Genomic DNA, 57671 nt, shown 5'->3' with positions numbered 1-57671 from the left:
GAGTTAGCACCTGATCACCCAACTTATTCATACGGTCGCCGTGATGATGAGTGGATGAAGCATACTTTATGGTATTCATCAGACAACCGTCTTGAATATAAGCCGGTACGTTTCAGCCCATTAACGGTTGAAGCAATTGAACCTAAGCCACGTACATTCTAATCGGGAGAACAAAGATGAGTAGAGGTACTCGTACATTCGAAATCTACCGCTATGATCCTGATAAGGATAAAGCGCCGTACATGCAAACTTTCAAACTTGAGTTAACCGATAAGCACCGTATGTTGCTTGATGCGTTACTTGCGTTGAAAGTGCAAGATGAGTCATTAACATTCCGTCGCTCTTGCCGTGAAGGTATTTGTGGTTCGGATGGTGTGAACATCAATGGTAAAAATGGTTTAGCGTGCTTGTGGAACTTGAACGATTTACCAGAGAAGATTGTGATCCGTCCTTTACCTGGTTTACCAGTGGTAAAAGATTTGGTTGTAGACATGAACCAGTTCTATGATCAATATGACAAGATTCAACCGTTCTTGATTAACAATCAGCCTGCACCAGCAAAAGAGCGTTTACAGTCTCAAGCAGACCGTGAACACTTAGATGGTCTATATGAATGTATTCTTTGTGCATGTTGTTCAACATCATGCCCATCATTCTGGTGGAACCCTGATAAGTTCCTCGGACCATCTGCATTGTTAAATGCATATCGCTTTATCATTGACTCTCGTGATACGGCAACACAAGAGCGTTTGGCTCGTTTAGACGACCCATTCTCTTTGTTCCGTTGTAAAGGGATCATGAACTGTGTATCAGTTTGTCCTAAAGGTTTAAACCCGACGAAGGCAATTGGTCACATTCGTAATATGTTGTTAGACCAAGCTGGTTAATACAGTTTTCTGACATGTGAAAAGGGAACTTTTTAAAAGTTCCCTTTTTTATTTTGTTTAAATCCTTTTTTGTGTTGGGGGTGCAAGGGTTATTATCGAGTTCTTAAAAAATATTATTGAGTGTTGAAATTTATAAATTTTGAGCTTAAGAAAAATGACTTGGATGAATAGGAAAAATGAATGATCTATTTTAAGGCGCTCTGCATAATGTTTGTGCAAGAATTGTAGAAAATCTTTAACTTTGGTCGATAAGGGTGCAACAATTATAAAAAGGGCGGTATATTAGAATATAATTAAGAATGTGTATTTCGCTGCTTTATAGATGGTATGTGTCAAAAAAATCAATTCGTACATGAGAACATGTTACGATTTCTGCCACGACCTGAAGCAAAAAATAAGCATATTCTTGATGTTATATCGCTCTAATGCTTACCAATTGTATGGATATAGTTTGGGTTAAAGTCAATTTAGAAAAGTTAATATTTTTGTTAATTTTTCTAAAATGGTTTGCAAAAAATTGCTCGATTTCATCGAGTATAAGGATGAGTTATGTGCTTTGAATTGAAAGTGCATAGCTCATTTATTACATCAAAAGGAATACTCCTGATGTGTAGTGATAATGTCTCAAGGTTGGATGATCTTGAGTAGTAGTGTCATGTTACCAATTTGATACTATGAATCATGGGTGTGCTTAAAAGGCAACCTGTATTATTTTTTGCAATAGGAAATGGGTCCAAAAATGCAAGAAGTTGCTGACGCACTGCGTCTTGACACTGAACTTTCCGCTGATAGTGCAGCGTATATTGAAGAGCTTTACGAACAGTACCTAACTTCTCCAACCTCAGTGTCAGAGGATTGGCGTGAATATTTCGATAAATACCCTAAAGGTGATCAACCACACGGCAGTGTGCGCGAGCAATTCCTCCTTTTGGGTCGTAATTCAAACCGAGTTCAACCTGTTGTACAAAGCACTGTAAGTACAGAACATGAGCGTCGTCAAATTGGTGTATTACAACTGATTGCTGCTTATCGTAACCGTGGTCATCAAAAAGCCAAACTTGATCCATTAGGCCTTGCGAAACGCGAAGAAGTTCCAGATCTTGATTTATCTGCACATGGTTTAACCAAATCTGATTTAGATACTGTATTTAATACAGGTAACCTCGCGATTGGTAAAGCAGAAGCGACATTGTCTGAAATGGTTGAGTCCATGGAAGCAATTTACTGCTCTTCAATCGGTGCAGAATATATGCATATCGTTGATACCAAAGAAAAGCGTTGGATTCAACAACGTTTGGAAGGTGCTCGCGGTAAATTCAATTACACCAATGATCAGAAAAAAGGTTTTCTTGAGCGTTTAACCGCTGCGGAAGGCTTAGAGAAATATCTTGGTAATAAATTCGTTGGTGCAAAACGTTTTGGTGTAGAAGGCGGTGAGTCTTTTATTCCAATGATGAATGAAATCATTCAACGTGCAGGCAGTGTCGGTTGTAAAGAAGTTGTGATCGGGATGCCACACCGTGGTCGTCTCAACCTTCTTGTGAACATCATGGGTAAAAATCCAGCGGATCTTTTTGGTGAATTTGAAGGCAAGAGCCTACATAAAAAAGGTTCTGGTGACGTTAAGTATCACCAAGGTTTCTCTTCAAACGTAATGACTCCGGGTGGCGAAGTTCACTTAGCATTGGCGTTTAACCCATCGCACTTAGAGATCGTTGGCCCAGTTGTTGAAGGTTCGGTTCGTGCACGTCAAGTTCGTCGTAAAGATATTGGCGGCGATGACGTTCTTCCAGTGATTGTACATGGTGATGCTGCATTTGCGGGTCAAGGTGTAAACCAAGAAACCTTCCAAATGTCACAAACACGTGGTTACACAGTGGGCGGTACCGTTCACATCGTGATCAATAACCAAGTGGGCTTCACAACTTCTGATCCGCGCGATACACGTTCTACAGAGTATTGTACTGACGTTGCGAAGATGATTCAGGCGCCGATTTTCCATGTGAATGGTGATGATCCTGAAGCTGTGATTTTCGTAACTCAGCTTGCACATGATTTCCGTCATACTTTCCGTAAAGATGTCATCTTAGACTTGTTCTGCTACCGTCGTCGTGGTCATAACGAAGCGGATGAACCATCTGCAACTCAACCATTGATGTATCAAGTGATCAACAAGAAAGCAACAACACGTACGTTGTATGCTGATCAATTGGTTCAAGAAAAAGTGCTTGATCGTGCAAGTGCTGATGCCATGGTTGAAGGTTATCGCTCTGACTTAGAAGCAGGTAATCATGTTGCCAATGCTTTAGTTCGTGAACCAAACAAAAAAATGTTTGTAGATTGGTCGCCATATTTAGGTCATGAATACACAGATATTTGGGATACAACTTTTAGCATCGATCGTCTAAAAGAACTTGGTTTGAAAATGAATACATTACCAGAAGGTTTTGTATTACAACGTCAAGTTCAGAAAGTGATCGAAGATCGTGTGAAGATGCAAACAGGTGAAATGCCACTCAATTGGGGTGCTGCAGAAACTTTAGCTTATGCATCTTTGCTTGACGATGGCTTCCTTGTGCGTATCACGGGTGAAGATGTGGGGCGTGGTACATTCTCGCACCGTCATGCCAAATTACATAACCAAGTCGATGGTTCGGTTTATATTCCACTTTGCCATATTAAAGAAAATCAGCCTCGTACTGCGGTCTATGACTCTTTGTTGTCAGAAGAAGCAGTGCTTGCATTTGAATACGGCTATTCAACGACATTGCCAAAAAGCTTAATCGTTTGGGAAGCTCAATTCGGTGACTTCGCAAACTGTGCACAAGTTGTTATTGACCAATTTATCGCTTCGGGTGAAACCAAGTGGGAGCGTGTGTGTGGTCTAACCATGTTGTTACCACACGGTTATGAAGGCCAAGGTCCAGAGCATTCATCTGCACGTTTAGAGCGTTTCTTACAGCTTTGTGCTGAAGACAATATGCAAGTGATGACACCGACAACACCAGCACAGATTTTCCATGCATTGCGTCGTCAAGCGGTTCGTCCGATTCGTAAGCCAATGATTGTAATGTCACCAAAATCATTACTCCGTCATAAACTTGCGACTTCAACTTTAGATGAATTAGCAAACGGTTCATTCCAAACCGTGATTGATGAAGTTGATCAAATCAATAAAGCTGATGTGACTCGTTTAGTTCTTTGTGGTGGTAAGGTTTATTACGATTTACTCGAAAAACGTCGTGAGCTTGGTCTAAACCATATTGCGATCGTTCGTATCGAACAATTGTATCCATACCCAGAACAACGCTTAGCTGAGGTTATGGCTCAGTATCCAAACATTCAAGAACTTGTTTGGGCACAAGAAGAGCCGAAGAACCAAGGTGCTTGGTTATTTATCGTTCCTCGTTTATATGAAGACGTTCTTAAATCAGGTAAACAAATTCGTATTAGCTATGCTGGTCGTGACGCATCTGCCGCACCTGCTTGTGGCTCGCCATACTTGCATGCAAAACAACAAGCTCAGCTTATCAATGACGCACTTGCGATTGAAGTTGAACAATCAGGAGATTCTAAATAATGGCAACCGAAATTAAAGCACCGGTATTTCCAGAGTCAGTTGCTGACGGTACGATCGCAACTTGGCACAAGAAAGTAGGTGAACCTGTATCACGTGATGAAGTGATCTGTGACATTGAAACCGATAAAGTTGTTTTAGAAGTGGTTGCTCCAGCTGATGGTAGCTTAGTTGCAATCATCAAAGGTGAAGGCGATACAGTTCTTTCTGACGAAGTGATTGCTCAGTTTGAAGCAGGCGCTGTTTCTGGTGCTGCCGATACGCAAGCGGTACAAAGTGCGGCACCTGCCCACGTGGAGCAGGCTGTTGCAAACACAGAAGCAGGTGCGGCGCCAGTTGTTCCTGTGCAGGATCAGGCTCCTGCTGTACGTAAAGCATTGTCTGAAACAGGCATCAATGCTGCTGATGTACAGGGTACAGGTCGTGGTGGCCGCATCACCAAAGAAGATGTTGCTAGCCATCAGGCTAAACCTGCTGCGTCAGTTCAACCATTAAGCGTTGCTGTAGGCGAGCGTATTGAAAAACGTGTTCCAATGACACGTTTACGTAAGCGTGTTGCTGAGCGTTTATTGGCGGCTACACAACAAACTGCAATGTTAACCACGTTCAACGAAGTGAACATGAAGCCAATCATGGAAATGCGTAAGCAATATAAAGATGCTTTTGAAAAGCGTCATGGTGCGCGTTTAGGCTTTATGTCTTTCTTTGTTAAGGCTGCCACTGAAGCGTTAAAACGTTATCCAGCGGTTAATGCATCGATTGATGGTGATGATATCGTTTATCACGGTTTCTACGACATTGGTGTAGCGGTTTCTTCTGACCGTGGTCTGGTTGTGCCAATTCTCCGTGATACTGACCGTATGAATTACGCTGAAGTTGAGAATGGCATTGCTGGCTATGCTGCGAAAGCGCGTGAAGGCAAGTTGTCAATTGAGGAAATGACGGGTGGTACATTCACCATTACCAATGGTGGTACATTCGGTTCATTGCTTTCAACGCCTATTTTAAACCAGCCACAAACTGCGATTTTGGGTATGCATAAAATCCAGGAACGTCCTATGGCGGTGAATGGTCAAGTTGAAATCTTGCCAATGATGTATTTAGCGCTTTCTTATGACCACCGTTTAATTGATGGTAAGGAAGCTGTAGGTTTCTTGGTAACAATCAAGGAATTGTTAGAAGAGCCAGCTAAACTCATTCTTGATCTTTAACATATTTAAATCCCCCTAAATCCCCCTTTGATAAAGGGGGGCTACCAGTCACGGTATTTCCCTTCTTTGCAAAGAGGGGGTTAGGGGGAGATTTAAGGAATAGAAAAATGTCTCAACAGTTTGATCTTGTTGTCATAGGCGGTGGGCCTGGTGGTTATGAAGCGGCGATTCGTGCCGCTCAGCTTGGTTTCAAAGTTGCTTGTATCGAAAAACGTATTCACAACGGTAAGCCATCTTTAGGTGGTACCTGTCTAAATGTGGGCTGTATCCCATCTAAAGCATTGCTTGACTCTTCTCACCGTTATGAAGCAACAATTCATGAGCTTGCTGAACACGGTATCACCACTGGTGAAGTTAAATTTGATTTAGATACTTTGTTGGCACGTAAAGACAAAGTTGTAGATCAATTGACGGGTGGTGTTGCTCAATTACTAAAAGGTAATGGTATCGAGTGGTTACAAGGTACGGGTAAATTACTTGCAGGTAAAAAAGTAGAATTCACACCGTTTGAAGGTGAAGTACAGGTTTTAGAACCTAAATATGTCATTCTTGCGACTGGTTCTGTACCTGTCAATATTCCAGTCGCTCCAGTTGATGAAGACTTAATTGTTGATTCTACTGGTGCATTAAAATTCCCAGAAGTTCCTAAACGTCTTGGTGTGATTGGTGCAGGTGTTATCGGTTTAGAGCTTGGTTCTGTATGGCGTCGCCTTGGTTCAGAAGTTGTTGTGTTTGAAGCATTAGATGCTTTCTTACCAATGGCAGACAAAGCATTGGCGAAGGAATATCAAAAAATCTTGAAAAAACAAGGTTTAGATATCCGTATCGGTGCAAAAGTTTCTGGTGCTGAAACCAATGGTCGCGAAGTAACGGTTAAATATAACCAGGCTGGCGAAGATAAAGAACAAGTTTTTGACAAGTTAATCGTATGTGTAGGTCGTAAGGCATATGCAGAAGGTTTATTGGCAGAAGATTCTGGCATTAAATTGACTGAACGTGGTTTGGTTGATGTGAATGATCAGTGCCAAACATCTGTTGAAGGGGTTTACGCGATTGGTGACTTGGTACGCGGTCCAATGCTTGCTCATAAAGCAATGGAAGAGGGCGTAATGGCAGTTGAACGTATACACGGTCATGCTGCTCAAGTGAACTATGACACGATCATTAGCGTTATCTATACACATCCAGAAGCTGCTTGGGTTGGTTTAACTGAAGAACAAGCCGCTGAAAAAGGTCACGAAGTTAAAGCAGGTCAATTCCCGTTTGCGGTGAATGGTCGTGCGTTGGCTGCTGGTGATACTGCTGGTTTTGTGAAGTTCGTTGCTGATGCAAAAACTGACCGTTTATTAGGTATGCACGTTGTGGGTCCAAATGCATCTGATATCGTACATCAAGGTATGATCGCACTTGAATTTGTATCTTCAATTGAAGACCTACAATTAATGACTTTTGGTCATCCAACTTTCTCAGAAGTTGTACATGAAGCCGCGCTTGCTGTTGATGGTCGTGCCATCCACGCGATTCAACGTAAACGTAAATAACAAAATAAGTGTGGTTCGCCACACTTTTTAATTAATGATGGTTGAAATAAAAACAATCATTTACTCAACTTGTAACAGTCTATAATTTATAATATATCTAGACTGTATGACAATAAACTACATAGTAGGTAACTGAATGAACTTACATGAATATCAAGCTAAAGCATTATTGAAAAAATATGGTATGCCAGTACAGGAAGGTATCTTGGCAACAAATGCAGATGAAGCCGTTGCTGCGTTTGAACAGCTTGGTGGTAAATTTGCTGTAATGAAAGCACAAGTTCATGCTGGTGGTCGTGGTAAGGCTGGCGGTGTAAAAGTTGCGAAATCAAAAGAAGATGTTATCGAATTTGCAAACAATATTATTGGTACGCGTCTTGTAACCTATCAAACAGATGCAAATGGCCAACCAGTAAATAGTATTATTGTTGCTGAAGATGTATATCCAGTTGAGCGTGAGCTTTATTTGGGTGCGGTTGTCGACCGTTCTAGCCGTCGTATTACTTTCATGGCTTCTACCGAAGGTGGTGTAGAAATCGAGAAAGTTGCAGAAGAAACACCTGAAAAAATTATTAAAGTTGAAGTCGATCCACTTGTTGGCTTACAACCATTCCAAGCACGTGAAGTTGCATTTAAATTAGCATTAAAAGATAAACAAATCAGTCAATTTGTTAAAATCATGACAGCTGCATATCAAGCATTTGTAGAAAATGATTTTGCTTTATTTGAAATTAACCCACTTTCAGTACGTGAAAATGGTGAAATTTTGTGTGTTGATGCAAAAGTAGGCATTGACTCAAATGCGTTATACCGTTTACCAGAAGTTGCTGCTTTACGTGATAAATCTCAAGAGAATGAGCGTGAATTAAAAGCATCTGAATTTGATCTTAACTATGTTGCTCTAGAAGGTAACATTGGTTGTATGGTCAACGGTGCTGGTCTTGCAATGGCAACGATGGACATCATCAAACTTTATGGTGGTCAGCCTGCAAACTTCCTTGACGTTGGTGGCGGTGCAACCAAAGAGCGCGTAATCGAAGCGTTCAAAATCATTCTTGCTGATACGTCTGTTCAAGGTGTTTTAATCAACATCTTCGGTGGTATCGTACGTTGTGACATGATTGCTGAAGCGATTATTGCAGCGGTTCAAGAAGTAAATGTAACTGTACCAGTTGTTGTTCGTTTAGAAGGTAACAACGCTGAGTTAGGTGCGAAATTACTTGATGAATCTGGTTTGAAATTAATTTCTGCGAACGGTTTATCTGATGCCGCAGAAAAAGTTGTAGCTGCAGTGAAAGCGTAAGGAGTATCAATCATGAGCGTATTAATTAATAAAGACACTAAAGTATTGGTACAAGGTTTTACTGGTAAAAACGGTACTTTCCACTCTGCACAAGCTTTAGACTACGGTACAAAAGTTGTTGGTGGTGTTACTCCGGGTAAGGGTGGTACAACTCACCTTGACCTACCAGTATTCAACACGATGAAAGAAGCGGTACGTGAAACAAATGCGGATGCATCTGTCATCTATGTACCAGCACCATTCGTTTTAGACTCAATCGTTGAAGCTGTTGACTCAGGTGTTGGTTTAATCGTTGTGATCACTGAAGGTGTTCCAACCATCGACATGCTTAAAGCGAAACGCTACTTAGAAACTAACGGTAACGGTACTCGTTTAGTTGGTCCTAACTGCCCAGGCGTGATCACTCCTGGTGAATGTAAGATTGGTATTATGCCGGGTCACATTCACCAACCAGGTCGTATCGGAATCATTTCACGCTCAGGTACATTGACTTATGAAGCTGTTGCTCAAACAACTAAGCTTGGTTTAGGTCAGTCGACTTGTATCGGTATTGGTGGTGACCCAATTCCGGGTATGAATCAGATTGAAGCGCTTCAATTGTTCCAAGACGATCCGGATACTGATGCAATCATCATGATCGGTGAGATCGGTGGTACAGCGGAAGAAGAAGCTGCTGAATTCATCAAATCTAACGTGACTAAGCCTGTAGTCGGTTACATCGCTGGTGTAACTGCGCCTAAAGGTAAGCGTATGGGTCATGCTGGTGCGATCATTTCTGGTGGTCAAGGTACTGCTGAAGAGAAATTCGCTGCATTTGAACGTGCGGGAATGGCTTACACGCGTAGCCCAGCTGAGCTAGGTTCTACTATGTTGCAAGTGCTAAAAGAGAAAGGTTTGGCGTAATACGTTAGATTTTAATCTTTAAAAAAACCCCAATAGAAATATTGGGGTTTTTTATTGATCAAGTTTTTGATTTTCATAAAAAAGAGCCTTATTACTAAGACTCTTAATAGATCGAAAATACTTATTCAGCTTTAGGTTTCAACCCTTGAGTTAAACCATTGATATCACCGCCTTGTAAACCTAACTCACTCATTAAGCTATCAATTAACGGTGCTTGTGAACGGTAACGTAGGGCGCTATTCACAACCTGATCAGACAAAGAAGTTTGACTACTTTCTATTGTTTCACCTGATGCAGAACCACCTGCAAAGCTACTTAAACCATTCACCTGTAAAATCTTGATGTCATCAATGTTTTCCATTGGTTTAACACTTTCACGAATGATCTCTGGTAAATGCTTTAATAGTGCCAAACGAACTTGCATTTCTACCTGTTCAGCAGAAAGAGTATTGGCGGCTTCATTCACTGCACGAGCACCTTCTGCATCAACCTGATATTGTTTCTCTAAAGCTTGGGCAAGCAATATTTTAGCATCGGCTTCACCTTTCGCTTTTAAGCGAATTTTTTCAGCATCTGCTTCAGCAGCAATACGCACAGCTTCCGCTTCATCAGCAGCGGCTTTTTTACCTGCATCTGCTGCGACAGTGATAGCAATTGCTTCTTTTTCAGCAGTCTGTTTGGCTGCAACCAGTTCAACCGCTTTTTGACGTTCAGCACGTTGTGTTTCACGTACCGTTACAACTTCTTCTTCGGCTTTTACGGCTTCGGCACGGGCTTTATCTGCTTGGGCTTTGGCTTCTGATTCAGCGCGAGATTTTTCAGCAATGGCAATGGCACGGTCTTGTTCAGCCAATTCAATGGTTTTCTTTTGCTCAACTTGCGCTTTTTGAATCAATTGTGCTTTTTGAATATTTTCATTTTCGACATCACGAGCCGAAGCAATACGTTTGATTTCAACTTCACGTTCAGCAGCAATACGGGCTTCTTCTGCTTCACGCTTTTTAGCCGCTTCCTGAGCAGCAATTTCAGCACTTTGTTCGGCCTTGCGAATTGAAATTTCACGTTCCTGCTGTAGCTTGGCATATTCCTCTTCACGAGAAATTTGTAGTCTTGCCTGTTCAGCTTGCAGATTTTTCGCACGAATCGCCAGATCAGCATCCTGCTCAATGTCGTTACGTTTTTTACGACGATCTTCGATGGTTTCAGTTAGTTTGGTTAAACCTTCTGCATCGAAGGCATTTTGTGGATTAAAAAATTTAAAACTGGTCTGGTCTAAACCAGTCAATGACACTGTTTCAAGTTCTAAACCATTTTTAGATAAATCTTCAGAAACGACTTGCTGAACCTTTTGTACAAAGTCCACACGTTTTTCATGCAGTTCTTCCATTGCCATCTCAGCAGCAACAGCACGTAAAGAGTCAACAAATTTGCCTTCAACCAAGTCTTTCAATTCTTGAGGTGACATGGTTTTTCGACCTAATGTTTGGGCTGCCGTTGCAATTGATTCACCAGTAGGTTTGACTCGAACATAGAATTCAGCCATGACATCGACACGCATACGATCACGAGTGATCAGTGCTTGATCTGCTGCCCGTTTAACTTCGAGGCGCAGCGTATTCATATTCACAGGAATAATTTCATGTAAAACAGGGAGGACAATTGCTCCTCCGTTCAGAATAACTTTTTCACCTCCAAAACCTGTTCGTACAAAGGACACTTCTTTACTGGAACGGGTATATAGGCGAGCAATCACGACGCCGATAAAAATGAGTGCTGCAAAAATAATACCGGTGATGATTAAAATTTCAGTCAATGCTGAACTCAACATTTAAAATCCCTCATTAAATTAATATATAAATTAAGCAGTAATTGCTTGGAATCCAATTTTTGTTCTTTGGGTTAAAATCACATCTTGCCCTTGGTAAAAAATAATATCTAACTCAGGTTCAACCAAGACATAATGGGTTTGACCGAATTGATCTTTTACTTTAGCTTGAGCAGGGGAGTTTTGTGTGGCTTGTCCTAAAATAATTTGTGCTGTACGACCAATCAGTTCATCACTATGAATGGCTGTGGTTTCATCTTTTGGAATAATTTTACTGATCAATGCTGCACTTGTTCTCACTAGTGGCATACATAAAAATAAACACATAGGAGCAATGATCCAAGCAGATAAATAATGCTCGGTTAAGTGGAAAAAAATATCCTGAATAATGAGACCTGTGAGTGAATAGACTGTTAAAAAGATAATTAACCAAATGAGAAGAGGAACTTTTCCTAGATAAAGCCACTCTAAAAGCTGAGTAAAAATACCGTTAGTATGTTCAATAGAAATATCGGCATGATCAACATCAACTAGACTGTCTGGTAAAAATTGATCAATGAAACTACTACTACCGCCAAATAATAATAAAATTAATTCTAGAGCACCTATAAATAGGCATAGCATTAATGAAATGCTAAAAACAATATTTGATGGATGGATTAATAAGTCCCATATCATTTGCATTACTCTTATATCTTTTTGAGATAATTAATAAAATTTTTATAAAAATAAAACAGTTATAAGAGTAAAGCGAATGGGGGGGAATTTCAACTTAAATCGTTCTGATTGCTATGCTCTGGCAGATGAATAAAAGATAATTTTATAATCTGTTTGATCATTTTTGATGATCAAATATTGTCGACATTGTCACTATAAAAAAATCCCCAAACGGGGATTTTTAAAAGATAAAATCTTTTTATTCAACAAGGAAACTAATTTTTAAATTCACGCGATATTCAGTAATTTTATTGTCTTTGATCACTACTTTCTGCTCGTTGATCCAAGCACCTTGAACATTTTTGACCGTTTCAGTGACTTTAGTAATCCCAGTTTGAATTGCATCTTCAAAGCTTTTGTTGCTGCTAGAATTAACTTCGACGACTTTAGCAATGGACATAATAATCTCTCTCAGTGTGTGGTAGTTATTGAAAAATTATCATAGATCAAAAAATCAGCTAGACCGCTATAATTAACTTTTTATTGCTAAAAACTTACATGTTTTCACAATCGAGAAATAGGCATAAAAAAACGCAATGATTGGGGTAGTCATTGCGTGAACAACGAATCTGCAGAAACAGTTTCGGTTGAAAGGAGAAATATCATGAGATTAGTGTTTACTGATCTACTTGGCTATAGTACAAAAAAACCTGACAGAGTTCATAGGTATTCATGTAAACTAGTGTTAATGGGTGTTAAGGGATGTTAATATGTGACAAAAATTGTTAGTTTTAGACGGGTGTTAAAAGTTCTTAAATTGAACTCAAATCAAATGGTTAAATAAAAAAAGCCTAAATACTAGGCTTTTTTGCGATAAAAGTAACGTAAATTAAAATTTAAATAAACCTAATCCACTTTTCACTTCATCTAATGTTTGCTGAGTAATGTCACGGCATTTATCTGTACCATGTTTTAAAATGTCCATAATATAATCAGGATCTTTTTCAAGTTCAGCTCTGCGTTCACGAATCGGCAGGATCAATTCTTTGAGTACACCCTCTAAACGTTTTTTAACTGTCCCATCACCCAAACCACCACGGCGGTAATGCGCTTTTAGTTCTTCGATTTCTTCTTTATTTGGATCAAACGCATCAAGGTAAGTAAATACAATATTACCTTCGACTTGACCTGGATCCTCAATTCTTAAGTGATTTGGATCGGTATACATTGCGTTGACTGCTTTTTTAATGTCTTTATCAGAAGCATTCAGCACAATAGTATTGCCTAAAGATTTAGACATTTTTGCTTTACCATCAAAACCTGGCAAACGTCCCATATTGGATAACAGCGCCTTACATTCAGGTAATAAGTCATGACCAATTTGGCGGTTAACGCGACGTACAACCTCATTGGTTTGTTCAATCATTGGGATTTGATCTTCGCCAACAGGTACTACAGTCGCTTTAAATGCGGTAATGTCTGCTGCTTGAGCCACTGGATAACATAAAAAGCCAGCAGGAATATCTCGTTCAAAACCACGCATTTGAATTTCTGACTTAATGGTTGGATTGCGTTCTAAACGAGCAACTGTCACAAAATTCAGATAGAGCATGGTCAGTTCATTGAGAGCAGGCAAGCATGATTGGACACAGATCGTTGTTTTGGTTGGATCAATACCAACTGCCAAATAATCTAATGCAACTTGAAGAATATTGTTACGGACTTTATCTGGATTATCAGCATTATCAGTGAGTGCTTGAGCATCTGCTAATAAAAGGTGTTGATGATGACTGTCTTGTAAACCAACACGAGAGCGTAATGAGCCAACAAAGTGTCCAAGATGAAGTTGTCCAGTAGGGCGGTCGCCTGTCAAGATGATTGGACGTTGATCAGCATTACTCATGATATATTCCAAGATTCAGTAGTTTCATAAATATAAAGATTGATATTATTGTACGGGAAATAAAATTTTTTCGTCAGCGATTGCTTAAACTTTTTCTTAAAATAATGTTGTGAATTTATTGAAGAATTCTACAATAGCGAAATAAATACAAACTGGGAAATAAAAATGGCGAGTGGATTATTGTTATTACTCGATGATATTGCAACGATTTTAGATGATGTTGCGGTAATGAGTAAGATGGCTGCAAAAAAAACAGCAGGGGTGTTGGGTGATGATTTAGCTCTAAACGCGCAGCAAGTCAGTGGTGTACGTGCAGATCGAGAGTTGCCTGTGGTATGGGGAGTTGCTAAGGGTTCTTTCGTTAATAAACTTATCTTGGTTCCATTAGCATTACTGATTAGTGTGGTTGCACCTTGGTTAATCAATCCTTTATTAATGATTGGCGGCTTATTTCTATGTTATGAAGGAGTAGAAAAAGTTGTACACATGCTCCAGCATAAAAAAGCAAAAACAGCTGAGGAAGCCAATGAAAGCTTGGAACAGATCGAAATAGATTTAGACAAGTTTGAAAAAGAAAAGGTAAAAGGTGCGATTCGTACCGATTTTATTTTATCTGCTGAAATTGTGGTGATTTCGTTAGGTACAGTTGCAACAGCAGCATTTATGACTAAAGTGACTGTATTAAGTGTGATTGCAATCGTAATGACCGTAGGTGTTTATGGTTTTGTTGCAATGATTGTGAAAATTGATGATTTAGGCTTATATTTAACACAGCAAGCATCTGCGTTTAAAAATAAAATAGGTCGTGGTCTACTCGCATTTGCTCCTATTCTAATGAAAACATTATCTATTGTTGGAACGGTTGCAATGTTTTTGGTAGGTGGTGGAATTATTTCGCATACAGTTCCTTTATTACATCATTTTACTGAAGAAACTGTTGACCATTTAGAGTTGATTCCAAGTTTTGGTTCAATTATCGGTGCCTTAACACCAACTTTGATTAATCTAGGAATCGGCTTTATTGCAGGTGCTGTTGTATTAATGGTTGTTATGCTTATTCAAAAATTTTGGTCAAAAGCATCTGCATAAATAAAATGCTCAATCACCATCATTATCATATGTGAGGTTAATATGCGTTGGAAAGGTCGTCGTGTCAGTACCAATGTTGAAGACCGTCGTGGTGGTGGCGGAGCAAAAGCAGGTGGTATCAGTATTATAGGTTTGATCGTTGCATTTGTTGCGTGGAAGTTTTTTGGAGTAGATCCACAACAAGCCTATCAAGCAACTCAAGCGGTTACCAGTGCTCAGTCTTCACAACAGGGTGTTGCGCCACAAAATTTAACTGCTGAACAGAAAGAGGCAAGTGATTTTGTTGGAACTATTCTTGCGGATACAGAAGATACTTGGATGCCGATTTTTCAAAAACTTGGCATGACTTACACGCCACCACGCTTAGTTTTGTTTAGCGGTGTCGATAAATCAGCTTGTGGTAGGGCACAAGCAGCGATGGGGCCGTTTTATTGTCCTGCTGATCAAAAAGTTTATATCGATACTGCTTTCTTTAAAGATATGCGCCAGCAAATGGGTATTTCTGGTGAGCAGAATCAGACAGAACTTTCTCGTCAAGATCAAGCAGGGGATTTTGCACAGGCTTATGTTATTGCGCATGAAGTCGGGCATCATATTCAAAATCTATTGGGCATCTCTGGTCAAGTACAGCAAGCACGTGCACAAGCTAGCCAAACACAAGGAAATCAGCTTTCTGTCCGCTTAGAATTACAGGCGGATTGTTTTGCTGGTATTTGGGCGCATCAGAATCAACAACGCACTCAATTTTTAGAACAGGGTGATATTGAAGAAGCAATGGATGCTGCCGAGAAAATTGGCGATGATTATTTGCAACGTAGAGCTACAGGTCAGGTTGTTCCCGATAGTTTCACACATGGCAGTAGTGAACAACGAATGCACTGGTTTCAGCAAGGTCTGAAATCTGGAGATATCAATCAATGTGATACTTTTAAGTAAAAACGATGAATATTTGTTCTTAAATTATTAGGCGATAAACTCTGCTAAAGGAACTTTGATAGCCAAGTGAATGAGATTCATGCACGCGTAGCAGTCCTCAACAGATTTGCGGAATTAGGTCGACCTACTTACCCAAGTTACGCCTTAAATTTAGCTCAGTTAGGGGGCTTTGCATTTCAAATCTTTGTGCAAAAAAGCCCTTAAGTGCTAAAGATACCAATGGTGTACTGAATGATCTTAAGAAAGAAAACATTCAAGCAAATACACAGTCACTGACGATTGTTTTTACGACTGAGTTACCAAAAGAAGTTTTACAAAAAGCAAAATCTACTGAATTAAAAACTCAATAATCAAAAAATAACCCTTATGAAACTTAAGGTTTCATAAGGGTTGCGATGTTTTCTAAAACTAAAAATCAGAATATTTAACGTACAACCAAAACAGGGATATGGCTTTCACCCAACACTTTCTGAGCTACGCTGCCTAAGATAAATTTTTTAAAACCAGTCCGACCGTGTGATCCCATAATAATCAGATCAGCACCTAAGTTCTGTGCAGCACTGATAATTTCCCCATTTACAGAGAAGCCTTCCAACACTTGAGTTGCGACTGTCAGTCCTAAAGCTTCAAATTTTTTTTCCGCTTTCGTTAAATTTTCTTGTACATAGCTACGAACACGTTCAATCAATTCATTACTTTGACCGAGTCTAAGGTATGCATCTGCCAAATATGGGTCTAAGGTCATCACTTCAACAACAGTGATTTCACTATTTAGGGCTTTTGCAAGTTGAGCCGCTTGTTGAATGACATTATCGGAGATTTCAGAGTCATCAATTGCAACCAAGATTTTTTGATAAGACATAGTTATTACTCCTTATTATTACACTTTGAGTTGTTTCTAAATTTTTGTTTAAGATAAGATCTATGTTTTCATATTAAACTTATTAGTAGCATAATAAAACCTAGTAATTTTATAAGAATAATTAAATGTTAAAGCAGTTTTTAATTATTCAATCCATTGAAAAATAATCTTTTTTTTAAATATTAAGGTGAATATTAGATTTGGAAAGATTATAGACTTTGGTCTAAATATGAACATAACTCTACGAGTTGATCCGTCTGCAATTGTTCACGCATTTTTAAAATTTGCTTTTCATCTAAGTCATACAATTTGAGGGAAAGCAGTTTTTCGATGTCTTGTTCAGGAAAACGATATTTTATCACTTTGGCTGGAACACCAGCAACAATTGCATAGGGCGGTACATCTTGGGTGACCACAGCACCTGTTGCCACGATAGCACCTTCACCCAATTTTACTCCCTGCATAATCATGGCGCGGCTACCAATCCAGCAACCATCGGCAATCACGGTATCACCAGCAGGCAAGAAACTACGGGTGTCAAAAGGGAAGGTCGAAATCCAATCAGGACGGTGTAATTGATTGCCACCCATCATAATCACGCATTCAGCACCAAAACAGACAAAATTGCCAATATGCAGTTGATCAATTGGTTTCTCAGGTGTAGCAGGTTTGTCATGTAGATAACGTACCACACAACGTTCAAAGCCCTGATCCCAATAAGCAGAATAATAAGAATAATTACCTTTGATATGGATATTTGGATTTTTTACTGTTTTGGAAATAAATTCGAATTCACACCAATGTTTAACAGGGGAGTTGATCAAAGATGAGTCCATTGAATTTCCACCGAGTATCTTGAGAAGAAAAACCCCTCAAATAGAGGGGCTAAAGACTTGGAATTAAATATATTCCACACTGACGATTTCGTATTCAACTTCACCTTGTGGTGTTTGAATTTTTGCTTCGTCACCTTCGTTTTTACCTAAAAGACCACGGGCAATCGGTGAGTTCACTGAGATTTTATTGATTTTAAAATCTGCTTCATCATCACCTACGATTTTATAAGTTTTACGTTCTTCAGTGTCTAAGTTTTCGATGGTTACAGTAACACCAAACACAACACGACCGTTTTGTTCAAGTGTTTTGACATCAATCTCTTGAGCTGCACCCAGTTTGCCTTCGATATCCTGAATACGACCTTCACAAAAACCTTGCTGTTCACGTGCAGCGTGATATTCAGCATTTTCCTTTAAATCACCGTGCTCACGAGCTTCCGCGATCGCTTGGATAATACGTGGGCGATCCACTGTTTTTAGCTGTTGTAATTCTTTCTCTAAGGCAACCTTGCCTTCAGGAGTCATAGGATAACGTTGCATTTCAGTCCCTCTAAATTGGTTGGGAAAATACAGGATTAAAAAAAGAAAAAGCCCGCCACCGATAAGGTGACGGGACTTATCAGTAAAGAATTAACCTACAGTTTGTAAATCTTGCAAGCGGTATACATCCATTGGCAATTTCACAGAAAATGCTTGGCAAACAGCCTCAGCACCATTAATTGTCGTAGTGTAATACACTTTACCTTGTAGGGCAGCACGACGAATCATGGCAGAGTCGTATTGAGCTTGTTTGCCTTCAGTTGTATTGACAATAAGATGAATCTCACCATTTTTCAAGCGGTCTACAATATGTGGACGACCTTCAGTGACTTTATTGACAGCTTCACACTCAATGCCTGCTTCTTTCAGAACACGATGTGTGCCATTAGTCGCAACAAGTTTGAAGCCATATTCGATTAATTGTTTAGCAATATTGGCAATGTATTTCTTATCTGATTCACGAACTGATAAGAACGCATGCTTCACTTCGCCTTCTGTTGGCAAGCCTGGTAAACGTTCGTTTGAACCAAGTACTGCTTTGTAGAATGCTTCACCGAAAGTTTGACCTACACCCATTACTTCGCCTGTAGATTTCATCTCAGGCCCAAGCATTGGATCAACGCCTTGGAATTTAGCAAATGGGAATACAGCTTCTTTTACTGCAAAGTGAGTCGGGATGATCTCTTTGGTGAATCCTTGAGATTCTAAAGATTGACCAGCCATACAACGTGCCGCAACTTTTGCTAAAGACTCACCAATACATTTAGAAACGAAAGGAACTGTACGTGATGCACGTGGGTTCACTTCGAGTACATAAATGTCGTTGCCTTTTACTGCAAACTGAACGTTCATCAAGCCGATTACGCCAAGTTCTTTTGCCATTGCAACAGTTTGGCGACGCATTTCATCCTGAACTTCTTGTGAAAGTGAGTAAGGAGGAATTGAACATGCTGAGTCACCTGAGTGAATCCCTGCTTGTTCGATGTGCTGCATGATACCGCCAATCACAACGTCTTTACCATCAGATACGCAGTCTACGTCCACTTCAGTTGCATCATCAAGGAAACGGTCTAACAGGACAGGGGCTTCATTTGAAGCTTGAACTGCTTCACGAAGGTAACGTTTTAGCTCATCTTCGTTATAAACGATTTCCATTGCACGACCACCCAATACATAAGATGGGCGAACAACCAGTGGATAACCCACTTTCGCTGCTTCTGAAATACCTTCTTCAGCAGATTTAACGATGCTGTTGTTTGGTTGACGAAGCTGTAGACGTTGAATCATTTGTTGGAAACGTTCACGGTCTTCTGCACGGTCAATCGCATCAGGAGATGTACCAATGATCGGTGTACCTGCTTCTTCTAAAGCACGCGCCAATTTTAATGGTGTTTGACCACCGTACTGTACGATCACGCCTTTAGGCTTCTCTGTACGTACGATTTCAAGTACATCTTCAAGTGTTACAGGTTCGAAGTATAAACGATCTGAAGTGTCATAGTCAGTTGAAACTGTTTCAGGGTTACAGTTCACCATGATGGTTTCATAACCGTCATCACGCATGGCAAGCGCAGCGTGTACACAGCAGTAATCAAACTCGATCCCTTGACCAATACGGTTTGGACCACCACCAATCACCATGATTTTGTCACGGTTCGATGGATTTGCTTCACATTCTTCGTCGTAAGTTGAGTACATGTAAGCTGTGCCAGATTCGAATTCGGCAGCACAAGTATCAACACGTTTATAAACTGGATAGACACCCAAGTTCCAACGTTGTTTACGGAATTGCTTTTGTGAAATACCCATCAAGTCAGCAATACGCAGGTCAGATAAACCTTTGCGTTTGAATGAACGAATATTATCAGCATTTAAATCGCCAAAGCCTAAAGTTTTTACTTGAGCTTCAGTTTTAACGATGTCTTCGATTTGGATCAAGAACCAACGGTCAATCTTAGTTGCTTCGAATACGTCATCTAATGAGAAACCGTGACGGAATGCGTCAGCTACATACCAAATACGCTCAGGGCCTGGAACTTTAAGTTCTTTTAAGATGATGTCTTTGGCATTAGCCGTACCAACTTCGATTTTTTCATCAAAGCCACTAACACCGACTTCAAGACCACGAAGCGCTTTTTGAACGGATTCTTGGAAGTTACGACCAATTGCCATGACTTCGCCCACAGATTTCATCTGAGTCGTCAATACAGGCTCAGCTTGCGGGAATTTTTCGAAGTTGAAGCGAGGAATCTTGGTTACAACATAGTCAATCGCTGGTTCAAAGCTTGCAGGCGTGATACCACCAGTGATGTCATTTTTCAATTCATCAAGGGTATAGCCAACCGCAAGTTTTGCCGCGATTTTCGCAATTGGGAAACCTGTTGCTTTAGAGGCAAGCGCAGATGAACGAGAAACACGAGGGTTCATCTCGATCACAACCATACGACCATCTTTCGGGTTAATACCGAACTGAACGTTTGAACCACCTGTTTCAACACCGATTTCACGCAGAACAGCAACTGATGCATTACGCATGATTTGATATTCTTTATCTGTCAATGTTTGCGCAGGGGCAACAGTGATTGAGTCACCTGTGTGTACGCCCATTGGGTCAAAGTTTTCAATCGCACATACGATAATACAGTTGTCGTTTTTGTCACGAACAACTTCCATTTCGTACTCTTTCCAGCCAATCAGTGATTCATCAATCAATAATTGTTTAGTTGGAGAAAGATCGAAACCACGTTCGCAGATTTCAATAAATTCTTCTTTATTGTACGCAATACCGCCACCAGAACCACCCATCGTGAATGATGGACGAATGATCACTGGGAAGCCGAAACGCGACTGAATTTCCAGTGCATGTTCCATACTTTCTGCAACATCGGCACGAGGACACTCTAAGCCGATTTTACGCATGGCGATGTCAAACAGTTTACGATCTTCTGCTTTTTCAATCGCTTCTTTTGACGCACCAATCAACTCAACATTGTATTTCTCTAAAACACCGTTGGCATCTAATGCAAGTGCACAGTTCAATGCAGTTTGACCGCCCATCGTTGGGAGGACTGCATCTGGGCGTTCTTTTTCAATGATTTGAGCAACAGTCTGCCAAGTGATTGGCTCGATATACGTTGCATCCGCCATTGAAGGGTCAGTCATAATGGTTGCTGGGTTAGAGTTCACCAAAATAACACGATAGCCTTCTTCACGAAGTGCTTTACATGCTTGCGCACCTGAGTAGTCAAACTCACATGCTTGACCGATCACAATTGGACCTGCACCAATAATTAAGATGCTTTTAATATCCGTACGTTTAGGCATTACTCGCTCCTTAATTACTTCTTAGATGCTTCAATAAGTTCGATGAAATGATCGAACAATGGAGCACAGTCATGTGGACCAGGGCTTGCTTCAGGGTGACCTTGGAAGCTGAATGCTGGTTTGTCAGTGCGATGAATACCTTGGTTTGTACCATCAAACAGTGAACGATGTGTCACTTTTAAGTTCGCAGGTAAAGTACTCTCATCGACAGCAAAGCCGTGGTTTTGAGAAGTAATCATCACTGTACCATTCTCAAGATTTTGTACAGGATGGTTTGCACCGTGATGACCATGATTCATTTTCATGGTCTTCGCGCCAGAAGCAAGTGCTAAAATTTGGTGACCTAAACAAATACCAAATACAGGTAAAGTTGTGGTTTCAACAATCGTTTTTACTGCTTCAATCGCATAGTCACATGCTGCTGGATCACCAGGACCATTTGACAAGAACACGCCATCTGGATTCAACGCGAGCACTTTCTCCGCAGGAGTTTGTGCAGGAACAACTGTTAATTTACAACCACGGTCTGCGAGCATACGTAAGATGTTGGTTTTGACACCATAATCGTATGCAACGACATGAAATTTAAATTCAGGTTGAGCAAAGCCTTGACCTAAAGCCCAGGAACCTTCAGTCCATTCAAAGCCTTCAGGATCACAGCATTCTTTTGCAAGGTCTAAACCATTTAAACCACCGAAGGCACGCGCTTTCGCAATGGCCTCTTCTTCAGTGATATTTTCGCCAGCAAGGATGCAACCGTTTTGCGCGCCTTTGTCACGTAAAATACGTGTCAATTTACGCGTATCAATATCAGCGATGGCAACAACATTGTGTTGTTCAAGGTATTCGCTCAGCGATTGTTCAGCACGGAAATTGCTGTGTAATAAAGGAAGATCACGAATAATTAAACCGTTTGCCCATACCTTATGGATGCGGCCTGATTCAACGTCTTCACTATTACAGCCAGTATTTCCAATATGAGGATAAGTCAGCGTCACAAGTTGCTGTGCGTAACTTGGATCAGTCAAGATTTCCTGATAACCAGTCATGGCGGTATTAAAAACGACTTCACCAGTCGTACTACCCGATGCACCGATAGACGTTCCTTTAAAGACCGTTCCATCTGCGAGGGCTAAAATGGCGGGGGTGCTCAAACCAAAGCTCCTGAACTAAAACCACAAAAATAGGGCTGTAAAAAAGCGAGAAGACATAAAAAAAGGTAGGCTGTCTTTAAAAACATGCCCCTCCTTCCAGTCTGCTCGCTTGTAACTTAACAGCGCATTATACGCATGAGGACATGAAAAGTCTATGTGTTTTGTCTATTAAAGTCAGGAATTGGTGTTTTTCTTTTATAAGTTTAAATGGACAGGTGTTTATTACAAAATGAGTCATTCTGATAAAGATCTCATGAGATATTATGCAAATTGTCTAACAATTTTTTGAGGCTTTGAGTAGAAACAGCATTATCTTATATTTAGCCGAAAAGAAACAATCAATGAGAGGGGAATGAACATGGCCGAGAATCAAACTACAACACCTGTAGCTGAAGATGTGAAAGAAGCTGTAGTAGCAAAAACTGCGAAAGCGAAAGAAGTTGTCGCAGAAAAAACGGCTGAAGTAAAAGAAGCTGTTGCTGAGAAAACTGCAAAAGCGAAAGAAGTCGTTGCTGAAAAAACCGCTGAAGTAAAAGAAGTGGTTGCAGAGCAAACAGCGAAAGCAAAAGAAGTGATTGCTGAAACTCAGGAACAAGCGAAAGAAGTGATTGCTGAAACTCAAGAAAAAATTGAAGCTGAAGCAAAAGAACTGAATGATGCTGTTCAAAATCAGTTTGCACAAATCAAGCAAGATATTTTACAGCGTATTGAAGTGATCAAGGCGCAGTTCAATTTGTCTCAAGACGATTTAGTTGAATTCAAAAATGCTTTGAAAGCTGAATTAAACACTTTAGTTGAAGACTTGAGCAAAGTCAGCAAAGAACTGAAAGATGACATTAGCCAGATTTCAGTAAAACACAAAGATACTTTGACCGAGAGCCTTAAGCGTACCAAAGAGCAGGCCGTTGAAGCCTGGAACAAGGTGCGTGCAAGCTAAGTAAGTCGCTTGCCAATAAAAAAGCGAGAATTGATATTCTCGCTTTTTGTTTTTTAGACGTGATTAAAAAAGTTAAAACTGATGTAGCCAGTCCCGTTTGTTGTGGAAATCGGCCTGAGGGCTGCTATGCTGCATTGCAAAGTAATGCATGCCTTGAGTGGTATTTAACACTGCAGTTAAGCCAAAATACAGGTCAGGCCACTTTAATTTGTTTTGCTGCATAAACTGGGACAAATCCAGACTGACATTTAAGCCATAGTGGGTACGCTGTAAATGGTTCAACTCAATATCATAGGCAGCCACGGGCGGCATATCTTCTGGAAAGCGATATTCTTCAAATTGATAGGCCTGCCATGCCTGAGAGGGGGAGAGATTGATTTCACGATAAAAATCTTCATCTTTCACGCCCACAAAAATTTCAAAGCAGGTCTGTTCCCATAAAAAATCATGGCGAGGATGCGCCGAAACCTGATCGGGATAAATCAGAAACTGATTTGGGTCGCGCACCCAGAAACCAACATTCACAGTTGCTGGTGTTTGCTGCTCAATCGCTCCCACCACCGTAATGGCGTTAAAGCGATCAAAAGCCGACAATTCATAACTTGCCATTGCTTACTTATTACTGAGGTGAGCAAAACGAACGAGGTTGGAAAGATGCTGGTTTTGTTTGGCTGCCTTTTTATAAAGCAAAACAATTTTACCAATTTTCTGTACCGATTCCGCACCAGTCGCCTCAACAAGGGCATCAATCACTGCCGCACGCGCATCACGGTCTTCACCCGCAACTTTCACCTTAATCAACTCATGGTCATTTAAAGCGCGATTCGTTTCTTCAATGACGTTTTCTGTAAGACCTTGGCTACCAACCATTACAACTGGGTTAAGTGCATGTCCAATTTGACGCAAACGCTTACGTTCATGGATAGATAAAGCCGCCATTAAAAATACCTGATTTGAAAAACGACCTAGTATAGCCTGCATCCCAAACCTAAGATAGATTCAGCAGGCAGACTGATCATAAATATTCAAGAAACTGTTAAAATAACCAATGATGTTGATCGAAAAAAATCTGTAAAAGTTCGTGTGATTACGCTACATCCGTACTGTAATGAGAGTAATTTTCACGTACAATGACCAATCAGAAGTGTTATGAAATTTAGTGAGTTATGGCGACACGCATTACCAATCAAAAATTGTCTAAAAGCAGTCGTGCGTGGATGAGAGAGCATCTGGATGATCCTTTTGTTAAAAAGGCGCAGAAAGAGGGGTATCGCGCACGCGCAGCATATAAGTTACTCGAAATCCAAGAAAAATATAAACTGATTAAACCTGGCATGACAGTTGTCGACTTGGGTGCTGCGCCTGGCAGTTGGTCACAGATCGCAGGTAAGCTCGTTGGTGCCAATGGTTTGGTGATTGCATCGGATATCCTGCCAATGGATGCGCTTCCAGACGTGACCTTTTTACAGGGTGACTTTAGGGAAGAGGAAGTCTTCGAAAAATTGTTAAATATTTTAAATGGCCGTCAGGTAGACATTGTAATTTCTGATATGGCCCCCAATACATCAGGTAATAGGGCTGTCGACCAGCCACGCCAAATTTATTTGTGTGAGTTGGCACTGGATTTTGCTCAGAAAGTTTTGGGACCAAATGGACAGCTTGTGGTTAAGGTGTTTCAGGGTTCAGGATTTGATGAGTTCAGAAAACAAGTTGTTGATAGTTTTGATGTATTAAAAACAGCCAAACCTGCGGCATCTCGTGCTCGATCAAAAGAAGTTTTTTTGATTGGTCAAGGTCGTAAAAAGGCATTGCAATAAAAGTGTACTTGCCAAGTTGTTAAAAATTGTGCATTTTGTACCTTTTACGTTTTTTGCAACGCAAATTCATTGCTGTTTTTGTGAAGGTCAGCCAAGATTAGGTATGATCAAATTAGATTGATATGGGAATAAAGCCTTGAGCGATTACTTCAAGAATGCCGTATTGTGGCTCATCATACTCGGTGTTCTGATTTTGATTTTTAGCAACGTCAGTGACCGCAATAAGCCTGCAGCGATGAAATATTCAGATTTCGTTGCAGCGGTGAATGCTGGGCAAATTAAACAAGTCACCATTGACGGTTTAAACATTAGTGGTGAAAAAACCAATGGTTCTTCTTTTGAAACGGTTCGTCCACAAGTAGAAGACACTGAATTGCTTCCAAGCTTGAATAAACAGAATGTGGTGGTTGAAGGTACTGCGCCACAACGTCAAGGCATTTTGATGCAACTTCTCATTGCAAGCTTCCCTGTATTACTGATCATCTTATTATTCATGTTCTTTATGCGGAATATGGGCGGTGGTGCTGGTGGTAAGAACGGTCCGATGAGCTTTGGTAAGTCAAAGGCAAAAATGCTGTCTGAAGACCAGATCAAGGTCACATTTACTGATGTTGCGGGCTGTGACGAAGCAAAACAAGAAGTGGTCGAAATTGTAGATTTCCTGAAAGACCCTGCTAAATTTAAGCGTCTTGGTGCGACCATTCCACGTGGTGTATTGATGGTGGGTCCTCCAGGTACGGGTAAAACATTATTGGCGAAAGCAATTGCAGGTGAAGCTAAAGTTCCTTTCTTCAGTATCTCGGGTTCTGACTTCGTTGAAATGTTTGTTGGTGTGGGTGCATCACGTGTCCGTGATATGTTCGAGCAGGCAAAACGTCATGCGCCATGTATCATTTTCATTGACGAGATTGATGCTGTAGGTCGCCATCGTGGTTCAGGTACAGGTGGTGGTCATGATGAACGTGAACAAACTTTGAACCAAATGCTTGTAGAGATGGACGGTTTTGAAGGCAATGAAGGTGTGATCGTAATTGCTGCCACAAACCGTGTAGATGTATTGGATAAAGCTTTACTTCGTCCAGGTCGTTTTGACCGTCAGGTAATGGTTGGTTTACCAGACATCCGTGGTCGTGAGCAAATCCTGAATGTTCACTTGAAGAAACTGCCGTCAGTGACTGGTGTGGATGTTAAAGTCCTTGCTCGTGGTACACCTGGTTTTTCTGGTGCACAGCTTGCGAACTTAGTCAATGAGGCTGCATTGTTTGCTGCTCGCCGTAACAAAAACACGGTGGATATGCATGACTTTGAAGATGCAAAAGACAAAATCTACATGGGTCCTGAGCGTAAGTCGATGGTGATCCGTGAAGAAGAACGTCGTGCGACGGCTTACCATGAAGCTGGACATGCGATTGTTGCTGAAATCCTACCAGGTACAGATCCTGTGCATAAAGTCACGATCATGCCGCGTGGTTGGGCATTGGGCGTGACTTGGCAGCTTCCTGAACAAGACCAGACCAGCCATTATAAAGACAAGATGTTGAATGAACTTTCAATCCTGTTTGGTGGTCGTATTGCGGAAGAAATCTTCATCAACCGCATGTCAACGGGTGCATCCAATGACTTTGAACGTGCAACCAAAATGGCACGTGCAATGGTCACCAAATATGGTATGTCAGATGCACTTGGTGTCATGGTGTATGAGGACGAAAACCAGAGTGGTTTCTTCGGTAATGTTGGTAGCCGTACTATTTCAGAAGCGACTCAACAAAAAGTCGATGAAGAAGTACGTCGTATTCTGGATGAGCAATATACCGTTGCACGTAATATCTTGGAAAATAATAAAGATATCGCGCATGCAATGGTGAAAGCACTGATGGATTGGGAAACCATTGATCGTGATCAAATCCGTGACATTATGGAAGGTCGTGAACCACAACCACCTAAGGTCTATATTCCTGAAAATCCAGTGGCTGCATTTGAACCACCGAAAGATGGTCCATCTACACCACCACCATTACCAGCAATGGGCTAATGGTTAAAATCAAAGAGAGTCGCTAAAAGCGGCTCTTTTTTTGTCCTTATTTTGGCTAAGCTGAAAAATAAATCAACAATGTTCTCAGAATAGTCTTGTTAAACTAAAGTGATTCGTAAAGTGTTAAGAGTTTTTTGATAATGCAGTTGATGCCATTACCACAGCAGCAGTTACAATGTGGCCGTTTTACACTGGATTTATCCCAGCCACAGATTATGGGTATTCTCAATGTCACCCCTGATTCTTTCAGTGATGGTGGACAGCATCATCATAAAGAACAGGCGGTTCAACGTGCTTTGCAGATGATGGAAGAGGGTGCAAGCATTATTGATATTGGTGGAGAGTCAACTCGCCCAAATGCATCACCCGTTGAATTGGAAGAAGAAATTCAACGGGTTATTCCAGTGGTTGAAGCATTGGCAAAATATGATGTGATCATATCGATTGATACCAGTCAGCCTGAGGTGATTCGAGCTGCCGTGAAAGCAGGTGCGCATATCTGGAATGATGTTCGTGCTTTAACTCGTCCACAAGCTTTAGAAACGGCGGTTGAATTAAATATTCCTGTGGTGTTGATGCATATGCGTGGTGAACCGACCAATATGAATCAGTTGGATCAATATCAGGATGTGACTGAAGATGTGATTCATGAATTACAGCAGCGGCTTAATCAAGCAATTGCAGTCGGAGTAAGCAAAGAAAATATTATTATCGACCCAGGTTTCGGTTTTGCCAAGAACGCACAACAGAATTTTCAATTATTGAATGAATTCTGGAAGCTGAACCAGATGGGCTATCCGATCCTGTCAGGTTTGTCACGTAAACGTTTCATTGGTGAGGCATTGAATGGTATACCTGCACAGGAACGTGCGCTTGGAAGTGTCATGGGACATCTACTGAGTATTCAGCAGGGGGCTAGTATTGTTCGAGTGCACGATGTTAAAGCCACAAGCGATGCGATAAAAGTTTGGAATGCGATGTGTTTAGCTCAATAATTACAGAGAAATAATGAAGATAAAAATACATTCAAATACGATGTATCTTTATCTTTTTGCATACAATCACTTCAATCTTGTTATTCATTTAAAAGACATAAAATTGGGGGATTTTATTATGCATCAATCTACAAAAATACTGACCTTAACCTTGCTAAGTTCCATGATGATCGCCTGTGGTAATCCCGTAAAGGAACGTAGCCATGTAGTCGCTCCTGCATCTTTGGTTATGTCTAATATGGCAGCGGATAGTACCCGAAAGATGATTGCTCCTGCTGCGTACATGGCGGCAATGCCTAGTCCAGAAAGCGTGCGGCTAGAACAGAATACTGAAAAATACCAAAAAAATGATGTGAATCCTGTACATCGGGTTGCAGATCAGGCAGTTTCAACCTTTAGCATTGATGTCGATACAGGCAGTTATAGCAATACCCGCCGTTTCCTGAATGATGGGCGTTTGCCACCAGTCGATGCGGTTCGTGCTGAGGAAATGATTAACTACTTTGATTATCAATATCCGCAGCCAAACAGCATTCACTCATTCTCGGTCACGACTGAAATTGTTGATTCACCGTGGAAAGAAAATGCCAAACTGATCAAAATCGGGATTCAAGCCAAAGACTTGGTAATCAAACAGTTACCACCAGCCAATTTGGTATTCTTGGTTGATGTTTCCGGTAGTATGGATGCCCCAGATAAATTACCCTTGGTTAAGCAAACTCTTAGATTATTGACCGAGCAATTGCGACCTCAAGATAAAGTCACGATTATTACTTATGCTAGTGGTGAGAAACTCATTTTAGCACCCACTTCTGGTGATCAAAAAGACAAAATTTTAACCGTCATTAATGAATTACAGGCAAGTGGGGCAACCGCAGGCGAACAGGCAATTCAACTGGCTTATAAACAAGCTGAAAAAGCTTTTGTGAAGAATGGAATCAATCGCATTTTATTGGCAACTGATGGCGACTTTAATGTAGGTATTACTGACTTTAGTACTTTAAAAGGGATGGTGGCTGAGAAACGTAAAAGTGGTATTTCTTTAACCACATTGGGCTTTGGGACAGGAAATTATAATGAGCAGTTGATGGAGCAACTGGCGGATGCAGGAGATGGTAATTACAGCTATATTGATAATAAAAATGAAGCGAAAAAAGTGGTACAACGTCAGCTTTCGTCAACACTGGCAACGGTTGCTCAGGATGTAAAAATTCAGGTGGAGTTTAATCCTGCTACGGTAAAAGAATATCGTTTAGTTGGCTATGAAAATCGGATGTTGAAACAGGAAGATTTCAATAATGATAAAGTTGATGCGGGCGATATCGGGGCAGGGCATAACGTGACGGCAATTTATGAAATCATTCCAGTGGGGCAGCAAGGCTGGCTCAATGATTCACGTTATCAGGCATCGACAAAAACAGATACAACGAAAAAATCTGAATATGCGTTTGTAAATTTGCGCTATAAATTGCCAAATCAAGAGAAGAGCATTCTTTTAAACCAAGCTGTAAAAGCGCAAAGTAAGTCCCTTGCTCAGGCCAATAGCGATACTCGTTTTGCGATTGCGGTGGCTTCCTATGCCCAGCAGCTAAAAGGTGGGCAATACAATGCTGCTATGGGGTGGGATCAAATTATTCAGTTAGCCCAGCAATCTGCAAAACCAGATCCTTACCAAATGCGTGAGGAATTTATAGAGCTTGCCAAGATCGCAAAAAGTTTAAGTGCTAAAAAAGACTAAATTATCTTTTTTAAAAGCGGTAGGAAAGATCGCTTTTTTTATGTCTAAATATCGTGATTTTTATGAGATTATGTTATAAGCATGGCGTTTTATTGGCATATTATTTTATTTATGTTTGAAGATCTCCTTCTCCCCATGTTTGATGATGAATATTATCCTGACATTCTCGTTGCCGAAGTTAAACAACAGATTAAACACTTTTCCAAAAAGGTGGGTCGTTCTGGTTTAACTGAAGCAGAAATATATCATTTTGCTCATCATACAATGATCGCAATTAATGAGATGAAACCCCAGTTTGAAGACCTAGATTCAAGTTTAGATGATACGGCTGCGGATTACATTGCTGAAGCTATGATGATGATTGTGCAAGAAGCAGGTTATTTTGAGATTGAAATGGAACAATTGATTGCAAATCGAGAGTGGTAAAATTCACTCTCGATATTTAGAAATTATGATCATTCCTTATTTGAAATCTCACTCCAAAATTTAGGTAAAGTAATTTGACCTGAAATCCATGCTTCAATTTTAGGTTGTTTAATTTTTTGATAATAAATACTTTCGGTCTGAATCAGTAAGCCTAAAGTATCGCCTTTATTCAAACGTCCATTAATACTAGGTAATTCAATAGTTTGATTTACTTTGGATGCTGAATTTTTATTAGAAATAACTTGATCAAAAGTATGTTTTTTGCTTGGATTTAATGCTGTTGTTTGATCATTTAAAATAGCATATTTACCCGTTTTTCCAGATTTAATGGCCATAGAAATAAATAGTGTTGGTTCTACTTTATTATTTGGCGTTTCGATCTTTAAAGTGAGTTGTGGTGTACCCGTGATATGTGCCAATTCAGTTATTGTATGGATCGGAACGAACACAGCTTGCGAATTCTGAGGTTCAATCCAAGTTTTATTTAACGTGTATTGTGTTTTTGCATCTAAATCTTTGAACTTATAGATCGGACTTTTGTCGACACATAATTCTGGTAAATCAATTGTTGCAGTTTGGTCTTTGAGTTTTTGATCAAACCATCCCATGATCGTGTCTTGTAATTTATATTTTTTTTGATTTCCACAGGTGACAGATTTTCCAATATACCAAAAAGGAGTATCACCTAATGGAGAATGCTGTGCAAATGGTTGTAAATGTCCGCCTTGTACGCCGATTAAATGGACTTCATACTGCGATTTCTGAATACATTGAGCTGCTTTTACACCTTGGTTAAAAGGAAATAAAACATCTCTAAACCCTTGAATGATGAGAGCATCTGTTTGAGGAGCTTGGGCAGTTTCGCAAAACCAACTAGCTTGATGTGTCTTTAGAAAATCATAAGTTGATTGTTTCAACTGACCTTGTTGGATATCTTGATAAGCTTGTTTAAGTTCGGGATCAAATTTGTTCCAGTTCCACCAGTCACCAATCAAATTCAAGAAACTTAGCCAATCTCCTTTTGGAATGCCATTGGGTACAAGGCTATCGACGATATCATACCAAGTTGTGATTGGTACAATTGCTTGTAGGCGAGGGTCTAAAGCAGAAGCAATGTATTGCACACCGCCTGCATAAGATTCGCCAATCATACCTGTACGAACACCATTTTGATTTTGCGCCAGTTGTGGCAAGTTTTTTTCAGCCCAGTTCATGATGCTAATGACATCTTGAGCTTCTTTTTCAGGATCGGTTAAGCGAATTTTACCCTGAGTATTTCCATGACCACGTTGATCATAGCTGATGACCCAATAGCCATTTTTCCACGCTGTTTTGGCTACTTGACCCGTCGGAAGTAAAAAACCATACAAGCTTAATTCTGGTCTTTTCATTCGAGATAAACCAAAACCATGGGTATGTAGCAGCAAAGGAGCTGTTTGTCCTGCTTTTAAATGTGGTTGATACACTGTAAACGCAATGATTGTTCCATCTGATGCGATTGTTTTTGCTTGAAAATAACGTTGTTTTAATTCTGTTGGTTGAGATTGAATTTTTTGAGGTTGAATTGTCGCATTGACACAACCTTGTAATAGCAAAAAAATGCCAAAGCAAAGCCATAAAATATTTGAACGCATAGATTCTTTCATCCTTGAGCAAATCTGTGGGAAATTCTAATTGGATGGTATGTAGTTTACAGTGTGAAACGGATTGAGACTATAAAGGATAGGTCATTTTATTGACCTATCAGTTTTATACTATTTAATTCGATGTGGGCTTGAGCGATAAGCATATAAAAACAATCCCGCACATAAAAAGATTAAGCCTAAAATCAAATGTGAATTAAGCGGCTCATGATTGAAAAATATCCCCCAAAAACTTGCTAATACAGGCGTCATAATCGTAATCAGCATCACTCTCACTGTGTCATGGAAATGCTCCCGTTGTCGTTGTGATTGCAACGCTATATTTGAGTAATTAAAAATGAAGGAAATAAAAAAGGTCGCGATTGAGGCAACCTCAATTTTTCAAATGATGAGCTTGTTAAATTGTCATCGGATGAAGCTGTGCAAAGTCCCCTCACATAAAAATGCAGACGCTTCGCCACATTGCATTGGCGGGAATGCAATCCTTAATGTGAATAAGACGAGTGGCTGAAACCTTGTGAATCAACATGTGAGAAATTTTAAAATAAGCTTTACATTTTTATAGCATAAGGCTTGAGTGAAAAAATAACCTTTGGCTTTAAAGCTTTAAAAATATGGCGAATAGAAGCGCATCAGATCAAGATTTTTTGGCTTGCTTAAATAAAGAATATTTCCATAATGTTGTCATTCGGATTTTCAAAGTAGTTTGCTCTTGTCTTCTTTAGAAATTATTGCCGTGATTATTAGTGTGATCGGTGTTGCGCTCACGATAAAACGGAATATGTGGTGTTGGTGGTTTAATTTTTTGGCATTTATTTTATATGCTTACCTTTTTTTCACCTTTAAATTATACGGCGAAACGATTTTACAATTCTTATTCATGCTGATTAATTTCTATGGTTTTTATTATTGGCTTAAAGGTAAACGCCAAGACCATGAGATTCGGATCGAACCAATTGCAGCCAAAAGGGTATTGATGCAAATGTGTTTAGCAGCAATCGGTGGATTATTGTTTGGTTTAACGCTTAAACATTTTACCGATGCTGCTGTACCGTTATTAGATGCCCAACTCGCTGCTTTTAGTTTACTGGCAACCTATTGGACAAGTCGTAAACATATCGCAACTTGGGTACTTTGGGTATTTGTCGATATTGTCTATGTAGGTATGTTTATTTATAAAGAATTATTTTTAACCGCAGGATTGTATGCCGCTTTTGTGTTGTTGGCTGCATATGGTTGGTGGCAATGGGAACAAGTCAAACACAAGCAACTTACTCTTTCTTAAAAATAAGAGCAGTAGAACAACTGCCCTTATTCACTACTTTGACTTATTTAGTTGCTTGATAACTTTGTACTGCCTGACGACCTAATGCTGGATCATCAGTAAATACACCATCTACGCCAGCCTTGAAGTAAAGTTGCATTTCCTTGATTGAACCAGACTCACAACGCTCGGCTGCTTTGGACGTATCCTTACTACATTTTAAGCTGTCTGGTAGGAAATTATTTTCAGGGCGGAAGGTATAAGGATGTACTTTTAAATTGACTTTATGGGCATCTGCAATAAAAGAGGTGGTCTGTGTCATTGCTGCATCTTTAAAGACATAGACTTTCCATGGACCTACACCATTGGCATAGGCCGAAACGTCTTTGAGGCCTTGTGCCGTTGCTAGATCTGCATAGGTTTTAGGATTGTTTTGTGCAACATAATCTGCTGGTCTTGCTTCAGGCGAATCATAGAGCTGAATCAATTGTGCATGCTTAACACTCTTGTGTAAATCGAGTTGATTTTTTAAATATTTTAGATTGCCAACTTCAAAAGACTGTAAGTAAATAGGCGCAATATCGCGGCTATATTGGTATTTGGATAAGGTTTTTAACAAAGTATCTTCCATAGCCAAATTCTGTTTTTGGAAATAGGTTGGGTGTTTGGTTTCTGGATAAAGACCAATAATTTTGCCCGTTTTTTGATAATGCTTTGCAGCTAAATCAATGATTTCATCGAGTGTCGGGATTTCAAATTGATCATTATATTGCGTATTGGCAGCACGATACTGGGGAATACGCTCACGTGCTTTGAGCTGTTTTAGCTCGGCCAAAGTAAAATCTTCAGTAAACCAACCTGTTAAACTCACGCCATCAATAATTTTAGTTTTTTTACGGTCTGCAAATTGAGGAAGCGTTGCAACATTGGTTGTGCCGCTGATCTCATTTTCATGGCGAGCAACCAATATGCCGTCTTTGCTTGATACCAAATCTGGTTCAATAAAATCAGCACCATCATCAATCGCTTTTTGATAGGATGCGAGTGTATGTTCTGGACGAAGTGCGCTCGCGCCACGATGTCCAATCACTTGTGGTAATTGAGGTTCAGGTTGCGCCGTGCTTTGTTGATCTTTGTTGTCATCATTGCAAGCTGTCAGACCGATCAAGCTAATACAGATCAATACTTTTTTGAACATAATTTAACTCATTAGTTTTTCTTAAAGCATTGATCTTGCCGTTTTAATTTATCAAATGGATGACAATTAGATGATAATTTTATGAAAATAATGATTTTTTTAACTGAATGTTTGAAATCCAATATCTGATTTTAGGCTTTGATAAAGCGGGGTCTGGAGGGAGATTATGACTTCTGTTTCCAATAAGGCCAATTTACTTCAGGCGTAAAACGATAATCACGATCTAACCAATAAGATTGCGGTGAAGCAGTTTTATTTTTAAGACCCATGATATGCATTAAATTGTTATCAAGTTCTGCTGTATTAAGCATTTTTTCTTTATTGACACCCGTGACTTGCATATTGTCATGCCACATAATCACAGGAACTTGGTATCCCGCTTTTGTATTCGGGCTGTGACCAGCATAGTCAATTTCATGACCAACTTCATTTCCATGATCTGAAACGACCATAAAAGATCTAAAGTCAGAATTATTATCAGCCTTTAGATCATCTAAAAATCTAGCAAGCAACGAGTCTTCATATAATACTGCATTATCATAATCATTGCGTAGTGAACGAACCCAAGGATCAATATTACGATTCTTGAGGTCGAGTTCGACAGCATCATTACTGTCTCCAGTAAATTTATTAAACGCTAATGGGTAACGTTCTTTGTAATTTGGATGTGCGCCAATCAAATGAAGAATAATCAGTTTTTTAGGATCCGGATCTGCAAGAGCTTGTTGATAAACGGGAATAAGCTTTTCATCTAATGAATGACTACTTCTTCCTGATCGTGTATTTTTATAAACAGCCGTATCTGCATAAGAACCAAATAATGAAGATAAATAACTATCATCTTGATTGCTTAACCAATAAATCTTATAGCCTGCTGCGCGAGCGTAAGCTAAAACGCTTTCCGAAGAATATTGATCATGCGCAGATGCAGGACTTTCAGTCAATAAAACACGTAGTGCATTGATCGTTGAAGGTGACGGTGAAAATGCATTACAAAAGATTTTTAACTCATCAAGTTTTTTTGCTAATTGTGGAGTCGTCTCGCGTTGATAACCACAAATACCTAAATTTAAACTTGTTAAGCTCTCTGAGAGAACTAATACATGTGTTTGTTTCTCATCCTGTTTTTTTGTTAGAGTTAAATTTTGCTTTGCACTGATGTCCCATTGTCGGTGTACATTTTGATGTTGCTTAATTCTATTTTTAAAATCCTGAAGTTTTGTTTGATAGTCTGACCAAAAAATGATGGGATGAACTTTACGTGATGGCTTCATTAAATAGCTTGTTATTGTTAATAGAACAAGTAAAACGATACAACTACGATAAATTCGACTCTGCCACATCTGATCAAGATGGTGAGCTTTAATTACTTTGAAAGTAGAAATACTGTAAATAATTAGCAAGCAAAGTAGGCTAAAAATCACACTTAAGATTGTGCTTAAGTGTAGTTGTATGAATTCCCACGTTTCCTGCTGACTGGTATTAGCAATTGCTTCAATAATAAAATAGGCTTCATTATCACTATTAAATAAAAACCACGTACTCGAACGTAGTAGTACATCAAGCCAAGTCGCAAACCACCATAAAACTGTAAGTCCATACCAATATTTTTTTTGTGTTTTAATGGCAAGCCAAATTAAACCTACACCTGGCAAAGAAAGAAATCCCAGTCTTAAACCATCAGACAAATTACCAGCAATACTGAGTAACCCCCCAGTAATTAATGCGGGCAATAGAATTAGGAGCAGAATATTAAAATGTTTAAAACTGGCCTTCATATATGCCTAGAAAAATAAGGGAGCAACAGGGAGCGTGCTACTATCGGTTTAAGTGAGTGGAGTGTCAATCTAAAATTAAGAAGTATTTGATTGGATAGTAAATTAAATTTTTGACCTCATTTGTTTTCGATGAAATATGCTGATGATCAATAAAAAATTCATTATTTCTCCGTAATTTTCGCTTTTTGCAATGATATGTTAATAAGGATGGTGTTTCCTTGAAAGCTCGGTAATGATCGTAGATTGAAAGTCCCTCTATTTTCCTATCTTTTTGAAAAAATTGACTGTTTCCACGATGGAATGAGCAGCCATGCTATCTAAATTTTTTATTGAGCGTCCAATTTTTGCAGGTGTGCTTGCCATTATTGTGATGGCATTAGGAATACTGGCAATTCTGAATTTGCCAGTTGAACGTTATCCTGATATTGCTCCACCGAAAATTACAGTATCGACCAACTATAGTGGTGCTGATGCCAAAACAGTTGAACAAAGTGTAACTCAAGTTTTAGAGCAACAAATCCAAGGGCTTGATCATTTACTGTACTTTAGTTCAACCAGCGATGCAGCTGGTCGTAGCCGTATTACGATTAGTTTTGAAAATGGCACAAATCCCGATACAGCACAGGTTCAAGTACAAAATAAAATTAGTGGCGTGATACGCCGTCTCCCAGATGCGGTACAACGACAGGGAGTAAATGTCACTAAGTCCTTGGGTGATACCTTTATGGTGATTGGACTGTATGACAGTACAGGGCAAGCAAATAATATTGCGTTGTCTGATTATCTATCTACACATGTCCTTGATAATTTAAATCGGATTGATGGCGTCGGTGAAACAGATGTGTTTGGATCGCAGTATGCAATGCGAATCTGGCTAGATCCAAATAAATTGACTCAATATAATTTAATTCCAAATGATGTCGTTACCGCGATTACTACTCAAAATACACAGGTGGCAGCAGGTGCGATCGGAGATTTGCCTGTTGCTCAAGGTCAATACTTGAATGCAAAAGTAACAGCAGGTTCTCGCTTAAAGACCATTCAAGACTTTGAACAAATTATTGTGAAATCAGATGTATCTGGAAGTTTTGTTCAATTAAAAGATATTGCTCGGATTGAATTAGGGGCAGAAAATTATCAATCATTTAATACGATCAATGGTTATCCAGCTGCAGGTCTTGGTATTTCTTTATCTTCTGGTGCCAACGCAATTCAAACATCTAAACTTATTCATCAGACTTTAGATGAACTCTCTAGCAAGCTTCCAACGGGGTATAAGATCGTTTATCCAAGAGATAATACTCCCTTTGTACAAGAATCTATTAAAGAGGTGATTAAAACACTTGTCGAAGCAATTGGTTTAGTTATTTTAGTCATGTTCCTTTTTCTTCAAAGTTGGCGTGCTACGCTTATTCCAAGTATTACTGTACCGATCGTGATTTTAGGGACTTTTGCCGTACTTGAATTACTTGGATTTAGTATTAATACCTTAACTCTCTTTGCATTGGTGCTTGCGATTGGTTTGTTGGTTGATGATGCAATTGTTGTAGTGGAAAATGTTGAACGGCTTATGCATGAACAGCATTTGTCACCCAAACAAGCAGCCGTTGAATCTATGCAAGAAATTAGCGGTGCATTGATTGGAATTACCATGGTGTTAACAGCCGTTTTTATTCCAATGTCTTTCTTTGCTGGTTCAATTGGGGTTATCTATCGTCAGTTTTCAATCACTTTGGTTGCTGCGATGGTCTTATCTTTAGTAGTGGCTTTGGTGCTTACACCCGCTTTATGTGCTTTGATTTTAAAGCCAAACCATCAAGCTAAGTCATGGGCGATTCGGTTTAATAACGGGATAGACACACTTAAAAATAAGTATTTATATCTAGTGCAAACCATGCTTCGTTATAAAATCACTGTATCTGTGATTTTTATTGCATTAATTGCCGTATTTGCTTTGTTCTATAGCAGTCTACAAAGTAGTTTTTTACCAAAAGAAGACCAAGGGATATTAAGTGTTCAATTTAAATTAGTGGATAGTGCGCCACTTTCAAAAAGTCAGGAGGTCGGTGAGGCAATTCGTCAGTATTTTCTTCAGAATGAAAAAGCAAATGTCAATTTAGTGCTTATTCGTTACGGACGAAATAATTCTGGAACGGGGCAAAATCTTGGACAAGGCTTTGTTTCATTAAATCATTGGGACAACCGTACTGGGAAGAAAAACTCTGCTGAAGCTATTCGAAAGAGAGCACTTAAATATTTTAGCCAATTTCCCGATGCACAGATCAATGTGACGTTGCCTGCTTCGGTAAATGGATTAGGCGCAACAGATGGAATGGATTTATGGATTCAGGATATTAATGGGCAAGGTGAGCAATTCCTCGATCAAAGTTTTAAACAGTTGCAACAGTTGGGACAAAAATATTCAAGTTTTGAAAACTTAGATAAACAATCTACTGATAGTAAAGCTACTTTGAATGTGAAGATTGACCATAAGCAAGCGACGGCAAATGGTTTAAATCTAAATGAAATTAATAGTACTTTGTCGACCGCATGGGGTGGGACATATGTGAATGACTTTATTGACCGTGGTCGAATTAAACAAGTTATTTTACAAGGTGATGCACCATTCCGTTCTAAGCCTGAAGACTTATATAGCTGGTCAGTACGCAATAATCAAAATCAAATGGTTCCTTTTAGTTCATTTTCAACGACATCATGGGGAGGGACACCAAGCATTGTGCAACGCTATATGGGATACAGTGCTTTGCAATTACAAGCTAACGTTGTCAATGGTCAATCTTCAGGCCAAGCCATGAAAGATATTGAACAGTTGGTGGGTCAACAAGAAGGCTTAGGTTTACTATGGACTGGGCTTTCTTATCAAGAGCAGCAATCGACTAATCAAGCAATTTGGCTATATCTAATTTCTATTGCATTTATTTTTCTATGTTTAGCTGCGTTGTATGAAAGTTTACGTATTCCTATGGCAGTGATGACCGCAATTCCTTTAGGGATTGGCGGTAGTATTATTTTTGCCCATATTTTTGGTTTACCAAATGATGTTTACTTTCAGATCGCTTTACTTACAACAATTGGCTTATCCTGTAAAAATGCAATTTTGATTGTTGAATTTGCAGCGATGGCCCAAGCACAAGGAAAAAATGCCATTCAAGCAGCGCTACAAGGTGCAGGGCTGCGTTTGCGTCCTATTCTAATGACTTCTTTTGCATTTGGCGCAGGAGTTATTCCACTGGTTTTTGCATTTGGAGCAGGGGCTGTAAGCCGTCAAGAAATTGGTATCAGTGTTTTAGGTGGTGTGATATTCGGGACAATATTGGTACTGATCTTTATTCCATTTATGTTTGTACTGGTTGCCAGTATGTTCCAGCCTAAACATAAACTGGAAACCACTGAATAAGACAATCTTTAAAATTCAGTGCAAATGAATGATCAGGTCTATGAGTTAAGCTCATAGACCTGAATTATTAATTGCTTCAATGATTTTATTCTGATTGATAATAATAATTGTACCGACAAAACGGAAAATCTGCTTTATTCTCAAGCATAAACATGGTTTTTAGGTTGAGTGAATGACTGCTCCAACAGAACACAAAAAATTAACTCAGCAGCAAGCGATTGCTGTTGAACGTGATTTAGCAAAATTTGCCAATACCATGGACAGTTTGGTTCGAATTCCTTTTACCAAACAGGGAGTCGGGGCAGATGCTGCATTGAGTACCATGCCGTTTGCAGGCGATATCGCAGGTTTTGTTTTAACACTATATGCTTTTAAAAAAGCCAGAGAAGTGGGCGTACCACAGCATAAATTGAAGGGTGTGGTCAAACTGGCAATTATGGATATGTTGGTGGGTTTTGTACCGATTGTCGGTACCTTATTTGATGTATTTATTCGTCCAAGTCGTAAGACACTGGAAATCGTTCATGACCATATCCGTGAGGAATATCAAGTGCATAGTGATATTCATATGGTGCATCCATTCTTGCATGAATCCCTAGAACAAAAGCAGAAAACTTCAGCTTTCTGGCGTAATCCGATCGTAAGTTGGATTTGGTTACGTATCCCAGATTTATTGGGTATTGCCGTACTCATTTTATTGCTTGTTGCAGTTTGGGCAGGTTTTAGTTATCTGTGGCAGTTTTATCAGTCGTTTAAAATGAATTAAATATTTGATTTAAAATAATATTGTGTTATATATCATATTAATTTTTATTGGCTTGATTTATTTTTGTGGGGTGTAATGTGAAAAAAGCGATTTTAATGGTTTTGGTTTTTGGTATGGCACATTTTGCTTACGCACAATCAAATACAGGAAATAGTATTATTGGTAATAATGAAAAAATTATTTCTTTGAAACATATAGAATATATTAAGGGTAAAGGCTATAACTATCATGATAATGATTGGAATATTGATGATAAATATCGTGTAGTTCGAAAAAATAATGAAATGATCGGGGCTTATAGTATTGATACCAGTACGCCTGTGGGTGAAGTTGGTGTGATGTATATGACAAAGTATCTGAAAGATATTCATTTAGCTCGATCAATCATTAAAAAAGGTAAAGTTGAATTTACTCACTATACAATTGAATGTAATAAAGAGTTTTCTCGAAATTCTTCAAAGCGTAATAAATACACCCAATATAATGAGTTTGAAAATGATGCGAGTTCGGTTGAAATAACCAAAGATTATGCAATCTATCGAGATTTAGAACTAATATGTAAGCATACCTATATTGATAATACTAATGGGATTCGAGAAATTTGGAAGAATCAAAAATAAAGTTAATCAATTTCTAAAACAAAGCCTCCATTTGGAGGCTTTATCATTTATCTGATACTGATTACTGAACATTTAATTGCTGTAAAGCGGCAACACGTTGTTCAATGGTTGGGTGAGTTTGGAATAAAGCCGCTAAGCTAAAGCCTTGTTCCTTACCTTCCGCAATTGCAAATGCTTTCATTTCTTTTGGCATTTGATCTGGCATTTCTGACTCTGCCTGTAAACGAAGTAGAGCAGAAATCATTGCTTGTTTGCCTGCTAAACGTGCACCAGCTTCGTCTGCGCGATATTCACGTTGACGAGAGAACCACATTACAATCGCAGAGGCCAAAATACCGAATACGATGTCGAGTACAATCGTAATAGCAAAATAAGCAAGACCAGGTGCTTCACCATCTTCACGACCGAACACATTACGGTCAATAAAGTCACCTGCAATACGTGCAAAGAACATCACAAAGGCGTTCACTACACCTTGAATCAATGCAAGAGTCACCATATCGCCGTTGGCAACGTGACCGATTTCGTGCGCAAGTACAGCACGAAGTTCATCTTTGTTCATACGCTCAAGTAAGCCTGTCGAAACAGAGACTAAAGCATCATTTTTATTCCAACCTGTCGCAAATGCATTGGACTGGTAAGAAGGGAAAATACCAACTTCAGGCATTTTAATACCTGCACGTTGAGAAAGTTGTGCCACTTCTTGTAGTAACCAAGCTTCTGCTTGACTACGAGGAGCATTTGGGTCAATTAATTCAGTTCCAGTGGTTTTTTTCGCCATCCACTTCGACATGAATAAGGAAATTAAAGAACCCACCATACCAAAGACAAAACAGACGACTAAAAGGTTGCCTAGATTCAAGCCACCCGCGCCATGGTAACTACCGACACCGAAGAGTGACAAGATAATGCCAGCTACAACCAGTACCGCGAGGTTGGTCAGCAAGAACAAACCAATCCGCATCATTGAGAAAATCCTCTTATAAATAAAAACTGATCTGATTTATAAATTATAAATCATAACGCTAATATGCAGGGCGAACCCTAAAAATTCAAGCAAAAAATGAGCGTAGATACATTAAGCTAATAAAAGAATAGAAGTGTTTTAAGAAGGCGAAAACGACTAATTTATTTGAAAAAAACAAATAAAATCATGATGTGAGAATAAGTGATTTCTTTGTTTAATCACTTACTCGGATTCGTGCAGATGCAGTTGCATTGGCTGTGGTATATGTGCCTGGTGCATCTGTAAAAGTACCATCGGCCAATGTGATAATTTGACGACTATATTGTTTAGGTGCGGACACAGCTTCTGAATTTGAAGATGTATAATTTGCCGATTGAGCAATCACTTGAGTATTTGTGTTATTTGAATTTGATAGAGAGCCTAAACCAGAGGCATAAAGATTTTGATAACGACTGGTCACTCTTTTTACATAATCTCTAGTTTCTCTGAAAGGTGGAACATCGCCATATTTATCAACATTACCTTCACCAGCGTTATACGCTGCAATAGCAAGGCGTGTATCCCCATTAAAACGTTTTAACAACCAACTTAGATATCTCGCACCACCAAAAATATTTTGTTGAGGGTCGTAAGCATTACTCACGTTAAAACGCCGTGCAGTTGCAGGCATCAGTTGCATTAATCCTTGAGCACCGACAGGGGATCGCGCATTAATATTAAAACCTGACTCAGTATGCATAACGGCTTTAATAAGACCTTCTGAGACGCCATGCTGTTGCGCTGCTTGACGGATCATCTGATCAAAAGCATTTTTATTACGACTATAACTTGGTAGAACAGAGGCTTCACTTGCGCCCCAGTTACTATAGCTGTGAATATTGCTATCAGGATAATAGGTCGCTTTAATCACTTTTAGGTGATTGTATTCAGCTTTCTTTTTATTGGTAAGTAAAGTTGTACCATTATCATCTTTAAATTGATAAATGGTTTGACCAGCATAACTAGATACTGTCGTATTTAAAAAACCGATTGTCCCCAAAAAAAGAACGAAAATATATTTTGTTTTGTCCATCATTATAATATTCACAAAAGATGAGCATGGAGTTGTTCACAGTAGTGTAACAAAAAAAAGCATAAAAAAAACTTTAGCTACAATTTTTTTATTTCCGCTGTCTTACAAAAAGCAAGTCGTTTTGTGCGAATGTTCAGCAAAAAAAATTAAATTATTTTTTTTAAAATCTAAGTCTTGACATATTTAAAGCATTGTTTTTGTTAACTAAAAAACAATGATTAAAAAATGATCAATTTGATTGTAAGCCTTGTTCTCACATAAAAATACTTTGTCAATAGCGAAGAAATCCACAATTTTATCCACAGCTTTTGTGGAAAACTGTGGAAAAGTTTAAAATATAAGCAATCCAGACCGTTTTGACATAATTTGGTCAGAATTTTACCAGTATGAAACTGAAATATGACGATTGCACGAAATTGAAAAATTCTTTAGGTGCGCATCTTTTCGGAATCGGATAAAATCTTGCGGTATTTTTGTTTATGAGTAAATCACGTCTATGTACGCGCCAGTGGAGTCCAACCAAGGATTTAATTTTAAGCCTGAGCTTCCGACGAGTTCGGCATATTATCGCCTGTTGAAAAAGCTTCGTCGTCAAGTAGGGCATGCAATTCGTGATTACAACATGATCGAAGATGGCGACAAGGTCATGGTCTGCGTTTCAGGTGGTAAGGACAGCTACACCTTGCTGGATATCCTGTTGCAGTTCAAGCGCATTGCACCAATCAATTTTGATATTGTTGCGGTGAATCTTGATCAAAAACAACCAGGGTTTCCTGAAGATGTTTTACCACGTTATATGGAAGAAAATAACATTCCATATTACATTCTTGAAAAAGACACTTATACGATTACTAAACGCCTAACGCCTGAAGGTAAAACCTACTGTGCGGTATGTTCACGCCTACGCCGTGGTTCGTTATATGGCTTCGCACAAGAAATCGGTGCAACCAAAGTTGCATTAGGTCATCATCGCGATGACATTATGGCGACTTTCTTTTTAAATTTATTCCATGGCGGTAGCTTAAAGGCAATGCCACCAAAACTTCTTTCTTCAGATAAAAAGAATATCTTGATTCGTCCTTTGGCTTATGTCGAAGAAAAAGACATTATTAAATATGCTGATCTACGAAAGTTCCCAATCATTCCATGTAACTTATGTGGTTCACAAGAAAACTTACAACGTGCAATTATTAATGACATGCTGCGTGAATGGGATAAACAACATCCAAAACGTTTACATAGCATCTTTGGTGCCTTACAGAATGTATCGCCTTCACAATTGGCTGACCGTGAGTTATTTGATTTCGAAGCCTTGGATGGGCAACGTGAATTTGATATGAAAGACCCTGAAGAGATGAAAAATCGTCTTGATGTGGTGAACTTGAGTTTTGCTGCTGAATAAAATGTAAAACTTTTTGAAAAGGCACTTATTTAAGTGTCTTTTTTTTATAAAAAAGAGCTAAAAAGTGAATTCTTCGTACAAAAAGCCATAGCCTAAAATAAAAATTACGTGCTATAACAGGGCACAAGCAAATTGCTTCATTTAATGTTGTCTGGATAGATGACACAAGAAATTGAACAAATATATTTGAGGAATAATCATGGCTGCATTTTTAACTGATGATTGGTTTGCAACTGTTGAAAAACTTACTGCTGAAGCGGGTGATTTAAATTTACCACCAGCACTTGCGAATTTAGCGATTAACTTAGTTGTAACAGATGCGGCTGGTAATACCGAATTGGCCTTAGATGCTGGTAAAATCCAAAAAGGTTTGTCTGCAAATGCTAAAACAACTTTAAATATGGATGCTGAAACATTACGTAAAGTATTCTTAGAGTTTGATATGGCTGCTGCGATGCAAGCGTTTATGACTGGTAAAATCAAAGTACAAGGCGATATGTCTCAACTTATGGCTTTACAAACAGCGAAGCCAAGCCAAGAACAAAAAGATTTATTCAAGAAAGTACTTGAGCAAACTGCTTAAGTCCTTTTCTCATAAAAAAGCTTACCTCTCGGTAAGCTTTTTTATTTTCAACTTAGACATCAATACGACTGTTGGTCTTTAAATGTTCTAAGTAAGTTCGAATACGTGTCACGTATTGAACTGCTTGTTTATATCGACCATTTCGCGCTTGGTTACGCTGTAAATAATCATATAAATTTACCCATTGATTTGGGTTTTTTCCTTGGGTTTTGATTCGGTTTTGGATCTGATTGACTGCACCTGGTCCCATGTTATAAGCAACCAAAGCATACCAATTACGGTCTGGATAAGGGACATTCGAAAATTGATCTAGCATTAGATCAAAATATTTTGCACCACCTTGAATACTTTGTATCGGATCAGATCGGTTGCTCACACCCATTGCTTGAGCGGTGCTATTGGTCAACATCATCAAACCGCGTACACCAGTGGGAGAAACCGATGTGGGTTTAAGATAAGATTCTTGATAGCCAATAGCAGCGAGCAAATGCCAATCTAAATTATATTTAGAGGCGCTTTGTTTAAAGCTTGCTTTATAAATTGGCAAACGCTGGTTCAGGTCTTTTTGAATCGTAGACCATGCTTCAGGTTTAACCACATTGCGATTATAAAAGGAAGCTAGTTGTTGGGTTGTACCAAGCTGTTTGCTTTGACAAACAAATCCACTTGCAGTGAGCGTTAACGGATCATCAGCTTGCTTAAGTACCCAATTGAGTTGAGGATTTAATCCATTTTTACTTAAAGTAGCTTGATCACCACAACTTGCAGAAAAAGAGACAAGTTGTTTACTTTCAATAGCTGCTAAATTTGCAGTTGTCATAGCAAGATTAGCTTTACCTTGAGCAATCCATTTTAACGCAGTTGCATTATCAGGAACCGTTTTAAAATCGAGTTTGACATTTAAACTCTGCGCATAATTTCTTGCTAAATCATAGCCAAAACCATGCAAAAATTGCCCGTCTTTAAATACATTTGTCGGGTTTTCAACAGCAACTACCGTTAATGTATTGGTGGTTACAACTGTCTTGTATTGATGTGATTTTTCTGCGTTCAAACTATTAAAGGGAAGGATTGCAATTCCTAATACCATCGTTTGAAATGAAAGTTTAGAAGATAAAGAGTTAAGGCTAGGCCTCGACCCAGAACTTGAATTACTGTGCATGTTGTCTCCGCTACAGGTAATTTATGCCCAAAAAGTTCAGCAAAACAAAGCCTTAACTTTTAAAAGTTGATAAATTCAATAAGGGTGGGCAAGTCATGACGCCATTCAAAATGACATTGGGTTAATGGAAAAATGATGAAAATGTTTCACATCACTTACAAAGTGTATATAAAATAAACAAAAAACTAACTTAGGGGCGCATCTTAAGCGTCAAAAAGGAGCTTGTCAAATTTTGATCAGTAAAAATATGAGAAATACATCACAAACACATGATTTGAAAAAGAATAAAATTTATACACTTTAGTCATGTTGAAATAAGGAATACAATGCAAAAACTTGTAAATGGATTGTTGTTGTAGCGTTTTTAAATATGAAATCGAACTTGATCACACGTAATGGACATGACTTGCTGGTTGCTGAATTAAAAAAACTATGGCATGACGAACGACCAGAAATTACTAAAAAAGTAAATTGGGCTGCAAGTTTGGGGGATCGTTCAGAAAATGCAGATTACCAATACAATAAACAAATACTTAGAAAAATAGATCGTCGTGTCCGGTATTTAGGAAAACGTTTAGAAGAATTAAAAATTGTCGATTATATGCCTGAGCAAGAGGGCAAAGTTTATTTTGGAGCTTGGGTAGAGATTGAAAATGATGACGGGGAGCAAAAGAAATTACGGATTGTGGGGATAGATGAAATTTATGATCATCATCCCCAGCATATTTCGATTGAGTCTCCAATGGCACGTGCATTATTGAGCAAAGAGGTGGATGATGAGGTGGAAGTCATTACTCCATTAGGAAAAAAAGTGTGGTATATCAACTCAATTTGCTATGAAAAATCTGAAAATGCTTAATTTTTTACTGTTTTGATTTTATTTTGAGCATTTGATTGATTATTTTGAATAAAAGATTTGCCAATTCTAATTTTTATTTATATGATAGCCGCCATTGGAAGCGTGGCAGAGCGGTTTAATGCACCGGTCTTGAAAACCGACGAGGGTGTGAGTCCTCCGTGAGTTCGAATCTCACCGCTTCCGCCAAATTCAAGTTTCTGACACTGTTTAACACTATATAAGTTAATGATTTATAAGGTTAAATTTGGAAATGTACGATATAACAAGCCGTGACGCACTACGCCAATCGGCAGTTATAAAGTAGTAAAAAATGCAGTAAAATTTATTTTACTGCATTTTTTGTGTCTATAGATTATGACTGCTCGTGGAATCAGTAAGCTCAGTGCTTTACAAGTTAAAAAGGCCAAACCTGATCCTGACAAGATGTATAAGCTGTCAGATGGCGGTAATTTGTATTTACGAGTAGATCAGAGTGGTGGCAAATACTGGATATTTAACTATACACGCCCCTTTCTAGGTAAACGCAACGATTTATCTCTAGGTACTTATCCAGAAGTTTCGTTAGATGATGCCCGTACTGTCCGTGACGAATATAAGAAGCTGATTAAGCAAGGCATCGACCCTGCAATGGAACGGATTGAAACTAAGTCACAAAAACAGAAAGAAGCTGAAAACACCTTTATTATTGTTGCAGAAGCATGGTTGCATAAGCGTGAATTGGAACAAAAGCAGGATGAGGAAACGATCCGTCGCCTAAAGCACGATGTTTATCCTTATATTGGCAATTTAATCTTTCCACAACTTACCCTTGAGATACTTGAGGCTAAAGTCTTTAAGCGGATTATTGATCGTGGGGCTTTATCTGTTGCCAAACGTCTTAAATCAGACTTGAACCAGATTTTTAAATCGGCACGTAAAAAGAAGCTGATTCAATATAACCCGATTGAGGATATTGACCTACCTAAACCGCAAGGTGGGAATTTTGCAGCCGTGACAGAGGAACAAGATTTAGCACCTATGCTGAATAAAATCTGGAATTACTCCAACCTGTATCCACGCTGTTTGCTGAGTACACAGGTTGCCTTAAAAATATCTGTATTGACCTTTCAGCGACCTGGCGAGATACGTCAGCTTAAAAAAGAGTACTACTATCCCCAAGAACGCTGTTTTAAATTTACTGCCAGTAAAACCAAGCAGCTCCATATTGTTCCCCTGTCAGATCAGGCATTTGATTTGATTGAATCAATTATTGATCTACACCCTTATAGTGAATATATCTTTGTTGGTCGGGATGGTAAAACCTGTATTTCTGATAATACAGTCAATTCAGCTCTGAAACGATTAGGCTATGGTGGGCAGCAAACTGCACATGGATTGAGGGCAACCGCACGTACCATGCTGGATGAGATTCTGGAGCAGCGTGTGGACTTTATTGAACATCAACTGGCGCATAAGGTAAAAGACAACAATGGTACAGCTTACAACCGAACCAAGTTTCTGAATAAACGCCAAGAGATGATGCAGGAATGGGCTGATTATTTGGAGTCCCTGCTTGAGCCTATATGATAATCAGCAAGAAGAAAGCCTGTCATGTGAGACAGGCTATTTCAATTTATGCAGCTTTCAATGTCTTTTGTTCAAGCCAAGCATTGATTTGGCTTTCCGTCCACGTTGGCATACTGGCGGTTAAGTATGTCGGTTCAGGAAAATCACCCCGACGGATCATCTTCCAGAAAGTTGATTCCGCAACATTCAGCAAGCCTTTGGTTGCAGGCTTATGAGACAACCGACGTCTGCGACCACTACGATCTACATAGTCCTTTGCTGGACGTTCAGGATAATTCACCAAATCCTTGACACGATAGCGAGCTTCTAACATTTTAATCTCCCTCGTCCGTGTATTATTCTTTAGGCTTGGTTGATTTTTGCACGGCTGATTTAAAGCTCTGATGATTTTTTAGATAAATTTCATCTATAGCTCTAGCCAATTCGTGTATCTCCACAAAAAAATGACCTTTTTGACTGCCTTCATCAATCCGAAAGCATGTGAAAGGCAATTGCTGCTGACGAGCTTTTTCTTTCATTTTCTCTGGGCATAAATGTGAGTAATACACAGTTCTGATGTCCTCCAGTTTGATATGGATTGATCGGAACTGTAAAAATAAATAATCGATTGTGTTTAGGTGATTCATAGCGACTCCATTAAATTTGATTTGAGACAAACCTAAGCAAGACGAAAAAAATGCAGCAGGTGCAGCCTGACACTTTTCTGTGTTGCTTTGTCAGAGGGGATTGTAATGCGGCATGTGGTATGTAAAAATGCAAAAAACAAGGGGACTTTTTTTTGCAAATGCCAAGAATAACCGATACCCAAACTGCTGTACTCAATATCATGGATTACCTATTTATTCAGGATGTTGAGTCTCTTGCATCTTTTAATGATGCCAAAAATACTTTCAACGCTGATCTATCGGCTATAATTAAGCGTATCAATTCAGTTAGACGAAATGAGGGAAAAATAGCGCAGTTGTATAAACACTATGTATTATGTGGTCTTGAGATGATGTTAAATCTTCCATTTGAAATAGAAGACCCAATTGAACAAGAACAATTAGATAAATCCAATTATGTTTTAGATAGAATCATTTATAACGTTTTATTAAATGATTTTTATGATGATGAATTTTTAGATGATATGAAGAATTTATTTAACTATTTTCAAGAATTAAGGTTAGATAAAGGAACGATTTTTAAAGTAGTGAGACAAAGTCTTTATTTTGATTATGACAATGTTTCCATTGTGGCATATAAAAGATTTATAGATTTGGGCATACTTACTACTGAACAGTATGACTGTGATCTATCAACAATAGATGAAGATTTTCTTGAAAATTCATTCATTAGATCAATGTTGTTTATTGAATTTGATATTTTAAAAAGACAGTTTGATACTGAAAAAAAGTTTAAAGATAAGAAATTAGAAATAGATTTAAATAACTCACTAGAAGAAATAGAGCGTATTTTTTTAGCGATTCGGTCAGTAAAAAAAATGCAGCTTAAAGAAAAATTTGGTTTTATCAGTATATTAGATATTGATATAAATAATAAAAAAGATGTAGGGCGATATATAGTGAACCTAAGTGAGGTTTTGGGTCACGAAACCTCATTTTTAAAAAAAATTCCAGACTGCATTGGCTTCATAGGTTGTTGGTATTTAATTCACTCTAAAGAGCTTAACCCAGATAGCCCAACGTATTATGAGCTATATGATGACCAAGCTGTTAAGTCACGGCATAAGAAACCTTGTGATAATAAGGCACTAGAAGAAATATTGAAATATGGTTTTGAATTAAAGAACAGAACTTTACATTCACGCTATATTGATTTATATAGTTTTTATGACAGGATGAGAATGTCATTAAACTTTTAAATAATTAGTTGGGTTGTATTGAAATATTAATACAACCCTAAGTGGAATTATGCAAAACTAATTGTTAAACGGAATATAAGTATTTTTCATTTATAATGATACCTTCCTCAATTGCACATTTATTAATTAAATGTTCAATCATTCTATCTTCAGTTTTCTTATGTTTTGCTGCAAGTATTATTAGTAATTTTTTCGTTTTATCTGTTAGGAAATAATGATGTTCTCTTCCTTTCCTATTTTTTTGATAAGATTTTTGATACCAAGCATTAGACAATTGTTTCTTTAAGTTGATATAAGCATGTTGATTTGCATAGTACATAATATCAAAAATTGAATTAACCCAAATGCCAAAGTCAGCATCTTGTAAAGGCGTAAATTCGATCTGATTAAAATCCCTAAAGTCTGATGTATTTTTGTCGATGTAAGTTTTTGCCCATTTATAGAACTCAGGATGATCATAATTTTTAAAGTGCAAAGATTTTGCACTAATAATTTCGCTATGCTTTCTTTCTATTCGTTCAAGTTCTCGACTGCTTCTATAATATTTTCTATAGGTGAAAATAATATAAAGGAATCGAACATAGGTGTTTGCGATAGATTGGTTTTGGCGATAAATATCACGATTATCAAATGATATTTTATAAAGTGCAAAACTCAATAATCGCCTATCTGTTTTATATTTTGAAAAATCACGACTTCTAATCATGAGCGATTCTTTATAACTGTTAATCAAGTCCATGAAAATTTCAGAAGTAGTCTCTGTTTTATCCTTTAGCTCATAAATTAAATGGCTTTTCAACTCATTAAGGTCTTTGATTGAGTTTAATTTATCAATGTCCTTATCCATTAATTGTGGATCATGTTCATCCTCTATATCCATGCGTGATTCAAACTCAATAGCGTCCTTATTGATCACATGAAGTAACCAGACACTATCTTCTGTATTCAACTCTTTAACCAGTTTGATTAGATCATCATTGCGTGATGTGTAGCTCATGGTGCTTTCCTTTACTAAGATTTATATAAACTTTATTAAAGGTGAGTATGAGTTTCAACGAGTTTTTCTGTATGTTTTCCCACGATTTAGCGTGATTTTTTAATAATTTTTTTATAGCCCATAGAGAGCATGCCAAAGCACAATTTTGTACCCACTACCTCCAATGACACATCACGAAATCCTGTATCATTTGGCTTTGTCATTCAGATGATGGAAGTGACAAAATTGAAGTTATACAAAAGGCGTTTCTGCAATAGTTCACGACCAGATATTGTAGATAACCACAATAATAGGTCTCTAATATTGGCGAGACAATAAAAGAATACTGATGAATGATACCAGATTTTTGATATATTTACCATCGGATAACTTTAACTGGATTTATCTTGTTTTATTTTAAGGCTGACTATGCTAAAAGCCTTGATATTATTGTGTTTGGATGGTGCTTTAATATATTTTAATTTGATTTTTTAGTTATGTGTAATGACTTTGTTTATAAATATATAATCAACTTATTAAACTATTCATTAAAAGAACTTAATTTAATAATCTCTAATCTTAAATTTAATTATTAAAATAATTGTCACTTCATATAGTTCTAAACTATAGGTAAGTGACCATGAAGTTTGAAAACACCTCATCAAGTAAAATATGTGAAGCAAATCTATCTATTGAGATAGAAGATTTTATAAAATCCAGTTTATATGCAACAAGACAGCCTCGCTCTTTTTATAAAAACTTTTGTGAATTACTCCTTGATTTTGATCAAGTCTATAATCCTGATTTTAGTTATTCAAGTTTATTGCAGTTATTTTGTAATTTATTATATGAGTATCATCTTGATTTAGATTCACCAACAGACTTATTGAGATGTTTAAAGCGCAGATCATTTGATGAATGGCAAAGATATTTCAATACAATGAAAAGTGCTCATTTAAACGAAAGACGACAACACCGTTATAATGAAAGCCTACATGCTGAAAACCTAGATGGGCGATTGACTGAATTAACCAAAAGCTATAAAGCTCTATTGGTTGTCAGTATCGAGTTAAGTTATATCACCAATGTTAATATCCAGAGAGTACAAGATGATCTGGAGCGTTTCCTTAGAAAAGTAAACCGCTCTAAATATGGAGATGATGTATTACTACTGGTATGGGCTTTGGAACAAGGCAGTAAGAGCAAAGGCTATCATTACCATGTTGTATTTATTTTTGATGAACGAGATCGTATAAGGGCATGGAAGATTGCGAATGATATGGGTGAATTATGGCAAGATATTACAGATGGAGATGGATGTTATTTTAACTGCCATGATCGTCGTTATTTAAAGCAATATGAAGAAAATGGAATGGTTGGGATTGGCATTATTTACAGTAATTTAAAGTACCAAGTGGACAGGATGCGTGCGGTTTTATTATATTTAGCCCGACCCAAGAAAGAACAATATCTCAGGATTAAAGCCACCAAGAAGATGAAGACCTTTGGTATGTCACAACGTTGATCCCAAAAAATCACAGATATACATCATTTACATGAAGATTGAATGTTTTCTTTTTCCCTTACATTCAAAAACATAGGCTTGCCCATCGGTAAGCCTTTTTTCATTTAATGAGGTTTATCTTATGAATATTACATGTCCATATTGCTATTCAGCCAATATCAGCCGCGCCACCACACAGCCATCAGGCAATAACAGTTTCTCTTCGATGGCAGGTGCAGGGATTGGTGCGAGCCTTGCCAAAAGTTTACCTACACCATTTTCACCCTTATTGGGAGGATTGGCGGGTGCAGTGGTGGGTGGCCTGATTGACAGTCTGGTTCAACCCTCACAGCTACAGCAGCCTATCGCTTATTTCCATTGCAACAATTGTCAGCACAATTTCAACTAGGGACAGGAGGAAATTATCATGGCACATCAACTTGAACAAATGGCGTATGTCGGTGAAACCCCGTGGCATGGTCTGGGTAATCAACTCAGTCCACATCAACCGATTGAAGTCTGGGCACAGCAGGCAGGCATGGATTGGCGTATTGAATCATCCAATGTCAGTTATATGGCAAAGAATGATCGGGGACAATCTATTATTCTTCCTTATGAGGAACAGCGTGTTTTATACCGTTCTGATACCCATGCACCTTTATCGGTAGTCAGCCAGCGTTTTCAGGAAGTTCAGCCCAAAGAAATCCTTGAGTTTTATCGTGATCTGACCGAACAATCAGGCTTTGAACTGGAAACCGCAGGCGTATTGAAAGGTGGCAAGAAATTCTGGGCATTGGCACGGACAGGACAAAGCACCACTCTCAAAGGTAAGGATGTCAGCAATGGCTATATTCTTCTCGCAACAGCCTGTGATGGAACACTGGCAACCACAGCACAATTTACCTCTATCCGTGTGGTGTGTAATAACACTTTGGCGATTGCCTTACGTAATGGCAGTAGCAGTGCAGGCGTAGTGAAAGTTCCACACAGTACCCGATTTGATGCGGAAAAGGTCAAACAGCAACTGGGTATTTCCGTTCGTGCATGGGATGAGCATATGTATGAAATGAAACAACTGAGTCAGCGTAAAGTCACCCAGCAGGAAGCGGCAGCCTATTTTGATGCGGTATTTAACAATACCAGTCTCAGCATTGCTGAACAGGATGACAACATTATCCAGTTCTACCGCAATGTGGCAAATGAAGCCCAAAACGCTGCAACCAATAAAACTGAACCGAATGGACGAGCCATGTCTAAAGTCATGGATATGTTTAATGGTCAGGGACGGGGTGCAGAACTCAGTTCAGCCCAAGGGACAGCCTATGGCTTGCTGTGTAGCATCACAGAGTTTGTCGATCACGAACGTCGAGCCATGAGTACCGATCACCGACTGGATTCAGCATGGTTTGGTACAGGTGCAGCCATGAAACAGCGAGGTCTGGAACAGGCACTCAGAATGGTGGTCTAACTTTGGCTGGATTTAAAGCTAATCAAATTAGCCTAAGGAATATACCCATTGCTTAAATCCTAAGTTTCCCTCTACCCAAAACTCCCTTTTGCCACATCGCCCTGATGTGGCTTTTTTTATGCCGCAATTTTAATTTTTACAGACATGGAGTATCTAATGAACCATATTGTTGAACCACAAACCAGTAAATCCACAGCCTCAGCATATTTAGCATCACTCCCACAATCTGCTAAACCACACCGTTCCCATGCCAAACGTCTTGCTAAAACCAAAGGTATGAGCCGTGAACAATGGCTACAAGTCAGAAAACAGGGGATTGGCAGTAGTGATGCCGCAGCAGCCTGTGGGCTTAATCCCCACATGAGTATGCTGGAACTATGGATGATTAAAACAGGTCGGATGCAGACACAGCCTGATCAACCCACCCAAAACAGTTATTCACCCTTATATTGGGGCAATCAGCTTGAACCTCTGATTGCCAATTATTACCAGCACAAGACAGGTCATAAAGTGCGTAAGGTCAATGCAGTGTTACAGCATCCTGATCCTGACAAACACTTTATGCTGGCGAATCTGGACTATGCCGTTGTAGGCTGTGATGAAGTACAGATATTGGAGTGTAAATCAGTGGGGGAATGGGGAACCAAACTCTGGCGTGATGGTGTGCCTTTATACGTGATTATTCAGGTACAGCACCAACTGGCAGTGACAGGCAAACAGGCAGCGCATATTTGTGCCTTGATCTGTGGGCATGAAGCCAAGATTTTTAAGGTTGAACGCAATGAAATTGTGATAGACCAAATCATGACTTCTGAACGGATATTCTGGAGCTGTGTGGAAAATGACATACCACCGAGTGTTGATGCCAGTGAATCAGCCGCCAAAGCCCTGCAATTACTTTACCCTCAACATATCCCTTTACAGTCCGTTGATTTCTCCACATTGGAGGGTGTTGATCAACTGTTTACAGATCTGTTGCATGAGGAAAAACAACTCACCGACCATCAAACCAAGTATGACTATCTCAAGCATCGGATTCAGGCACTCATGAAAGATGCAGAGAAAGCCATCTTTTCCAATGGTACTGTGACATGGAAAAAATCCAAAGACAGTGTGGTACTGGATCAAAAGGCATTGTTACAGGCACAGCCTGAATTACTGCAACAGTACCCACAATCCCGTCAGGGTAGCAGACGATTTAATGTTTATTCTGCAACGGCATAAACCACCTGTCTTGATCTGCTTCTACCACATCAATCTATTTTTCATTCCCTAAATTTGTAATAAGGACAATCACCATGATTAAAGGTCTCGCAATTACACCACCCGTTTTAGGACGTATCAGTATTGGCAAAATTGTCGAAAAGAATGGCAAACGACTCCCTGAAAAAGATGACCAGTTTACCATTACCAGCCAAATCCAAAACAAGGATGGATGGGTGAAACATCCACTGGATGAGCAACTACGTGCCAAAGCACCTAATCAAAACCAAAAGCTGAGAAGCATTCCAGTTCGTATGATTTTTAATGATCCTGAGTTGAACCTACGGGCAGAGTACAGCTTATTTGACCGACAAACAGGGCGTTTAATCTGCTCAGGCAATGGAGAAACTTGTCAGCGACTCGGACAAAACGGTATTGAACAACATCCATGTCCATCACCTGATTTATGTCCATTGGCGCAAGGTGGACTGTGTAAACCCTACGGACGGCTGTATGTGAATCTAGATGAATCGGATGAGTTTGGCACATTCATCTTTAGAACCACAGGCTTTAATAGCATTCGTACCTTGGCAGCACGGCTTCGTTACTATCATGCGGCATCGGGTGACTTGCTTTCATGTTTACCATTGCAACTAACGCTAAGAGGAAAGAGTACCACTCAAAGCTACCGTACCCCGATCTATTACGTGGATTTAACTTTACGTGATGGTGTGAATTTGCAGGAGGCAATTACGTCAGCCAAACAGATCGATGAACAGAGCAAGGCAGCAGGGTTTTATCAGGAGGCTTTGGATCATGTGGCACGACAAGGTTATGGCAATGCCAGCTTTGAGGTGGGAGGTGAGGAGGGGCTGGATATTGTTGAGGAGTTTTATAATTCAAATGAGAAAGAGGAGCCTCACCAATGTGGTGCTTTATTGGGTGTAACGACAATGGGACAAGAGTTAGCTCGTAGTGTTAAAGCACTAAATTAATAGCTAAGGGAACTTTTAGGTTCCCTTAGCAACTAGCTCAAGCTAAATTTTTTAATACGCCACATTTATCAGCAGTACATAAACCGTCACAGGTTTTCCGAATTTCTAACAACTGCTCGATGAGTTTCTGTTGGTTTTTAATACTATCTTGTACATCTCTAATATGAGAATCAATAAGTTCGTTTACTTCAGAACAATTTTGGGCAGGCGTATCTTTATAAGTTAATAATTTCTTGATTTCACTAAGATTCATGTTCAATGTTCGACAATTGACAATAAATTTTAATCTATCAATATAGTTTTCAGAATACAGTCGATAGTTACCCTGATTTCTTTCGGGTGGTGGGATTAAACCTTCTTTTTCATAGAACCTGATTGTTAATACTGAACAAGAGGTTTTCTCAGATAACTCACCTATTTTTAAGAACATGGTAATCAACAAAAACTAGCTTGACTCTATAGTAGCTATAGGGATTTTAATATGCAATAAGTAAAGATATGACTATAGGCACATCAATGAGTGGTTGCGGTTGTAATAAAGAAAGTTCTTGCGACGATACCAAGCAAAAACAAAATGAATCAGAAACAGATTCTTGTAAAGGTAAAGATTCAGCTACTGAAGTAAGTAAAAGCTCTTGTTGTGGTAATGAGTTACAGCAAGGAGCTAACTCTGATGAAAAAGATACTTGCGGTAGTAACCAGCCGTGTTCTACGCAGTCGAATTCATGTTGTGGTTCGGATTCGATAACTTCACCTGAAACGATTCGGGGGAGTGAAGATACAGCGACTTTCATCAGTGACTATAACATCCCGAAAATGGATTGCTCCGCAGAGGAACAAATGGTTCGGATGACTTTATCTTCATTAGTA

49 protein-coding genes, 1 tRNA gene and 4 pseudogenes (1 of these 54 running past the window's edge) are annotated in these 57671 nt (G+C 39.0%); 32 read left to right on the top strand and 22 right to left on the bottom strand.

Annotated elements, in window-relative coordinates; genetic code table 11:
* From sdhA to sucD, 7 genes are all read left to right on the top strand, one after another.
* Window positions 1–162 carry the final stretch of a succinate dehydrogenase flavoprotein subunit gene (gene sdhA, locus M5121_RS05615; protein WP_249570590.1) on the top strand. Its footprint begins 1734 nt before the window's first position, so only the last 162 of its 1896 coding nucleotides appear in the window; its start codon lies beyond the left edge, outside the window; the stop codon is at window positions 160–162.
* Window positions 163–176: 14 nt separating this feature from the next.
* The gene (locus M5121_RS05610; RefSeq protein WP_005161752.1) at window positions 177–887 is read left to right on the top strand and encodes a succinate dehydrogenase iron-sulfur subunit; all 711 of its coding nucleotides are present in this window, start codon (window positions 177–179) and stop codon (window positions 885–887) included.
* Between the two features lie 739 nt (window positions 888–1626).
* A complete protein-coding gene (locus tag M5121_RS05595; RefSeq protein WP_005161748.1) occupies window positions 1627–4467 on the top strand; it encodes a 2-oxoglutarate dehydrogenase E1 component in 2841 nt (946 codons plus the stop codon).
* Entirely contained in the window at window positions 4467–5675 is a 1209-nt protein-coding gene (gene odhB, locus M5121_RS05590) for a 2-oxoglutarate dehydrogenase complex dihydrolipoyllysine-residue succinyltransferase (protein ID WP_249570589.1), read from the top strand. The genes M5121_RS05595 and odhB overlap by 1 nt, the downstream gene beginning before the upstream one ends.
* 107 nt (window positions 5676–5782) lie before the next feature.
* Window positions 5783–7216 carry a dihydrolipoyl dehydrogenase gene (gene lpdA, locus M5121_RS05585; protein WP_087536945.1) on the top strand — a complete coding sequence of 478 codons (1434 nt, stop codon included), beginning with the start codon at window positions 5783–5785 and terminating at the stop codon, window positions 7214–7216.
* Between the two features lie 136 nt (window positions 7217–7352).
* Window positions 7353–8519: an ADP-forming succinate--CoA ligase subunit beta gene (gene sucC, locus M5121_RS05580; protein ID WP_005161739.1), complete on the top strand. Its 1167-nt coding sequence runs from the start codon at window positions 7353–7355 to the stop codon at window positions 8517–8519.
* 12 nt (window positions 8520–8531) lie between these two features.
* Complete coding sequence (gene sucD, locus M5121_RS05575) at window positions 8532–9422, top strand: succinate--CoA ligase subunit alpha (RefSeq protein WP_003655479.1); 891 nt, start codon at window positions 8532–8534, stop codon at window positions 9420–9422.
* 121 nt (window positions 9423–9543) lie between these two features.
* Here the strand turns inward: sucD and M5121_RS05570 are convergent, their stop codons facing one another.
* The 4 genes from M5121_RS05570 to trpS all read right to left on the bottom strand — a co-directional run bounded on the left by M5121_RS05570 (window position 9544) and on the right by trpS (window position 13807).
* Window positions 9544–11250 carry a flotillin family protein gene (locus M5121_RS05570; RefSeq protein WP_249570588.1) on the bottom strand — a complete coding sequence of 569 codons (1707 nt, stop codon included), beginning with the start codon at window positions 11248–11250 and terminating at the stop codon, window positions 9544–9546.
* Window positions 11251–11280: 30 nt separating this feature from the next.
* Window positions 11281–11925: a YqiJ family protein gene (locus tag M5121_RS05565; protein ID WP_178882410.1), complete on the bottom strand. Its 645-nt coding sequence runs from the start codon at window positions 11923–11925 to the stop codon at window positions 11281–11283.
* Between the two features lie 238 nt (window positions 11926–12163).
* A complete protein-coding gene (locus M5121_RS05560) occupies window positions 12164–12364 on the bottom strand; it encodes a dodecin family protein (RefSeq protein ID WP_249570587.1) in 201 nt (66 codons plus the stop codon).
* Between the two features lie 429 nt (window positions 12365–12793).
* Complete coding sequence (gene trpS / locus M5121_RS05555) at window positions 12794–13807, bottom strand: tryptophan--tRNA ligase (protein WP_004664430.1); 1014 nt, start codon at window positions 13805–13807, stop codon at window positions 12794–12796.
* 165 nt (window positions 13808–13972) lie between these two features.
* On the opposite strand from trpS, the gene M5121_RS05550 reads away from it, so the two are divergent.
* The 3 genes and pseudogenes from M5121_RS05550 to M5121_RS05540 form a co-directional block, all read left to right on the top strand.
* A complete protein-coding gene (locus tag M5121_RS05550; RefSeq protein WP_005214095.1) occupies window positions 13973–14896 on the top strand; it encodes a DUF808 domain-containing protein in 924 nt (307 codons plus the stop codon).
* A gap of 42 nt (window positions 14897–14938) precedes the next feature.
* On the top strand, window positions 14939–15832 hold the full coding sequence (ypfJ, locus tag M5121_RS05545; protein ID WP_249570586.1) for a KPN_02809 family neutral zinc metallopeptidase: 894 nt from the start codon (window positions 14939–14941) through the stop codon (window positions 15830–15832).
* 18 nt (window positions 15833–15850) lie between these two features.
* Window positions 15851–15980 (top strand): annotated as a pseudogene (locus M5121_RS05540) (IS5/IS1182 family transposase); the annotation flags it as partial.
* A gap of 276 nt (window positions 15981–16256) precedes the next feature.
* On the opposite strand, the gene M5121_RS05535 reads toward M5121_RS05540, so the two are convergent.
* From M5121_RS05535 to carA, 5 genes are all read right to left on the bottom strand, one after another.
* The gene (locus M5121_RS05535; protein ID WP_046738777.1) at window positions 16257–16694 is read right to left on the bottom strand and encodes a universal stress protein; all 438 of its coding nucleotides are present in this window, start codon (window positions 16692–16694) and stop codon (window positions 16257–16259) included.
* Between the two features lie 209 nt (window positions 16695–16903).
* Window positions 16904–17530 (bottom strand): CatB-related O-acetyltransferase, encoded by a 627-nt coding sequence (locus M5121_RS05530; protein ID WP_005161724.1) that lies wholly within the window; start codon window positions 17528–17530, stop codon window positions 16904–16906.
* 63 nt (window positions 17531–17593) lie between these two features.
* Entirely contained in the window at window positions 17594–18070 is a 477-nt protein-coding gene (gene greA / locus M5121_RS05525) for a transcription elongation factor GreA (protein ID WP_249570585.1), read from the bottom strand.
* 90 nt (window positions 18071–18160) lie between these two features.
* The gene (gene carB, locus M5121_RS05520) at window positions 18161–21394 is read right to left on the bottom strand and encodes a carbamoyl-phosphate synthase large subunit (RefSeq protein WP_249570584.1); all 3234 of its coding nucleotides are present in this window, start codon (window positions 21392–21394) and stop codon (window positions 18161–18163) included.
* Window positions 21395–21408: 14 nt separating this feature from the next.
* A complete protein-coding gene (carA, locus tag M5121_RS05515; RefSeq protein WP_249570583.1) occupies window positions 21409–22548 on the bottom strand; it encodes a glutamine-hydrolyzing carbamoyl-phosphate synthase small subunit in 1140 nt (379 codons plus the stop codon).
* Between the two features lie 358 nt (window positions 22549–22906).
* Between carA and M5121_RS05510 the strand changes: the two genes are divergently transcribed.
* Window positions 22907–23485 carry a hypothetical protein gene (locus tag M5121_RS05510; RefSeq protein ID WP_249570582.1) on the top strand — a complete coding sequence of 193 codons (579 nt, stop codon included), beginning with the start codon at window positions 22907–22909 and terminating at the stop codon, window positions 23483–23485.
* 72 nt (window positions 23486–23557) lie between these two features.
* On the opposite strand, the gene M5121_RS05505 is transcribed toward M5121_RS05510, so the two are convergent.
* Both M5121_RS05505 and yhbY read right to left on the bottom strand, forming a co-directional pair.
* Window positions 23558–24094, bottom strand: a complete 537-nt coding sequence (locus M5121_RS05505; protein ID WP_249570581.1) for a DOMON-like domain-containing protein — start codon at window positions 24092–24094, stop codon at window positions 23558–23560.
* Window positions 24095–24097: 3 nt separating this feature from the next.
* Window positions 24098–24424 carry a ribosome assembly RNA-binding protein YhbY gene (yhbY, locus tag M5121_RS05500; protein WP_034423105.1) on the bottom strand — a complete coding sequence of 109 codons (327 nt, stop codon included), beginning with the start codon at window positions 24422–24424 and terminating at the stop codon, window positions 24098–24100.
* Window positions 24425–24651: 227 nt separating this feature from the next.
* Between yhbY and rlmE the strand changes: the two genes are divergently transcribed.
* From rlmE to M5121_RS05475, 5 genes are all read left to right on the top strand, one after another.
* Complete coding sequence (rlmE, locus tag M5121_RS05495; protein ID WP_249570580.1) at window positions 24652–25302, top strand: 23S rRNA (uridine(2552)-2'-O)-methyltransferase RlmE; 651 nt, start codon at window positions 24652–24654, stop codon at window positions 25300–25302.
* A 136-nt stretch (window positions 25303–25438) separates the two neighbouring features.
* Window positions 25439–27334 carry an ATP-dependent zinc metalloprotease FtsH gene (gene ftsH, locus M5121_RS05490; protein WP_249570579.1) on the top strand — a complete coding sequence of 632 codons (1896 nt, stop codon included), beginning with the start codon at window positions 25439–25441 and terminating at the stop codon, window positions 27332–27334.
* Between the two features lie 140 nt (window positions 27335–27474).
* Window positions 27475–28329: a dihydropteroate synthase gene (gene folP, locus M5121_RS05485; protein WP_249570578.1), complete on the top strand. Its 855-nt coding sequence runs from the start codon at window positions 27475–27477 to the stop codon at window positions 28327–28329.
* Window positions 28330–28447: 118 nt separating this feature from the next.
* Window positions 28448–30067, top strand: coding sequence for a vWA domain-containing protein (locus tag M5121_RS05480; protein ID WP_249570577.1), 1620 nt, complete (start codon window positions 28448–28450; stop codon window positions 30065–30067).
* A 111-nt stretch (window positions 30068–30178) separates the two neighbouring features.
* Entirely contained in the window at window positions 30179–30493 is a 315-nt protein-coding gene (locus M5121_RS05475; protein WP_034602853.1) for a DUF5713 family protein, read from the top strand.
* Between the two features lie 29 nt (window positions 30494–30522).
* Here M5121_RS05475 and M5121_RS05470 read toward each other — a convergent pair whose 3' ends face one another.
* Both M5121_RS05470 and M5121_RS05465 read right to left on the bottom strand, forming a co-directional pair.
* Window positions 30523–32127, bottom strand: a complete 1605-nt coding sequence (locus M5121_RS05470) for a CocE/NonD family hydrolase (protein WP_249570576.1) — start codon at window positions 32125–32127, stop codon at window positions 30523–30525.
* Window positions 32128–32247: 120 nt separating this feature from the next.
* A pseudogene (locus tag M5121_RS05465) lies at window positions 32248–32406 on the bottom strand (DMT family transporter); the annotation flags it as partial.
* Between the two features lie 442 nt (window positions 32407–32848).
* On the opposite strand from M5121_RS05465, the gene pnuC reads away from it, so the two are divergent.
* A complete protein-coding gene (pnuC, locus tag M5121_RS05460) occupies window positions 32849–33421 on the top strand; it encodes a nicotinamide riboside transporter PnuC (RefSeq protein WP_087543450.1) in 573 nt (190 codons plus the stop codon).
* A gap of 43 nt (window positions 33422–33464) precedes the next feature.
* Here pnuC and M5121_RS05455 read toward each other — a convergent pair whose 3' ends face one another.
* Window positions 33465–34598 carry a glycerophosphodiester phosphodiesterase gene (locus M5121_RS05455; protein WP_249570575.1) on the bottom strand — a complete coding sequence of 378 codons (1134 nt, stop codon included), beginning with the start codon at window positions 34596–34598 and terminating at the stop codon, window positions 33465–33467.
* Window positions 34599–34762: 164 nt separating this feature from the next.
* Window positions 34763–36376, bottom strand: coding sequence for a phosphoethanolamine transferase (locus M5121_RS05450; RefSeq protein ID WP_249570574.1), 1614 nt, complete (start codon window positions 36374–36376; stop codon window positions 34763–34765).
* Window positions 36377–36686: 310 nt separating this feature from the next.
* Here M5121_RS05450 and M5121_RS05445 point away from each other — a divergent pair, with 310 nt between their 5' ends.
* From M5121_RS05445 to M5121_RS05435, 3 genes are all read left to right on the top strand, one after another.
* A complete protein-coding gene (locus M5121_RS05445) occupies window positions 36687–39794 on the top strand; it encodes a multidrug efflux RND transporter permease subunit (protein WP_249570573.1) in 3108 nt (1035 codons plus the stop codon).
* Between the two features lie 172 nt (window positions 39795–39966).
* Window positions 39967–40560, top strand: coding sequence for a DUF4112 domain-containing protein (locus M5121_RS05440; protein ID WP_249570572.1), 594 nt, complete (start codon window positions 39967–39969; stop codon window positions 40558–40560).
* 77 nt (window positions 40561–40637) lie between these two features.
* Entirely contained in the window at window positions 40638–41180 is a 543-nt protein-coding gene (locus tag M5121_RS05435; protein WP_087546595.1) for a hypothetical protein, read from the top strand.
* A 61-nt stretch (window positions 41181–41241) separates the two neighbouring features.
* Here M5121_RS05435 and htpX read toward each other — a convergent pair whose 3' ends face one another.
* Together htpX and M5121_RS05425 are read right to left on the bottom strand one after the other, a co-directional pair.
* The gene (gene htpX / locus M5121_RS05430) at window positions 41242–42147 is read right to left on the bottom strand and encodes a protease HtpX (RefSeq protein WP_004660837.1); all 906 of its coding nucleotides are present in this window, start codon (window positions 42145–42147) and stop codon (window positions 41242–41244) included.
* A gap of 214 nt (window positions 42148–42361) precedes the next feature.
* On the bottom strand, window positions 42362–43219 hold the full coding sequence (locus M5121_RS05425; RefSeq protein ID WP_205666487.1) for a lytic transglycosylase domain-containing protein: 858 nt from the start codon (window positions 43217–43219) through the stop codon (window positions 42362–42364).
* A gap of 496 nt (window positions 43220–43715) precedes the next feature.
* On the opposite strand from M5121_RS05425, the gene ttcA reads away from it, so the two are divergent.
* Together ttcA and M5121_RS05415 are read left to right on the top strand one after the other, a co-directional pair.
* A complete protein-coding gene (gene ttcA, locus M5121_RS05420) occupies window positions 43716–44621 on the top strand; it encodes a tRNA 2-thiocytidine(32) synthetase TtcA (protein ID WP_005161680.1) in 906 nt (301 codons plus the stop codon).
* A gap of 199 nt (window positions 44622–44820) precedes the next feature.
* Entirely contained in the window at window positions 44821–45204 is a 384-nt protein-coding gene (locus M5121_RS05415; RefSeq protein WP_004660844.1) for an SCP2 sterol-binding domain-containing protein, read from the top strand.
* Between the two features lie 52 nt (window positions 45205–45256).
* On the opposite strand, the gene M5121_RS05410 is transcribed toward M5121_RS05415, so the two are convergent.
* Window positions 45257–46366 (bottom strand): transglycosylase SLT domain-containing protein, encoded by a 1110-nt coding sequence (locus M5121_RS05410; protein ID WP_087546597.1) that lies wholly within the window; start codon window positions 46364–46366, stop codon window positions 45257–45259.
* Between the two features lie 370 nt (window positions 46367–46736).
* Here M5121_RS05410 and greB point away from each other — a divergent pair, with 370 nt between their 5' ends.
* From greB to M5121_RS05395, 3 genes are all read left to right on the top strand, one after another.
* A complete protein-coding gene (greB, locus tag M5121_RS05405) occupies window positions 46737–47225 on the top strand; it encodes a transcription elongation factor GreB (protein WP_249570571.1) in 489 nt (162 codons plus the stop codon).
* A 96-nt stretch (window positions 47226–47321) separates the two neighbouring features.
* A tRNA-Ser gene (locus tag M5121_RS05400) sits at window positions 47322–47411 on the top strand.
* 168 nt (window positions 47412–47579) lie between these two features.
* Complete coding sequence (locus M5121_RS05395) at window positions 47580–48791, top strand: tyrosine-type recombinase/integrase (protein ID WP_249570570.1); 1212 nt, start codon at window positions 47580–47582, stop codon at window positions 48789–48791.
* A 46-nt stretch (window positions 48792–48837) separates the two neighbouring features.
* Here M5121_RS05395 and M5121_RS05390 read toward each other — a convergent pair whose 3' ends face one another.
* Together M5121_RS05390 and M5121_RS05385 are read right to left on the bottom strand one after the other, a co-directional pair.
* Complete coding sequence (locus M5121_RS05390; RefSeq protein ID WP_018679527.1) at window positions 48838–49104, bottom strand: helix-turn-helix transcriptional regulator; 267 nt, start codon at window positions 49102–49104, stop codon at window positions 48838–48840.
* Window positions 49105–49126: 22 nt separating this feature from the next.
* Window positions 49127–49417, bottom strand: coding sequence for a pyocin activator PrtN family protein (locus M5121_RS05385; protein WP_018679528.1), 291 nt, complete (start codon window positions 49415–49417; stop codon window positions 49127–49129).
* Between the two features lie 158 nt (window positions 49418–49575).
* Here M5121_RS05385 and M5121_RS05380 point away from each other — a divergent pair, with 158 nt between their 5' ends.
* Complete coding sequence (locus tag M5121_RS05380; protein ID WP_249570642.1) at window positions 49576–50655, top strand: hypothetical protein; 1080 nt, start codon at window positions 49576–49578, stop codon at window positions 50653–50655.
* A gap of 64 nt (window positions 50656–50719) precedes the next feature.
* Here M5121_RS05380 and M5121_RS05375 read toward each other — a convergent pair whose 3' ends face one another.
* Window positions 50720–51652 (bottom strand): hypothetical protein, encoded by a 933-nt coding sequence (locus tag M5121_RS05375; protein WP_018679530.1) that lies wholly within the window; start codon window positions 51650–51652, stop codon window positions 50720–50722.
* Window positions 51653–52271: 619 nt separating this feature from the next.
* Between M5121_RS05375 and M5121_RS05370 the strand changes: the two genes are divergently transcribed.
* The 5 genes and pseudogenes from M5121_RS05370 to M5121_RS05350 all read left to right on the top strand — a co-directional run.
* Entirely contained in the window at window positions 52272–53156 is an 885-nt protein-coding gene (locus M5121_RS05370) for a YagK/YfjJ domain-containing protein (RefSeq protein WP_249570569.1), read from the top strand.
* Window positions 53157–53277: 121 nt separating this feature from the next.
* The gene (locus M5121_RS05365) at window positions 53278–53544 is read left to right on the top strand and encodes a hypothetical protein (RefSeq protein ID WP_249570568.1); all 267 of its coding nucleotides are present in this window, start codon (window positions 53278–53280) and stop codon (window positions 53542–53544) included.
* An 18-nt stretch (window positions 53545–53562) separates the two neighbouring features.
* Window positions 53563–54603, top strand: coding sequence for a DUF932 domain-containing protein (locus M5121_RS05360; RefSeq protein ID WP_249570567.1), 1041 nt, complete (start codon window positions 53563–53565; stop codon window positions 54601–54603).
* Window positions 54604–54759: 156 nt separating this feature from the next.
* Complete coding sequence (locus M5121_RS05355) at window positions 54760–55827, top strand: YqaJ viral recombinase family nuclease (RefSeq protein ID WP_249570566.1); 1068 nt, start codon at window positions 54760–54762, stop codon at window positions 55825–55827.
* Between the two features lie 74 nt (window positions 55828–55901).
* Window positions 55902–56706: pseudogene (locus M5121_RS05350) on the top strand (recombination directionality factor); the annotation flags it as partial.
* A gap of 132 nt (window positions 56707–56838) precedes the next feature.
* Here the strand turns inward: M5121_RS05350 and cadR are convergent.
* On the bottom strand, window positions 56839–57231 hold the full coding sequence (gene cadR / locus M5121_RS05345) for a Cd(II)/Pb(II)-responsive transcriptional regulator (RefSeq protein WP_018679538.1): 393 nt from the start codon (window positions 57229–57231) through the stop codon (window positions 56839–56841).
* An 86-nt stretch (window positions 57232–57317) separates the two neighbouring features.
* On the opposite strand from cadR, the pseudogene M5121_RS05340 reads away from it, so the two are divergent.
* A pseudogene (locus M5121_RS05340) lies at window positions 57318–57671 on the top strand (cation transporter); the annotation flags it as partial.

It is taken from the genome of Acinetobacter sp. ANC5681 (assembly GCF_023488045.1).
GTDB lineage: Bacteria > Pseudomonadota > Gammaproteobacteria > Pseudomonadales > Moraxellaceae > Acinetobacter.
The sequence above is the reverse complement of the archived record's forward strand: the minus strand, read 5'-3'. Positions and strand labels throughout refer to the sequence as shown.

Coding starts and splice junctions, on each gene's coding strand:
- M5121_RS05610 (WP_005161752.1), top strand. CDS start 177: ATGAGTAGAGGTACTCGTACATTCGAAATCTACCGCTATGATCCTGAT.
- M5121_RS05595 (WP_005161748.1), top strand. CDS start 1,627: ATGCAAGAAGTTGCTGACGCACTGCGTCTTGACACTGAACTTTCCGCT.
- odhB (WP_249570589.1), top strand. CDS start 4,467: ATGGCAACCGAAATTAAAGCACCGGTATTTCCAGAGTCAGTTGCTGAC.
- lpdA (WP_087536945.1), top strand. CDS start 5,783: ATGTCTCAACAGTTTGATCTTGTTGTCATAGGCGGTGGGCCTGGTGGT.
- sucC (WP_005161739.1), top strand. CDS start 7,353: ATGAACTTACATGAATATCAAGCTAAAGCATTATTGAAAAAATATGGT.
- sucD (WP_003655479.1), top strand. CDS start 8,532: ATGAGCGTATTAATTAATAAAGACACTAAAGTATTGGTACAAGGTTTT.
- M5121_RS05570 (WP_249570588.1), bottom strand. CDS start 11,250: ATGTTGAGTTCAGCATTGACTGAAATTTTAATCATCACCGGTATTATT.
- M5121_RS05565 (WP_178882410.1), bottom strand. CDS start 11,925: ATGATATGGGACTTATTAATCCATCCATCAAATATTGTTTTTAGCATT.
- M5121_RS05560 (WP_249570587.1), bottom strand. CDS start 12,364: ATGTCCATTGCTAAAGTCGTCGAAGTTAATTCTAGCAGCAACAAAAGC.
- trpS (WP_004664430.1), bottom strand. CDS start 13,807: ATGAGTAATGCTGATCAACGTCCAATCATCTTGACAGGCGACCGCCCT.
- M5121_RS05550 (WP_005214095.1), top strand. CDS start 13,973: ATGGCGAGTGGATTATTGTTATTACTCGATGATATTGCAACGATTTTA.
- ypfJ (WP_249570586.1), top strand. CDS start 14,939: ATGCGTTGGAAAGGTCGTCGTGTCAGTACCAATGTTGAAGACCGTCGT.
- M5121_RS05535 (WP_046738777.1), bottom strand. CDS start 16,694: ATGTCTTATCAAAAAATCTTGGTTGCAATTGATGACTCTGAAATCTCC.
- M5121_RS05530 (WP_005161724.1), bottom strand. CDS start 17,530: ATGGACTCATCTTTGATCAACTCCCCTGTTAAACATTGGTGTGAATTC.
- greA (WP_249570585.1), bottom strand. CDS start 18,070: ATGCAACGTTATCCTATGACTCCTGAAGGCAAGGTTGCCTTAGAGAAA.
- carB (WP_249570584.1), bottom strand. CDS start 21,394: ATGCCTAAACGTACGGATATTAAAAGCATCTTAATTATTGGTGCAGGT.
- M5121_RS05510 (WP_249570582.1), top strand. CDS start 22,907: ATGGCCGAGAATCAAACTACAACACCTGTAGCTGAAGATGTGAAAGAA.
- M5121_RS05505 (WP_249570581.1), bottom strand. CDS start 24,094: ATGGCAAGTTATGAATTGTCGGCTTTTGATCGCTTTAACGCCATTACG.
- yhbY (WP_034423105.1), bottom strand. CDS start 24,424: ATGGCGGCTTTATCTATCCATGAACGTAAGCGTTTGCGTCAAATTGGA.
- rlmE (WP_249570580.1), top strand. CDS start 24,652: ATGGCGACACGCATTACCAATCAAAAATTGTCTAAAAGCAGTCGTGCG.
- folP (WP_249570578.1), top strand. CDS start 27,475: ATGCAGTTGATGCCATTACCACAGCAGCAGTTACAATGTGGCCGTTTT.
- M5121_RS05480 (WP_249570577.1), top strand. CDS start 28,448: ATGCATCAATCTACAAAAATACTGACCTTAACCTTGCTAAGTTCCATG.
- M5121_RS05475 (WP_034602853.1), top strand. CDS start 30,179: ATGTTTGAAGATCTCCTTCTCCCCATGTTTGATGATGAATATTATCCT.
- M5121_RS05470 (WP_249570576.1), bottom strand. CDS start 32,127: ATGCGTTCAAATATTTTATGGCTTTGCTTTGGCATTTTTTTGCTATTA.
- M5121_RS05455 (WP_249570575.1), bottom strand. CDS start 34,598: ATGTTCAAAAAAGTATTGATCTGTATTAGCTTGATCGGTCTGACAGCT.
- M5121_RS05450 (WP_249570574.1), bottom strand. CDS start 36,376: ATGAAGGCCAGTTTTAAACATTTTAATATTCTGCTCCTAATTCTATTG.
- M5121_RS05445 (WP_249570573.1), top strand. CDS start 36,687: ATGCTATCTAAATTTTTTATTGAGCGTCCAATTTTTGCAGGTGTGCTT.
- M5121_RS05440 (WP_249570572.1), top strand. CDS start 39,967: ATGACTGCTCCAACAGAACACAAAAAATTAACTCAGCAGCAAGCGATT.
- htpX (WP_004660837.1), bottom strand. CDS start 42,147: ATGATGCGGATTGGTTTGTTCTTGCTGACCAACCTCGCGGTACTGGTT.
- M5121_RS05425 (WP_205666487.1), bottom strand. CDS start 43,219: ATGGACAAAACAAAATATATTTTCGTTCTTTTTTTGGGGACAATCGGT.
- ttcA (WP_005161680.1), top strand. CDS start 43,716: ATGTACGCGCCAGTGGAGTCCAACCAAGGATTTAATTTTAAGCCTGAG.
- M5121_RS05415 (WP_004660844.1), top strand. CDS start 44,821: ATGGCTGCATTTTTAACTGATGATTGGTTTGCAACTGTTGAAAAACTT.
- M5121_RS05410 (WP_087546597.1), bottom strand. CDS start 46,366: ATGCACAGTAATTCAAGTTCTGGGTCGAGGCCTAGCCTTAACTCTTTA.
- greB (WP_249570571.1), top strand. CDS start 46,737: ATGAAATCGAACTTGATCACACGTAATGGACATGACTTGCTGGTTGCT.
- M5121_RS05395 (WP_249570570.1), top strand. CDS start 47,580: ATGACTGCTCGTGGAATCAGTAAGCTCAGTGCTTTACAAGTTAAAAAG.
- M5121_RS05390 (WP_018679527.1), bottom strand. CDS start 49,104: ATGTTAGAAGCTCGCTATCGTGTCAAGGATTTGGTGAATTATCCTGAA.
- M5121_RS05385 (WP_018679528.1), bottom strand. CDS start 49,417: ATGAATCACCTAAACACAATCGATTATTTATTTTTACAGTTCCGATCA.
- M5121_RS05380 (WP_249570642.1), top strand. CDS start 49,576: ATGCCAAGAATAACCGATACCCAAACTGCTGTACTCAATATCATGGAT.
- M5121_RS05375 (WP_018679530.1), bottom strand. CDS start 51,652: ATGAGCTACACATCACGCAATGATGATCTAATCAAACTGGTTAAAGAG.
- M5121_RS05370 (WP_249570569.1), top strand. CDS start 52,272: ATGAAGTTTGAAAACACCTCATCAAGTAAAATATGTGAAGCAAATCTA.
- M5121_RS05365 (WP_249570568.1), top strand. CDS start 53,278: ATGAATATTACATGTCCATATTGCTATTCAGCCAATATCAGCCGCGCC.
- M5121_RS05360 (WP_249570567.1), top strand. CDS start 53,563: ATGGCACATCAACTTGAACAAATGGCGTATGTCGGTGAAACCCCGTGG.
- M5121_RS05355 (WP_249570566.1), top strand. CDS start 54,760: ATGAACCATATTGTTGAACCACAAACCAGTAAATCCACAGCCTCAGCA.
- cadR (WP_018679538.1), bottom strand. CDS start 57,231: ATGTTCTTAAAAATAGGTGAGTTATCTGAGAAAACCTCTTGTTCAGTA.